This window comes from Pseudomonas sp. SWRI179 (assembly GCF_014268705.1).
In the GTDB taxonomy this organism is placed as follows: Bacteria; Pseudomonadota; Gammaproteobacteria; order Pseudomonadales; family Pseudomonadaceae; genus Aquipseudomonas; species Aquipseudomonas zanjanensis.
Genome location: NZ_JABWRA010000003.1, coordinates 1 through 57,671 on the forward strand (window position 1 = coordinate 1; position 57,671 = coordinate 57,671).

A 57,671-nucleotide genomic window follows, 5' to 3' on the forward strand; every position below is an offset into this window, starting at 1 on the left:
CGAGGCGGCCTGATAGCCGATCTGGCTCTTGATGGGGACCGCGTTTCTCCTGTGGGAGCGAGCCTGCTCGCGATGGGGTCAGCAAGTCCAACATCCATGTAACTAAAACACCGCTATCGCAAGTTTGCTCCCACAGCGTTTACCGTTGATCAATCTGTGGCGTGATGGCTGGGAAGCTCTTGTGGCGAGGGAGCTTGCTCCCGCTTGAGTGCGCAGCGCTCATCGCTTTTTTGGGGCCGCTGCGCGCCCCAGCGGGAGCAAGCTCCCTCGCCACAGGACCGTGCCGTTTCCCAAACCCTTGTGGGTATCCAACATCACCGCAAACTGATCCTCCGCTTTCGCGAGCAGGCTCGCTCCCACAGAAGAAACGCGATCCCCATCAAGAGCCAGGTCGGCTACTAGGCCGCCTCGCGGTGGACGTTGATCTCGGCGCCCCGTTAACCACGATGGCCGAACGCAGGCATTGTGGAGAGGCCCACGGAGCAATGCAGGAGTGAGGGCACACCGAGCCTAGGCGAGGTGCCAAGTGGTGGGGCAAAAACGCTTTGGTTACTTTTGACTGGGCCGGCTTCCGGACTTTTCGAAAGTGACCCGCCGTTGGGGCGGAACCCTAAGTGGCCGTTACCGCAGAAACGGATATACACACCAACCTTAAAATCCCACCCAGCTCAACGGCTAAGCAGGAAAATCCGCCTGAGGTGCAGCCGAATCGCTAGCAGGTGAAGTTTGGAAATCACACCCACCGATGCTCCACCCCAACACTTCCAATGCGTCGCAACCATCCTGCAACAACAGATGCGCGGCGTTGGTGAAATGCTCCAGGTCATAACCTTCGGCGTTTTTCATGCAGAGACAGGAAACGCTGTTGAGTAAGTCTCGGGCGGCTTTGATGCGATGCGCAGCCGTTTCCAAAAGATCGGAAGCGCCAGCTTCTGTGTCGATAAACAGTGTGGCGCCGACGCTGGTATTGGCTTGAAGGGAATGGAACTTGATCATCGGGTTGCTCTCTTGAGTTAGGAGCTACCGCCGTTCGCGGAGGCAGCAAAAAGCGCCGCCGTTGGGGGCGCTCGTGCACTCTTGTTCGACCGGCTAAGATCGGTCACCGATTTGTCGATGACGAGAGAACTATAGGCGAGGCCCTAATGACAAAAAACCGGGTTTCTTGATCTCGGAGCTATCCTACGCGAAACCCGGAACGGGTTTACAGATTCGATATTTGACAGACAGATCTCGGAATTCAGCCACGCAGAAAGGTCTGGGTATGCTGTAGGGCAATGCTTCGAGCCACGGAGGCCGGCGCGGTGATGCTGTGATCACAGCGTGGGCAGCCTACAAGCTCCATCGCTATGTCTCGCCAGCGGCTAGGAGACGGCTGGCATCGCGACCCGGGATGAAATTTTTAAAGTTCGACCTCATTCATGAGAGGTCGTACTCAATGCCTACCCAACACTCTTATCTTCCCCAACATCTCGCTCTGGCAATAGCCTTGGCGCTCGGCTGTGTCGAGGTTTCGATGGCTCAGTCACCTGCCGAGACTCCTACGACTGCCGAGTTTCAAGAGCGTCTCAAAGCGCTCGAAGAAGCTACAGACACTAAGCATCACAGTATTGTCACCCCCCGCAAAAAAGGCATGAAACTGACTAAGACCAATGACTTGGTCAACGTCAGCGCAAATGGCACGTTCGGCGGGACTGTTGAGGGAGGTGGCGGAACCAACGTTCTGCGATTGGGCGATGCTCAACACTCCAAAGTACCTGAGACCCGCAATTTCGAGGCTTTGCATGTCACTAAAGGCGAATGGGAGCACACCGGGAATTTCGCTGGTTGGGGAGTGATCGAGCCGGAGACCACGTTGACCAACACCGGCCATATCGACGGACAGATCGGGGTACTCGGTGCGTTCGATAACAAGGGGGTTGTCGCCAACAACGTGATCATCGAACCAAGCGCCCGCATGACAAATTCCGGCACAGTCAATGGCGGTGTCCATGTGCGCGAGAACGCCAGTTTCAGCGGCAATGGATCCGTGGAATTTCTGAGCGTAGCGGGTCAGTTGAGGGTCGGGCCTGAGACCGGTGCCCCCTCGATCAAAGGAAACTTCGAGCTGTTGAGCGGCGCAGAGCTGATCTATGGCGTCGATGCTGATGGTCGTAGCTCGACGATCAACGTTGAAGGCACCGCGACACTGAACAACACGACCCTGAAAATCGATGCTGTACCGGTCGAAAACATGGGCACGAGCGAGCACACGGTGATCCGAGCGGGGGACATTGAGGGTGAGTTCGGCAAGGTCATTAGCAATCTCACCTTCATGACGGCGACCCCGCACTACAGCGGGACGGAGGTTGGCCTGACCTATGCGCGCAACGACATCCCCCTCAAGGTTGCAGCAAAGAACGAAAACGCAGAAAGATTCACCAACAGCATCGAAGATCCGCAAACGGCCACGCCACTGCCGCCCAAGCCTGTCGACAATGTAGCGGCTGTCCGGTCACCTACCACCCAAGCGAAAGTCGATCCGGCCCAACATCCCCGCCAAGCGTCGGCAGTGGCCAGCATTGAACCGAAACCCACCAGCCAGCCGCACACCACTCCCTTCGCGCAACCCAACGCAGCCGTCAATGCGCTGCTCGGTACCAACCTGCATACCGCCGTCAACGCCATCGACCAGCTAGCTGGCTACGACACCGCCGATCTGGGCAATGCCACCTTGAGCAGCATCGCGCCAATCGGCACCGGAATGCTCTCGGCCATGGGCCAGCGAAATTCAGAAAGCGTGCATACCGACGGCCAAGTCTGGGTCCAAGCCATCGGCAACAGCGGCAGCCTCGCCAAGGAATGGGGCGATTTGGCTCTCAAACATTCGACCAAGGGCCTGATGCTGGGAACCGACTGGGCTGTCAGCCCCGATTGGCGGTTGGGCATCATCGGCAGCAAGACCCAGACACGGATGGACAGTTATCAGTTCGTCGGTGCCCTGGACAGTTGGCTCGCGGGCGCTTACGCCTTGCGCCAGGACGGGCCGCTGGCGCTGCGCCTGGGTGCCGTCCATGGCAGCCATGACGGCAGCACCAAGCGCCATGTCGCGTTCAACGGTTTCAGGGATCGTCTCAAGGGTCGCTACGACGCCACGACACAACAGGTCTTTGGGCAAGTCGGCTACAACCTGGATGTTGGACATTTCGATATCGAACCCTATGTCCAAGTGGGTTACCAGCGCTATCAACGCGATGCCTATACCGAAAAAGGTGGGGACGCCGCGTTGCAGTACAACGGCCAGGCACAGGAACACTACAGCAGCGACCTCGGCCTGCGCCTCGCCCGCCCTTTGGTTTTCGACCGAGGCATGCGGTTGACGCCGCGACTGGATGTCGGCTGGAAGCACCTGTATGGCGACGTAAGGGGCACCTCACATCAGCGTATGGCTAGTGGAAGTGGCATCTATACCGTCAAAGGCGTCGAACTGGACCGTGACAGCTTGCTCTGGCAGGCAGGGCTAGATTTGGCCGTATCGCCACGTCATACCCTGGGACTGAATTACAGCGGCGAAACGGGCCAGGACAACCGCAACGGCGCGTTGACCGGCCAATGGCGGATGATGTTCTGACGGGCGAAAAAAAAGGGGAGCACCTGCTCCCCCGAGGTAAAACAATGCATCGAGGCCGTTTGGATCAGCCTTCGATTTCGATCAGGATCTCGCCCGGGTTGACCCGGTCGCCCTTGGCCACATGAATGGCGGTGACCTTGCCGGCGATGGCCGCCTGGACTTCGGTTTCCATCTTCATGGCTTCGGTGATCAGCACCGCTTGGCCGGCCTTCACCACGTCGCCCTCCTTGACCAGGACATCAACGATGTTGCCCGGCATGGTGGTGCTGACATGGCCTGGCGCAGTGGCTTGCTTGCGCTTGCTGCTGCCGCCGCCGACGAATTCATTGAGCGGTTCGAACACGACCTCTTCGGGCATGCCATCGATGGACAAGTAGAAGTGACGCTTGCCTTCGGCCTTGACGCCCACACCGGTGATGTCGACGCGATAGGTTTCGCCGTGCACGTCGATGACGAACTCGGTCGGCACACCTTCACCGCCCGCGGAGCTCACGCTGCCTGCCTCAGGAATGGGCAGCAGCACTTCCGGGGTCAGGGTGCCGGCTTCGCGTTCCTCGAGGAACTTGCGACCGATGTCCGGGAACATGGCATAGGTCAGCACGTCCTCTTCGGACTTGGCCAGTGCACCGATTTCGCCGCGCAGCTTGGTCATTTCCGGCTTGAGCAAATCGGCCGGGCGCACGTCGATCACTTCTTCGCTGCCGATGGCCTGGCGACGCAGCTTCTCACTCACCGAGCCCGGCGCCTTGCCGTAGCCGCCCTGCAGATAAAGCTTCACTTCGTTGGTGATGGTCTTGTAGCGCTCACCGGCCAACACGTTGAAGAACGCCTGGGTGCCGACGATCTGCGAGGTCGGGGTCACCAGCGGCGGGAAGCCGAGGTCTTCGCGTACCCGCGGGATTTCCGCCAGCACTTCGTTCATCCGGTTCAGCGCGCCCTGCTCTTTCAGCTGGTTGGCGAGGTTGGAAATCATCCCCCCCGGCACCTGGTTGACCTGGACGCGAGTGTCCACCGCGGTGAACTCGCTTTCGAACTGGTGGTACTTCTTGCGCACGGCGTAGAAATACAGGCCGATTTCCTGCAACAGCTCCAGGTCCAGCCCGGTGTCGAATTCACTGCCTTTAAGGGCCGCAACCATCGACTCGGTGCCCGGATGGCTGGTGCCCCAGGCGAAGCTGGAGATCGCGGTGTCAATGTGATCGGCACCGTTTTCGATGGCCTTGAGTTGGCACATCGCGGCCAGGCCGGCGGTGTCGTGGGAGTGGATGAACACCGGCAACGATTGCTCGCTCTTCAGCGCTTTCACCAGCTCGCCAGTGGCATACGGGGTCAGCAGGCCGGCCATGTCCTTGATCGCCACCGAGTCGCACCCCATGGCTTCCATCTGCTTGGCCTGGGCCACGAACGCGTCGATGGTGTGCACCGGGCTGGTGGTGTAGGCGATGGTGCCCTGGGCGTGCTTGCCGGCAGCTTTCACCGCTTCGATGGCGACCCGCAGGTTACGCACGTCGTTCATCGCATCGAAAATACGGAACACATCGATGCCGTTGACGGCGGCCTTGGCGACGAATGCCTTGACCACGTCATCGCTGTAATGGCGATAGCCCAGCAGGTTCTGGCCGCGCAGGAGCATTTGCAGGCGGGTGTTGGGCAGCGCCGCGCGCAGTTGACGCAGGCGCTCCCACGGGTCTTCCTTCAGGAAGCGCACGCAGGCGTCGAAGGTTGCGCCGCCCCAGACTTCCAGCGACCAATAGCCGACCTTGTCGAGCTTGTCGCAGATCGGCAGCATGTCTTCGGTGCGCATGCGCGTGGCGAGCAGCGATTGGTGAGCGTCGCGCAGGATTGTGTCGGTAACGTGGATCTTCTTGGACATTGTCATGATTCCTTACAGGCCTGCGTGGGCGGCAATGGCGGCGGCGATGGCCAAGGCCAGCTCTTCGGGTTTGCGCTTGATCGAGTAGTTGGTCAGTTCAGGGTGGCTTTCAACGAAGCTGGTGTTGAACTGGCCGCTGCGGAATTCCGGATTGCGCAGGATTTCCTGGTAATACGCGGCGGTGGTCTTGACCCCCTGCAGGCGCATGTCATCCAGGGCTCGCAGGCCACGGTCCATCGCTTCTTCCCAAGTCAACGCCCAAACCACCAGTTTCAGGCACATCGAATCGTAGAACGGCGGAATGGTGTAGCCGGTGTAGATCGCCGTGTCGGTGCGCACACCCGGGCCACCCGGGGCGTAGTAGCGGGTGATCTTGCCGAAGCTGGGCAGGAAGTTGTTTTTCGGATCCTCGGCGTTGATGCGGAACTGCAACGCAAAACCCCGGTGCTGGATGTCTTCCTGCTTGACCGACAACGGCAGCCCGGAGGCGATGCGGATCTGTTCGCGAACAATGTCGATACCGGTGATTTCTTCGGTGATGGTGTGTTCCACCTGCACCCGGGTGTTCATCTCCATGAAGTACACCTCGCCTTCGGCGAGCAAAAACTCCACGGTGCCGGCGTTCTCGTAGCCCACGGCCTTGGCCGCGCGCACCGACAGGTCGCCGATGTAGGCGCGCTGCTCGGGGGTCAGTTGCGGGCTCGGGGCGATTTCGATCAGCTTCTGGTTACGGCGCTGGATCGAGCAATCGCGTTCGAACAGGTGCACCACGTTGCCGAAACTGTCGCCCAGGATCTGCGCTTCGATGTGCTTGGGATTGACGATGCATTTTTCCAGGAACACTTCCGCCGAACCGAACGCCTTGGTGGCTTCGGAAATCACCCGCGGGAAGGCCTGTTCGAGTTCTTCACGGCTGTTGCAACGACGGATACCGCGACCGCCGCCACCAGAGGTGGCCTTGAGCATCACCGGGTAACCGATCCGATCACCTTCGGTCAGGGCCTCTTCGATGCCCGCCACGTTGCCTTCGGTACCCGGCGTGACCGGCACACCGGCCTTGATCATGCTGCGACGCGCTTCGGTCTTGTCACCCATGCGGCGAATGACTTCCGCCGAAGGGCCAATGAATTTGATGCCGCGCTCAGCGCAGATGTCTGCCAGCTCGGCATTTTCCGAAAGGAAACCGTAGCCGGGGTGCAAGGCATCACAGCCGGTTTCCACCGCCAGGTTCACCAGTTTGCGTGGGTTGAGGTAGCCGGCCAGCGGATCGGCGCCGATGCTGTGGGCCTCGTCCGCACGCTTGACATGCAACGCATGACGGTCCGCGTCGGAGTAGACCGCGACCGAGCGAATGCCCATCTCGGCGCAAGCGCGCACGATGCGGACGGCAATCTCACCACGGTTGGCGATCAGGATCTTTGTTATCAATTGGAGGTTCCCTTGAGCCGGTGATACCACGGCCTGGGATCCAGGCCGACGCGTGACCAGATGTAACAATTGGTCGCAGCTCCACACTAGTCCTGGCTGTGGATTAACAAAAATGAATAATTATTGGGTCATGCATAAGCAAAGACTTATAGTTGAGCTGTCCGCCCCACACCAGAGTACTTAAAAGATGCGTAAGTCGTTGATGCGTATGACATTGCGTCAATTGCAGATTTTCAACGAGGTGTGCGACCTGAGGTCCTACAGCCGTGCAGCCGACGAAATGTCTCTCACACAACCGGCAGTTAGCCTACAGATTCGATCTCTGGAAGAGCTGATTGGCCAGCCGTTATTCGAATACGTCGGCAAAAAACTCTACATGACCGAAGCCGCCGAAGCCCTGCAACGTGCCAGCCGCGACATCTTCGGGCGCCTGGAAAACCTCGATATGCAGCTCTCGGACATGCAGGGTTCGCTGCAAGGCCAACTGAAGCTGGCGGTGGAGTCCAGCGCCAAGTACTTCGTCCCGCATCTATTCGCCGCATTCAAGCGCCAGCATCCGGAGGTCAACCTCAACCTCACGGTGGTCAATCGCGGCCAGGTCATCCGCCGGCTCTCGGACAACCGCGACGACTTGGTGATCATGTCCATGGTGCCCCAGGACATGGGCCTGGAATTCCTGCCCTTTCTCAACAATCCGATCGTCGCCGTGGCGCCGCCCGACCATCCGCTGTGCCACCTGGGTCCGCTGCGCTTGCAGGACCTGGAGCCCTACACGCTGCTGTTGCGCGAGCCGGGGTCCGGCACGCGACTGGCCTGTGAGGAATATTTCAAGGAGAAACGAGTGCACTTCACCCAGACGCTGGAAGTGGCGTCGGCGGAGGCCCAGCGCGAATGCGTAGTAGCCGGGCTGGGCGTGGCGCTGTTGACACGCCACGCCGTGAGCCGGGAATTGTCGTCCGGCGCACTCATCGAGCTGCCGGTGGAGGAATTGCCGCTGTACCGCAGTTGGTGCCTGGTGCAGGCCAGGGCCAAGCGCCTGTCACCGGTGGCCCATGCCTTCCTGGCCTTCGTTCGCGGCGAGCGCGCTCAGATCATCGGCCTGGTTGAGCGTTTCGACGGGAAGCCGCCGGCGTTGCCTGCCAGTAATTGAACTCTACCGCGTCAGGAAACTCGCTGATCTCGGCCAGAAGCTGGCGCTGTTCATAGCGGTCTTCGATGGCACGACGGAACGCCATGCGGCGCTGGTCTTCCTGCTGACGACGGGTTTTGACGGCGCTGCGTTCTTCGTAGGACTGGGTCATGTCGAGACTCCCAAGACGTATACGGGAGCTTTACGATGACGGTGAGGGATGACGGTTTGGCGGCGTGTGCGTTACAGAACGATGAATTCAGGGGAAATGATCCCCTGTGGCGAGGGAGCTTGCTCCCGCTCGGCTGCGCAGCAGTCGCAAACCAGCCAATGCGGTGTATCTGGGAAAATCGTTGGGGGCTGCTTCGCAGCCCAGCGGGAGCAAGCTCCCTCGCCACAAAAGCCCCTCGACCTCAGGGCTTGGGATTCAGTCGTCCAGCGCCTTCACCGACTTGGGCGACAGCCTCAGGCTGCGAAGGCTGCGCTTCACGCTCTTGAGGTGGTTGACCAAGCTCGGGCCACGAGCCATGGCGACGCCCATCGCCAGTACGTCGATCACCACCAGATGGGCGATGCGCGAGGTTAGCGGCGTGTAGATCTCAGTGTCTTCATGCACGTCGATGGCCAGGTTCACCGTGGAAAGCTCTGCCAGCGGCGTCTGGCTCGGGCACAAGGTGATCAACGAGGCACCGCTTTCGCGCACCAGGTTCGCGGTGATCAGCAGGTCCTTGGAGCGCCCCGATTGGGAAATGCAGATCGCCACATCGGTGGGTTTCAAGGTCACTGCCGACATGGCCTGCATGTGCGGGTCGGAATAGGCCGCTGCCGTCAGCAGCAACCGGAAGAACTTGTGCTGGGCATCGGCGGCCACTGCGCCCGAGGCGCCGAAGCCATAAAACTCGACACGCTGGGCCTGGGACATGGCCGTGACGGCTTTTTGCAACGCCACCGGGTCGAGCTTCTCGCGAACTTCCATGAGGGTATGCAGGGTCGTGTCGAAGATTTTCAGGCTGTAGTCCGCCACTGAATCATCTTCATGGATCGCAAACTGACCGAAGCTCGCGCCGGCGGCCAGGCTTTGCGCCAGCTTGAGTTTCAGGTCCTGGAAGCCCGAGCAACCGATGGCCCGGCAAAAACGCACGATGGTCGGTTCGCTGATGCCGACGCTGTGGGCAAGGTCGGCCATGGAGCTATGCATCACGGCCGCGGGATCAAGCAGTACGTGATCGGCGACTTTCAGCTCCGACTTGCGCAGCAAGTGGCGTGACTGGGCGATGTGTTGCAACAGGTTCAAGGGGCTGGACTCTTGTTATGGGCAGATGCCGGGATGTAGCAAGCTTGTAGTTATACTACAAGAATTGGCGCTTTGCCCGTCCAAAACGTAACTGGATTACCTCGCTGCCCCTTTGTTTTGGCCGAGGATTGCCCGATGTAGCAGTCTGGGCCGTAGCGCAAAGCCTCTGCGCTGTCGATCGCCTGACTTCCCGACCCGGCCAGAGCTTCCAACGTGGGCAATAGCGTCTATTTCCAATGAGCCAAACACTCAACAACTTGCAGTTCCCAACAATATATAATCCCTGCAACCCTAGGCGGTAGCTCTCAAGCCAAAACCAAGTAGGCCATTGAAAGTTCATTTCTCCTTACAATACCAACTGCCACTTAGCTAACACCATCAAGTCAAAGCCGTTATATTGGCTCCCGCAGGAAGCAATCAACTTTAACTAAAGGAATTACCACTATGAAAATCACAACTAAAGATTGGACAGCACAAATCGATCGTATGCCAGGCGCTGCATCTTTCCGCACCTTTGGCACCGTAACCGTAGCAAATTCCGGCGTTATCCCGACGCTGGTCCGGAGTGCCAAACAGGACAAATCTTTTGATCTACGATTGGAGTTGACACTTCAAAACTCCGCCGGGGTTTCGCTACAAGTGCTCACAGACAAGGTTGTCGAATACAAAGAGCTGGGCGAATCCAACGTCACCAGTGTCAGTATTTTTTTCGAAGGAAAGTTGCTGCACCACATTGATGAAATTCTAATCACCCAATAAGCACTCGGCCACAAACAACTTCCCGCCCGACGCATTCGTCGTCAGACGGGAAGTTTCAATCGGCGATCAGTTCACTTAGCCAAGTGTTCCATCCGCAACAACTTGGCCAACCCCTCGGCTTCCACCGGCCGGCTGATCAGATACCCTTGAACCTCATCGCAACCTTCGTTCCTGAGGAACTCAAGCTGCTCCTGGCGCTCAACGCCTTCAGCCACTACCTTGAGCGACAAGCCATGGGCCATTGCAATGATTGCCCGGGTAATGGCGGTGTCCACGCTGCCCTCGCCCAGTCCCCGAATGAACGCTTGGTCGATCTTCACGTAGTCCACCGGGATACGCTTGAGGTAGCTCAAGGATGAGTAGCCGGTGCCAAAATCATCGATCGCCAGCTTGACCCCAAGGTCGCGCAATTGCTGGAACGTGGCGATGATGTGTTCAACGCTGTCGAGCAACTGGCTCTCGGTCAACTCCAGCTCCAGGTACTGGGGCGCCAGGCCGGTTTCCTCCAGCACTTGTCGCACCAGGCTGACCAGCTTGCCCTGGCGCAACTGATGCACCGACAGGTTGACCGACACCCTGATCGGCTCAAGCCCTTGGCGCTGCCATTCGCACGCCTGCCAACAGGCTTGGCGCAACACGAACTCGCCAATCGGTCCGATCAGCCCGGTCTCTTCAGCCAAGCCGATGAAATCCCCCGGCGGGACTCGGCCCATGGCCGGATGATCCCAACGCACCAGCGCCTCGGCGGCGTTCAGGCGACCGGTGGCCAGGCACAATTTGGGCTGATAAAAGACCTTCAGTTGTTGCTCTTCCAAGGCCTTGCGCAGTTGATTTTCCAGTTGCAGGCGCTCCAGCGTGCTGGCCTGGAGACTCTCGGTGTAGAACTGGAAGTTGTTGCCCCCCAGATGCTTGGCGTGCTGCATGGCCATGTTCGCCTGGCTGACCAGCGTGGCAATTTCTCGCGTGTTGTCTGGCAACAAACTGATACCGATGGAGGCACTGAGCACCAATTCATGACCTTCGATGGTCAGCGGCACGCGCAGCTTGGCGGCCAGCCGGGTCGCCACCCGCGCCAGGCTGGAAAGGCTGCCGTAGGCATCGAACAACACCGCAAACTCATCGCCGGATAACCGGGCAATGGTGTCGGCCTCGGGCAGTGCATTGATCAAGCGCCGCGCCATTTTCTGCAACAACTGGTCGGCGATGTCATGGCCGAGGCTATCGTTGAGCAGTTTGAAACGGTCCAGGTTGATATGCAGCAACGCCAGGCTACGCCGTCCACCCTGGCGCACCCGCTGATGAGCTTCGTTCAGGCGCTCGCGGAACAGGGAGCGATTCGCCAGCCCGGTCAGCTCGTCGTAATGGGTCAGGTAGCGCATGCGCTCTTCGGATTCGCGGCGCGCCGAAAGATCGGCGAAAAAGCCCACGATATGGCTGATATTTCCCCGAACATTGCGCACGACGTTCAGTTGCAGCCATTGCGGGTACAACTCGCCGTTGGCCCGCGCCTCCACCAGCTCACCCTGCCAGGTGCCATGCTGTTTGAGCGCTTGGCGAATGATGGGGTAGTGCCGGCGCGCGTCGCGACTGCACGGCAGGTTGACGACGTTGCGCCCAAGCATGTCATCGATATTGAAACCGGTGACTCGCGTGAACGCTTGATTGGCCGCGAGCAGCACATAGTTGGGGTCGAAAATCACAATCCCTTCGCTGGCGGCCTCGAACACCGTGGCCGCCAGCTGCCGTTGCTGCTCGAGTTCCTTGCTCGCGCTGATGTCGCGCCGAGTCCCGACCATGCGCAGCACCCGTCCGCTGGCGCTGCGCTCCACGGCCCGGCCACGGTCTTCGATCCAGACCCAATGGCCATCGCCGTGCCGCACCCGGTATTCGATCTGGTAATCCTCGCTGCGACCCTTGAGGTGTTCAACCAGGGCCCGCTTGAGCGCCGGCAGGTCTTGGGGGTGCAGGCGCGGAGTGAGATGGCTGAGCATCGCCGTGACGTATTCGGGCTCCAGGCCGAACAACTCCTTGAGCTGGGTGTGATGGACTTCGTCAGTCTGCAGGTTCCAATCCCACAACCCCAGCTCACTGGCCTTGAGGGCCAGGGCCAGGCGCGCCTCGCTTTTGCTCAGGGCCTGGCTGGCGGCCTCCAACTCAAGGCTGCGCTGCGCGACGCGCGCCTCCAGGCCCACCTGGGCCGTCCGCAATTTTTCCTCGGCCGAGCGCCGTTGCTCAACCTCCCGGCCCAGCGCCTCGTTGAGCATCGCACCGCGGGTTTGGGTTTGCTGCAGATGCTCGATCAACGCCTGGTTCTGGAAACGGCGCAACATGCCATTCTGAATCAGGCGATTGACTTGCCAAGCCACCACGCTCAAGGAAACCAACACAATCAGCCCGAGCCAGCCCCACCCCCGCTGCTGCTCATCGCCACCCCAGAAGAGATAGCCGATGGCCGGCAACAGGCAGGGCAAGGCAAAGGACAGGAACGCCGGAAGACTCACGGCATAGGCCACGCTGGCCGACAACGCGGCCGCGCCAATCAGGCCGAACACCCAGGCCTGCTGCTGGAAGCTGTCGGCCGGGACCAACGCGATGCCAGCACCAGCCAGCGTGAGGCCGGTCATCGCCGAGCCCAGCAAAAACATACGCAACCAGATCGGGTGGGCCTGGCGGCTTGGCATTGCCGAATCGAAAGCCGCCACCTGGATCACCCGCAACGCCACCAGTGACAACAACCAGACGAGCCAGACGCTGACCAGGAAATAGCGCCGCGGCTCCCATAACAGTGCGGCGCAGACCAGACCGTTGAGCAGCATGAACAATGTTGGAAGCAGTGAGCCCTGATACAGCAGACGTGTGCGCTCGACCGCCATCTCCGTGGCGTACTGCTTGCAGATGACCCGCGGTTCCACACAGGGGCCCGCCGGATCGGAATTGAGGGTCATTGGCACTGTTCTTGTTCTTATAGAGAGGAGCGTGGAGAACCCGAAACAAGCGCCGAGCATACACAAGCCATGGGCCATCCCACACTGCCCCAGCTCATAAAAACATTGAAAAAAGTCGCTATTTCATTGGATGGCGCCCCTCCCGAGCGAGTCCTGCCAACGCCTGTAGCCCGTGACTCGCCGGTCATCACCAAACGGTCTTTTATCGGCCGATGCAAAGCTCGGTTTGCCCGGGGTGACGCCGCACCCTAGAATGCTCCGATGCGCGATGATCTCTCCCTTCTGCTGAACTCCCTCAACGATGCCCAACGCCAGGCCGTAGCTGCCTCCGTGGGTCGTCAGTTGGTCCTGGCCGGTGCCGGCTCCGGTAAAACCCGAGTGCTGGTGCACCGTATCGCCTGGTTGATCCAGGTCGAGAACGCCTCGCCCCATTCGATCCTGTCGGTGACATTCACCAACAAGGCCGCGGCGGAGATGCGCCATCGCATCGAACAACTGATGGGCATCAACCCCGCCGGCATGTGGGTCGGCACCTTCCACGGCCTGGCGCACCGCTTGTTGCGGGCGCATTGGCAGGAGGCCGGGCTGAGCCAGACCTTCCAGATCCTGGACAGCGACGACCAGCAACGCCTGGTCAAGCGGGTGATCCGCGAGCTGGGCCTGGACGAACAACGCTGGCCGGCCCGCCAGGCCCAATGGTTCATCAACGGCCAGAAAGACGAAGGCCTGCGCCCGCAGCATATCCAGGCCAGCGGCGACCTGTTCCTGGCAACCATGCGCAGCATCTACGAAGCCTACGAGGCGGCGTGCCAGCGTGCCGGGGTGATCGACTTTTCCGAGCTGCTGCTGCGGGCCCTGGACCTGTGGCGCGACCACCCGGGCCTGCTGGCTCACTACCAAAAGCGCTTCCGGCATGTACTGGTGGACGAGTTCCAAGACACCAACGCCGTGCAATACGCCTGGTTGCGGCTGCTCGCCAAGGGCGGCGACAGCCTGATGGTGGTGGGTGACGACGATCAGTCGATCTACGGCTGGCGCGGCGCCAAGATCGAAAACATTCACCAGTACTCGGCGGACTTTCCCGACGCCGAAGTCATCCGCCTGGAACAGAACTACCGCTCCACCGCCGGCATCCTCAAAGCCGCCAACGCCCTGATCGCCAACAACACCGGGCGCCTGGGCAAGGAACTGTGGACTGATGGCGGCGAAGGCGAAGCGATCAACCTCTATGCCGCCTTCAACGAACACGATGAGGCCCGCTACGTGGTGGAAACCATCGAGAGCGCGCTGAAAACCGGCCTGGCCCGTAGCGACATTGCCATCCTGTACCGTTCCAACGCCCAGTCGCGAGTGCTGGAAGAGGCCTTGCTGCGCGAACGGATCCCTTACCGCATCTATGGTGGCCAGCGCTTCTTCGAACGTGCGGAAATCAAGAACGCCATGGCCTATCTGCGCCTGATCGAAGGTCGGGGCAACGACGCGGCCCTGGAGCGGGTCATCAACGTGCCGACGCGGGGCATTGGCGAGAAAACCGTCGAGGCGATTCGCGATCACGCGCGCCACAGCCATGTGTCCATGTGGGAAGCCATGCGCCAGCTGGTCACCAACAAAGGCGTGACCGGTCGCGCCGCCGGTGCCCTGAAGGCCTTCATGGACCTGATCGAAGACCTGGCCGCCAAGTGTGGGGAAATGCCCCTGCACTTGATGACCCAGACCGTCATCGAGCAGTCCGGCCTGATCGCCTACCACGAAGCGGAAAAAGGCGAGAAAGGCCAGGCCCGGGTGGAAAACCTCGAGGAACTGGTCAGCGCCGCGCGCAACTTCGAGAACACCGAAGAAGACGCAGACCTGTCGCCCCTGTCGGCCTTCCTCGGTCACGCCTCGCTGGAGGCCGGCGACACCCAGGCCGACGAACATGAAGACAGCGTCCAGCTGATGACCCTGCACAGCGCCAAGGGCCTGGAATTCCCCTACGTGTTTCTCGTGGGCATGGAAGAAGGCCTGTTCCCTCACAAGATGAGCCTGGAAGAGCCGGGACGCCTGGAAGAGGAACGACGCCTGGCCTATGTCGGTATCACCCGCGCCATGCAGAACCTGGTCATGACCTACGCCGAAACCCGACGCTTGTATGGCAGCGAGACCTACAACAAAGTGTCGCGCTTCGTACGTGAAGTGCCGAAGGGCTTGATCCAGGAAGTGCGGCTGTCCAACAGTGTCAGCCGACCGTTCGGCGGCGGCCAGCAACAAAGCACCAGCAGCTTGTTTGGCGGCAGCGATATCCCGGAAACCGGCTTCAGCCTCGGCCAGACCGTGCGGCATTCGGTATTCGGCGACGGCGTTATCCTCAACTTCGAAGGCGCCGGCGCCCAAGCCCGGGTGCAGGTGAATTTCAGCGAAGGCAGCAAGTGGCTGATGCTGGGGTATGCCAAGCTCGAAGCGATCTAAAGACCCACAGGAAGCACCCTCTGTGCCTCCTGTGGGAGCAAGGCTTGCCCGCGATAGCGATCGGTCTGACACATCTATGTCGAATGGGCCACCGCTTCGCGGGCAAGCCTTGCTCCCACAGGTATAAATCCCCCACCCACATTGTAGTTTCCGATAGAACTTGTTCCCCTTTCCTACAGCCCAAAGCGAACAAGCCTTCTTGCACAGCCGAAGCTGAACCTAAGCTGTCACGCAAAAGCCCGAAACACTCTCCCGCTAGCCAGCAACAGTTCAGCTGTGCAACATGGCGCGCGTGCTATCCACAAATGGGAATGCCTTTATATGAAACGTTTTCTTAGCATCGCCATGGCGTTGTGCATCGGCCTGACGATGGCCATCGACGCCAATGCCGCCAAGCGCTTTGGCGGTGGTAAAAGTTCGGGAGCAGCCCCGACTCACCAGACCAGCCAGATGGCGCCGTCTTCTGCCGCCGGCTCTACCGCTGCCACCGCAGGCGCGGCCGGTGCCGCGGGCGCTGCCACCAAGGCCAGCGGCGCGTCGCGCTGGCTCGGCCCCCTGGCCGGCATCGCTGCCGGTGGCCTGCTCGCCTCCATGTTCATGGGTGACGGCTTCCAGGGCATGCAGATCTTCGACATCCTGATCATGGCGGTCATCGCCTTCCTGGTCTTCCGCTTCATTGCCGCTCGTCGTCGCAAGCAGCAGGAGCAACTCGCTCCAGCTGGCCACGCGCCGATGCAGCGTGAAGTGTTCAACCAGCAGCCTGCCAGCGGTTCGATCTTCGGTGGTTCGGCAGCGCCTGTGGCCGCTCGTCCGGTGATCAATGCGCCGGCCTGGTTCAATGAACAACGCTTCATCGAAGCCGCGCGCAACCACTTCATGGCCCTGCAGCAACATTGGGACGCGAACGAGATGGACAAGATCTCCGAGTTCGTCACCCCACAATTGCTGGAATTCCTCAAGCGCGAACGGGCCGAACTGGGTGACGGCTTCCAGTCCACCTACATCGACAACCTGCAGGTGCAACTGGATGGTGTCGACGATCGCGCCGACAAGACCATCGCCACCCTGACCTTCAGCGGTCTGTCGAAGGATTCTCGCTTCGACAAGGGCGAAGCGTTCAGCGAAAGCTGGAACATGGAACGTGCCCAGGGCGATGACCAGCCTTGGCTGGTGGCCGGTATCCGCCAGAACGGTTGAACCTTTACCGTTTTTGCATGTTGAAATAAAAGAACCCCGGCTCAGGCCGGGGTTTTCTATTTCGCGGTTGCATCTATAGCGAGCTACTGTATAAACCGCTCCATATAAAACCGCGCCATCGAGAAAGAGGATCCCCGGACGTGGAAGAAATCATCGAACAATTGCGTGAAGCCAACGAGCCCGTACCGGTCCCGCTGGAATTGCCCGACGAAGACATGCTGGTAGAGATCGAAGAGCAGCTGTTCATCGATATCCCGTTCGTCTTCAGGGAGTTTTTGCTAACCGTCAGCGACGTCGTCTACGGCAGCCTGGAACCGGTAACCGTCACCGATCCACAGTCCCACACCTACCTGCCGGATGTGGCCGCCAATGCCTGGGATGCCGGTGTCGACCGCAGCCTGATCCCGATCTGCCAGGACGGCGATGATTATTACTGCGTCGAAGAAGACGGCACGGTGGTGTTGTGGCAAGCCGAAGAAGAACTGGTCGCCGAGGAAACCTGGGAATCGGTCTGGCACTGGGCCCGGGACGTCTGGCTGGAAAGCTGAGCCCCGCTGCCGGTCAATGCCCGGACGACTCCTTGTGGTTGTCCAGGGTTTCAAGCAAGGCCACCTGCATCCGCGTATGCAAGCGGATGAACCAACGCCAAAGCAGTGCCGCCACGGCAGTCGCCACCACGGCGATCAGTACGAGCAACTTGTTGGTCGGCAGGATGCTGGCCGACAAGGCTGCCAATAGCAGGAAAATCACCAGCAGCGAGAGAATCGGGATCACTTCGGCGATCACCCGGCGCACGCGCTGGGTGTGGCGGCCAGCCATCTCCGGCTTCACGCCCATTTCCGCCAGCAACATCGACAACGCCTTGAGCTTGCGGTAAGCAGCGATCAAGAACGGCAGCGACAGCAGTAACGCCCCACCCCAGATCAATGCTTTTTGCCAGCTCGGATCGCTGATCCAGGCTTGCAGGTAAGCCGACATCCGCTCGGCGAAATATCCCCCCGAGACAAAAATGGCGATGACCAACGCCAGGTTGACGCCTACCTGCAGGAGAATCCGCCGGATCATCGACGCCAGCATCGCACCTTCGCCGTGGGGCTGGATGCTACGCAGCCATTCGCCATACATCCCCAGCACTCGCGTCAGCCGTTGCGGCATGGCCGTTGCCAACTTGACGGACAGCGGGTCGGCGGCCCGAATCAAGTAAGGCGTCAGCAGTGTGGTCAGCACCGAGACGGCGACCGCTACCGGGTAGAGGAAATCGCTGGTGACCTGCAAGGTCATCCCCAGCGACGCGATGATGAAGGAGAATTCGCCGATCTGCGAAAGACCCATCCCAACGCGCAACGAGGTGCGTCCATCGTTGCCGGCGATAAAGGCACCGAGGCCGCAGGACAACATCTTGCCAAGCACCACGGCGCCCGTGATCACCGCAATCGGCCAGGCGTATTGCAGCAATATCGCCGGATCGAGCATCAGCCCGATGGCGACAAAGAAGATCGCGCTGAACAGATCACGCACCGGCTCCACCAACCGCTCGATCTTCAGCAGTTGCCGGGACTCGGCCATGATTGCACCGATCAGGAATGCCCCGAGCACCATGCTGTATTCCAGCTTCACCACCAGCAGGCAGAAGCCGAAACACAGGCCGAGCACGGTAATCAGCAGCATCTCATTGCTATCGAACTTCGCCACGTAGGCCAGCAACCTCGGCACCAGCAGAATGCCGATGACCAACGCGACGATCATGAACAGCGACAACTTGCCAACGGTGGAGAACACCTCGCCGGAGCTCACGGTGCCGCTGACGGCAATGCTCGACAGCAAGGCGATGATGCCGATACCGAGAATGTCCTCGACGATCAACACCCCGAAGATCAACTGCGCGAAGCGCTCGTTCTTCATCTTCAGGTCGTTGAGGGCCTTGACGATGATGGTGGTGGAGGAAATGGCCAGGATCGCGCCCAAAAACAGCGAGTCCATGGTGCTCCACTCGAACCAGCGACCGATTTCATAGCCGATCCAGATCATCAACACGATTTCGAGGAACGCCGCGATGAAGGCTGTGGCGCCGACCTTGAACAGTTTGCGCAGGCTGAATTCCAGCCCCAGGCAAAACATCAGGAAGATCACCCCGAGCTCGGCCAGGGTCTTGATCGTGTCTTCGTCGTGGATAAAACCAAACGGCGGCGTGTGCGGGCCAATGATGAAGCCGGCCACGATATAGCCCAGTACCACCGGTTGTTTGAAACGATGAAAGAGTACGGTTACCAACCCCGCAGCCATCATGATGATCGCCAGATCCTGGATGAAACTGATGGCATGCATGTCGGGGCTCCCTGTTCAAATGACGCACTGCCGAGCTGGAGAAATCCGTTTCCGCTGTAGGAATTGCCCTCGCAAGGGGCTTTTGAAGGGTAACACCGCGACTTCCGACAAAAAGACGGTGCAATATACGGAAACAGATCCATCGGCGCGTGACGGCAAGCACAGGCGCAGCGTCCCGATATCGGTGGTTTTAAAACGGGGTGACCTGTTTGCAGGCCACTCACCAGCATCCGCAGAGGTGCACTCCCGAATGACTGCCTTGAACCGTGAGTACGTTATGGAACCCGGAAACGCCCAGCTGTCGATGACGGTGTTGATGACCCCCGATATGGCCAACTTCTCTGGCAATGTCCATGGCGGCACCTTGCTCAAATACCTCGATGAAGTCGCCTACGCCTGCGCCAGCCGCTATGCCGGGCGCTACGTGGTGACCCTGTCGGTTGACCAGGTGATCTTCCGTGAGCCGATTCATGTCGGCGAGCTGGTGACCTTCCTGGCCTCGGTGAACTACACCGGCAACACGTCGATGGAAGTGGGCATCAAAGTCGTGACCGAAAATATTCGCGAACGCTCGGTGCGCCATACCAACAGTTGCTTCTTCACCATGGTTGCGGTGGATGACCAGCGCAAACCCGCCGCCGTGCCGCCCTTGCAGCCGCAAAACAGCGAAGAAAAGCGCCGCTACGAACAAGCCCAGCAACGGCGGCAGATTCGCCAGGAACTGGAGAAGCGCTACCAGGAGATCAAGGCGGACGGGCCTTAACTGGAGCGACTGTCCATTCGACCGAGTCGCCCCTTTCGCGAGCAAGCCCGCTCCCACAGTTAACCGAGTGCCTTTGTGGGAGCGGGCTTGCTCGCGAAAGGTGCATCACATTCACTATCAATGTCGCTGTTACACCGCTATCGCGAGCAGGCTCGCATGGCCTGCATTGATCAGAGGCTGATCGGCACCGCCTCGAACCGTACCCGTGGATGGGCGATCCGGTCCTGGGCACGGACCAGTTCCAATTCATAGCTGGTGCAGGCCTGGGTTTCCAGCAGCACTTCGTGCACCGCAGCGGCGGTGAATTCAAACGCCGCCACCAGGCCGTCCCCCAATAGTATCCGTGCCAGGAACAACCCCGAGGTCAGGTCACCCACACCCACCGGCTGGCGCGGGAAAGCCAACAGTGGACGGCGCAGGTGCCAACTGCCCTCGGCGGTCACCAACAGCATTTCGAAGCTGTCATCGGGTTTGCCGGGGTAGGCCAAGTGCTTGACCAGCACCGCTTTCGGGCCACGGGCCAGCAGCGCGCGAGCCATCGCCAGGCAGTCCAGCAACGACTGCGCCTTGCGCCCGGAAAAACTGTCCAGTTCCAGTTGGTTCGGGCACATGAGGTCCGCCACGGCAGCGGCTTCTTCCAAGAGAAATTTGCTCACCTCGGGCGCTACGATACAGCCTTTCTCTGGATGCCCCATGACCGGGTCACACAGGTACAGCGCCTTTGGATTGGCCGCCTTGATCCGCGCCACGCCCGTCAGAATCGCCCGCCCCTGGGCCGCGCTGCCCAGGTAACCGGATAACACCGCATCGCAATGCCCCAGCTCACCGATGGCGGCGATGCCTTCTACCAATGCAGGTATTTGCTCGGGCGCCAGCACCTCGCCGGTCCATTGGCCGTACTGGGTGTGATTGGAAAATTGCACGGTATTGAGCGGCCAGACGTTCACACCGACCCGCTGCATCGGAAACACTGCGGCGCTATTGCCGGCGTGCCCGAACACCACGTGGGACTGAATGGCAAGCAGATGAGGCGTACGTTTCATGCGGGAAGTTTCCGTAAAACGATTGAAATTCAAGCCGCGCAGTATGCGACTAAACGCAGCCTGTACGACAGACCGGCGAGACAGTTAAGCTGACAGCAACTTGTCGGAGCACTTCGTTCATGCTGACCCTTGGAAATATTTTCGTGCTGATGCTGCTGGCTAGCGGCGGCGCCTGGCTGTGGCACAACCATGGCTTGCGCGAACGGGCGTTGGCGAGGGTCGTGCAGCATTGCGCCAACCTCAAGATCGAGCTGCTGGACGGCAACGTGGCGCTGAAAAAAATCGGCTTCGTAAAGGACGCCAATGGTCGACGACGCCTGGCTCGCGTCTACACCTTCGAGTTCACCGTCACCGGCGAAAGCCGCCATTCGGGCACCATCACCCAGTTCGGTGCCCACAGCGCACACATAGAACTGGCGCCCTACCCGATGCCGTTCGAAGAAACACCACCAACCCCTATTGAACCGGTCCAGACCAGGCCCAGGGCCGAAGTCATCGAGTTGAGCCAGTGGCGCCAGGAACACAACAAGTGGAAGCCTTGAAACAGGGTTGATTCAGGCACACCGGCAGTTCGCCAGACCGGCTTGCAGGTGATCGACGTCTTGCGGCTGATCGAAAATCAGCTCGATCCGGGAATCCTGGCGCCATTCGCTGGCCTGCCAGCCCAGCGCCGTCCCTTTCAACGCATTGGCTGAAACCCAACCGTCGACGCTGTGGATAACCAGCTTCGCCCGTTTCCAGTCTTGGCCTTGTAGCCATCGCGTCAATGCCGCTGCGTCGAATTGCTGGCTGGGGTGCCAGCGCCAACCAATACTCCAGCCACCTTCCTGCTGCTGATACAAACAGATCGGCATCGTCGGGTCGGGCCAGATGGCCGGTATCTGGCCCAAGCGCTTCGGTAGATTCAAGTTATCCACAGCCCCACTGCCCCGAGCCGCAAGGCCTGGCAATCGATCGATCGGCAGCGCAGCCTGTTGCGTCCAGTACAACGCCCGCCCTGGCAGTTGCGCCGTCAACCGTTCGCGATCGGCTTGGGTGAGGGTGTCGGAGTTGTTCAGCACCAGCAGTCCGGCATCCGCCAAGGCTTGTTGCTGTGCATCGGGCAAGGGTTTGCCGTCCGCCATCGCCCGGGCATCCAACACCAGCACACAGGGTTGCACCGCCAGCACGCCGAGCCATGGCGCTTCGCTCAACTGCCGCATCAACTGCGCCGGATGTCCCAAGCCCGAGGGTTCGATGAACAGCCGATCCGGCCGGGCCTTGCGCAGCAAACGCCCAAGACCGATCTGAAACGGCGCGCCATTGACGCAGCACAAGCAGCCGCCGGCCACTTCGCCCAGTGCGATACCATCGCCAGCCTGGGTCAGCAGCGCGGCATCCAGGCCGATCTGGCCAAACTCATTGATCAGCACCGCCCAGCGCTCATTGGCCGGGCGTTGGGCCAGCAGATGTCTGATCAGGCTGGTCTTGCCGGCGCCCAAGGGACCGGCGATGACATGGGTGGGAATGTGCTGCAACATAATCGACGACTTTCGATGGAGGTGAACATGCGGATGATCGGCTGGTTGTTACTGGCATTGACGTCGAACCAGGCATTGGCCCAGGCCTGTGTGGTCCACAGCCAGGCGGAACGACTGGATGTGAAAGTCTGCCAGCAGAACCGCAACATCCCGCAGAAGCTGTTTGCCGACGGTTTCTGCCAGCCAAACCTTGCCGGCCAGAAAGTCGAGGTGCAATACGTCGATCAATGCCCTGGCGGCGCGTTCGGCGTGTGCAGCAACGCCCAGGTCGCCAATATGCCTTACCGCCAGGATATTCACTATTACGGCGTGGCGACCGATGCCGCTTACCTGCAGCCATTTTGTGAGGGGAAAAGCCAGGGAACTTGGCTCAAGCCTTAAGCCAGCCAGTCCAGCGTGAGAATCAGGCGACGCTCTCCCGGCGCGGGCTCCGGCGAGCGATGGATCAGGCCAAACCCCTCATTACCGTGCCATTTCTCGCCTTTAAGCAAGCCGACATCACCGCAACCAAACTGCTGGATCACGCGCGGATCAACCGGCCCGGCTTCAGGCTGTGCCAGGCGCCGGCGGTCCATGACCTCTTCCTTAAGCCACTGGCTACCGACACCCGCATAGGTAGTCAGCAACCGCACCGGCACGTGGTCGACATGGAAGCGCGGGCACATGGCCTTATCCAGGGTGCGTAGACGCAAACCGACACGTTGGGCGCCCAGCAGGCAGGCAAACGCGCTGACGAGCCAGGAAACATCGGCGATAAAGCCTTCATAGCCCTGCAGGTCGCTGAAACCCGCAGCCAGGCCGTGCAGCGCCGGCTGGGTGTCTTCCTCTGGCAAGTCGAGCACACGGGATTCGGCCAGTGGCTGGTCCATCGCCAGCACCATGGCGGCAAAATCGCCGATGTGTGCAGGAAGCTGCCGCTGCCAGACTGCCAGGTTGGTGCCGTCCTCCAAGATCTCCGTGAAGATGCCTGGCGTGTCGCCTTGGACCTGCCGGACCTGCATCATTTTTTTCAAAGCCGGCGCCAGCATCACGCTGCGACCTCTTCATGCCATGGGCCGAACGGATCGGGCAACAGCCGCCAGCTTTCAACGCCGAGGGCCATTTCCGCATCGGTGAGCAGGCAATCGTCCAGCTCAGCGGTAAGTTGGGAAAAATCGATGTCCTGGCCAATGAAGACCAGTTCCTGGCGACAATCGCCCGTGGCGGCCAGCCAGTTCTTCATGATTGTCACCGTGCTCTCTTCATCCTGCGGCCATTGATTCTTCGGCACGAACCGCCACCAGCGCCCGGCGAAACCATGCCGCATCAAGCCTCCCGCCTGGGACCAACTGCCCGCCTCCTCAGGCTTGCTGGCCAGCCAGAAAAAACCCTTGGAACGCAGGAGCTTGCCGTTGGGCCACGGACGGTCGATGAAGCTGAAGAACCGTTGGGGATGGAACGGCCGGCGGGCACGGTAGGCAGTCGAGGCGATGCCATATTCCTTGGTTTCTGGCACATGTTCGCCACGCAGTTCCTGTAGCCAGCCGGGCGCCTGGGCGGCGCGTTCAAAATCAAAAAGCCCCGTGTCGAGAATTCGGCCCAGGGGCACCTGCCCCATGACCATGGGAATGATCTGCGCCTGGGCGTTGAGGCGCCGCAAAATCGCGCTCAACTCTTCCCGCTCGTGCTGGCTGATCAAGTCGATCTTGCTGATCAGAATGACGTCGGCAAACTCGATCTGTTCGATCAGCAAATCGGTGATCGAGCGCTCATCTTCTTCTCCCAAGGTTTCGCCCCTTGAGGCCAGGCTTTCGGCAGCTTGGTAATCCAACAGGAAGTTCACCCCATCAACCACCGTGACCATGGTGTCGAGTCGCGCCACGTCGGCCAGGCTTCGGCCTTCTTCATCACGAAACGTGAAAGTTTCCGCCACGGGCAACGGCTCGGAGATCCCCGTGGATTCGATCAACAGGTAATCGAAACGCCCTTCCCTGGCGAGCTGCCCGACTTCTTCAAGCAAGTCCTCACGCAGCGTGCAGCAGATGCAGCCGTTGCTCATCTCGACCAATTTCTCTTCGGAACGACTCAGGGTGACATCTCGCTGGACTTCGCTGCCATCGATGTTGATTTCGCTCATATCGTTAACGATTACGGCGACCCGCAAATTGTCGCGATTACGCAGGACGTGGTTGAGCAGCGTGCTTTTACCGGCACCGAGAAATCCGGAAAGCACGGTTACGGGAAGGCGATTGGGCATCGGTATATCCTCATCGGACGGCCGCTTCGACGACGGCTCGTTTCCAGGGTTTGGCTGGGTTCAGGGCCTGGTTCTTTTAATGTTATAGTATAACAACACAATTCAACCAGCCCCGCCGGCTCTCATTGGTCCGAGATCAATCCATGCGCAACCATCTGAAGTTTGTTTTGGCGGGTCCGCTGTTGTTATGGGCGCTGAGCGCGGCGGCCCAAAGTCCACTATTGGCGAACTGCACCCGAAGCGCGAATTTTCTGGCCTGCGTGGATGAACAAGGCAATGCCTACAGCGTCGCGACCGCGGGAAATACAATTTATTTGCGCGGTTTTGAAGCCGTCGGTCGCCGCTATTGGGCGCAAACAAACAGCCGTTACGGTCAGCTTACGTTCTTTACGGGCTTGGCATCGGATGGAGAAAGTTGGGTTGGCTACAGCCGGCGTGTGGGCTGGACAACCCTTAATCGCTTTTCAAGCTCGGGCGGTAGCGGCGGATCATTTGTATGCGGTCGTATGAACGGCTGTCAGGCTTCACCGCGCTGATGTTTCACGTGGAACATGAGCGTTTAGGAAGATGAAACTCCCTTCATGGAAAAAGGCTTCTTTAATTAGATCGTTATACTATAACATCTAATTTTGAACCTTCGATGGGCCTCAGCCATGAATGCGTTAACGTTGCCCGACGTGGCTGCGCAGGTTTCACGTCAAACCCTGCCCCTTGATTGGGTGGGCATGTGTGGCATCGCAACACCAGTATTGATTGACGGTCAGCGTCTAAGTGCGACGGCCGACGCCGGCGTCAGCCTTGATGACGGTGAAGCTCGCGGTATCCACATGTCACGTTTATACCTGGCGCTAGGGTTGCTTGAGGAAAGGCCACTTTCACCATCGCTAATGCGCCAAATCCTGAAGCAATTCCTCGACAGTCATGAAGGTTTGTCCGTTGCGGCATCGCTCAGCGTGCACACCGATCTGCTGCTCAAGCGTCCGGCGTTAATCAGCCCGTTGATGGGCTGGAAAGGCTATCCGGTGAGCATTGAAGCTCACTTGAAAAACACAATGTTCCACGTGGAACTGAAAATCCAGATTCCCTATTCCTCGACTTGCCCATGCTCGGCAGCCCTTTCCCGGCAGTTGATTCAGCAGCAATTCGTCGACGACTTCGCCAACAAGACACTCGAGCACGCTGAAATCCTGGCTTGGTTGGGTTCATCGAAGGGCATCGTCGCCACCCCACATAGCCAGCGCAGTACCGCAACCCTGACCCTGCGCCTGGACGCCGATGTTGAGGAATTGCCCCTACAGTCGTTCATCGACGAAGCCGAAGCAGCCCTCGGCACCGCTGTGCAGACCGCCGTCAAACGCGCCGATGAACAAGCATTTGCCTTGGCCAACGGCCAAAACCTGATGTTCTGCGAAGACGCTGCGCGGCGACTGAGCACGGCCCTGGCCCGGTCCCCCGGGATCACTGCCCTGGAGGTACGCGTCGTTCATGCCGAAAGCCTCCATGCCCATGACGCCGTGGCTCAAAGCCGTTGGACCCGAGACCTATCATGATCAACTGCCAAGCACTGCGCTGGGGCATTTCCGGCCAACCGCTCACGCCGCCGCTCGCCATGGAGCGACCGGAAGGCAGCCTCACCGCCATCATCGGTGCCAACGGCTCAGGCAAAAGCAGTTTGCTGAAAGTGCTCGCAGGACTGCAAAAACCGCTCTCCGGCAAGGTCACTCTAAATGTTCCACGACGTGGCGGCGTCTCATTCATGCCACAGCAGCAACATCTGGATCGGCAATTTCCCATCAGCTTGCAAGAACTGGTGGCCGCCGGTTCCTGGGGCAATCGGCACACGCCTGCGATGCGAAGACAGTTGCTGCAAACCGTACTCAAGGATTGGGCACTGAGCGGCCTTGAACATCGTCCCTTGATGGCGTTGTCCGGGGGCGAGTTGCAACGCGCCCTGCTCGCTCGCCTGAGCCTGGCCGAAGCGCCTTTGCTGTTGCTCGACGAACCCCACGCCGCCCTCGACGAACAAGGCCAGGCGCTGCTGTGGAAACACATTCATCGATGGCATGCCGCGGGCAGAACGATCGTCGTGGTGTGTCATGATTTGGCAGCGGTACGCCAACATGTCCCCCATACGCTGCTGATCAAAAACACTGGCTGCGTGCTGGGTCGCAGTATCGACTTGATTGCCCAACAACCCCAAACGTGGGTGGCTTGATGCTCACGGCCACGCATTTCTGGCAACCCTTCCTAGAGTTTGTCTTTATGCGTCGGGCCTTGCTGGGCGGCCTGGTGTTGGCGTGCAGCACGGCGCCGTTGGGTGTGTTCTTGATTCTTCGGCGCATGAGCTTGATTGGTGACGCGGTGGCTCACGGCATTTTGCCTGGCGCTGCCTTGGGCTTCTGGTTTTCCGGACTAAGCCTGCCAGCGTTGACCATTGGCGGCCTGGGCGCGGGCTTGAGCATGGCCGGACTCGCCGCCTGGATTACCCGCCGCACCGGCCTGCGAGAGGACGCCAGCCTCGCGGCGATTTATCCCATTTCTTTGGCCGCGGGTGTGCTGATCCTTGGCATGGCGGGCAAACGCCTGGACTTGCTTCACCTGCTGTTCGGCTCGGCCTTGGCGGTAGACGGACCGACACTCAACGGCATGCTGTGGGTTTCCGGCGCCAGCCTGGTGGCGATGGCGTTGATCTATCGACCGTTGCTGCTCGATACCCTGGACCCGCTGTTCCTGCAAACCGTCAGTCGTCTCGGTCCGTTGGCCCATGGCGTGTTCCTGACCCTGGTGGTGCTGAACCTGGTGATCGGCTTCCAGGCCATCGGCGCACTGATGGTGGTCGGCTTGATGATGCTGCCGGCCGCCGCGTCGCGATTCTGGAGCCGTCGTCTTCCGCTGCTGATGCTCATCGCCGGGCTGCTCGGTTGCCTCTCGGTCTGGCTTGGCCTGTTGCTGTCTTTCTATTTCTCACTGCCCAGCGGGCCGTCCATCATTCTGGTGGCAGGCGTGTTGTATCTATTGTCGGTGGTGTTCGGTCCGGTGCACGGTTTGCTGCGCCGCCCGCCTTTGCTCACATCCCAATGAGGTGTCTCCCGATGCGCGTTCTGCTCGTGCTACTCAGTCTGATGCTGTCCATGTCCCTGTCCGCCGCCGAAAAACTTCAGGTCGTGACCAGTTTCAGCATCCTCGCCGACATGACCCGGCAGGTCGGCGGTGAGCATATTCAAATCACCAACATGGTCGGGCCGGACGCCGATGCACACACCTACGAACCCACGCCAGACGATGCCAAGGCATTGCTCAAGGCAAAACTGATCATCAAGAATGGCTTGGGCTTCGAACCGTGGCTGGACCGCCTGGTGACCAGCACCGAAACCAGCGCACCGGTGATCAGCGCCAGCCGCGGCGTTATCCCGCGGTCGTTGGATGAGGATGGCGAGACCATTCCCGATCCGCACGCGTGGCACAACCTGGCGAACGCCGAGCTGTACGTCAGCAACATCACCAAGGCACTGGAAGCGGCCGACCCGGCCAACAAAGCCGATTACGAACGCAACAGCCAGGCGTACCTGAAGAAGATCTACGCCCTGCTCGCCGAAGCCAAGGCCAAGCTCGGCGCATTGCCTGCCGGTAATCGCAAAATCGTGACGTCCCACGATGCATTCGGTTACCTGGGCCAGGCCTACGGCATCGAGTTCATGGCGCCCCAGGGTTTGTCCACCGAGCGTGAACCATCGGCGGCAGAAGTCGCGGCGCTGATTACCCAGATTCGTCAGGCGAAGGTCAAAGCGGTGTTCATGGAAAACATCAAGGACGCGCGCCTGCTCAAGCAGATCGCCGATGAGAGCGGCGCCCACATCGGCGGCACGCTGTACTCCGATGCACTCGCCGCCAGCGGACCGGCCAGTACGTTCACTGGCCTGTTCGAGTACAACCTCAATACATTGTATGAAGCCCTGAGTCGGCCTTGATCAGGTTGTGTAAGGGGGTATTAGGGCTGCTGCGCAGCCCAGCGGGAGCAAGCTCCCTCGCCACAGGGTTGCTGTCGCCTGAAATGGTCAGGCCCTTGGCTTGACCGTCCCGCAATCCTGCCCCAGCCACACCGCGCGCGTGTCGAGGCTGCCGTTCTGCTGGATGCCGGTGGCGTTAAAAGTACCGTTGACCTTGGTGGTGAATTCACGATCGCTCTGGAACGTAGCGACCCCATTCCCCTGGGCTTTCGGGCAACTGAAGCGAAACTTCCACTGATTGCCGGTGCGCTCGGTGATCTGCTGTTTGCAACCCGATTGCGGGTCTTGCAGCGGAATATCATTGGTCTGCACCTGCGCCGGGGTCAGGCACACGCGAATGCCTTTACCGCCCATGGTAATCCCCTGCTTTTCCAGCATCGCCCGTTGCTCCGGGGTCATCTGGGTTTGCAACTGGCCGAGGATCAGTTGCAGGTCCGGCAGGTTCTGGTTATCGACCTTCATGTTGCTGGTGGTCAATTCCCACAAACCCGGCTGGAGCATCTGCGCCTGAGCCGCCATCGGAACCGACAAACCCATCGCCAAGGCCACACCCAGCAGACGAACATTCATTGCACAAACTCCAGAGGACAAGTGGCCGTTAGACGCCACCGACAGGCTTCGGTTCAGGGCCAAGACCGGTGAATTAAATAGCGACATTCACCTTGGAACATGGTCTGTTAAGCATTGAAACTTCAGGAGCAAGGCTGCCCCATGGATTATTTCGGCCCGCATGTTTTCGGTTACCTGATCGCGCTGCTCCATACCCTGGGTTCCATCGCCGCCGTCCATGCTGTACTGACGGTGCGCACTGCCCAAGGCTCGATTGCCTGGGCCTTGTCGCTGACCTTCATTCCCTACCTGACGTTGATTCCATATCTGGTGTTCGGCCGCAGCACCTTCGATGGCTACATCAAGGCGCGCCGGCAAGCCAACGAGGAAATGCGCAAGGCGATCTCCGAGCTGAACTGGCGGCCGTGGGTCGAAGAAGCCCTGACCGCTCGCGCCTCCCAGGCCTACGCTTCATTACGGGCCATGCCGAAACTGGGGCGCGCACCGTGCCTGGCGAATAACCAGGTGCGGTTGCTCGTCAACGGCCATGCCACGTTCGAAGCGATTTTCCAGGCCATCGACCAGGCACGACAGGCCGTGCTGATTCAGTTTTTTATCATCCATGACGACCGCCTCGGTCAACGCCTGCAAACACTGCTCTTGAAAAAAGCCGCCGAGGGCGTGGTGGTGTATCTGCTCTACGACCGTATCGGCAGCCACTCCCTGCCCCACCGTTATGTGCAAGCCTTGCGCGACGGCGGCGTCCATGTAAAAGCGTTCGCCACCCGCAGTGGCTGGCTCAATCGGTTCCAGGTCAACTTTCGCAACCATCGCAAAATCGTGGTGGTGGACGGTGTGCAGGGGTTCGTCGGCGGGCACAACGTCGGTGACGAATACCTGGGCGAAAAACCACCCTTGGCGCCGTGGCGCGACACCCACGTCCAAGTGCGCGGGCCGGTGGTGGCAAGCATGCAGGAGTCGTTCGCCGAAGACTGGTTCTGGGCGGCCCGTTCGCTGCCTCCATTGATCCTGCCAGACAGCTACCCAGACGACGGTGTACTGTGCCAGTTGCTGGCCAGCGGCCCTGCCGATGACTATGAAACCTGCTCGTTGTTTTTTGTCGAGGCCATTCACGCCGCCAGCGAACGCGTGTGGATCACCACGCCATACTTCATCCCCGACGAAGCGGTGTTCGCCGCCTTGCGCCTGGCGGTACTGCGCGGCGTGGATGTGCGCATCCTGCTGCCCTCGCGGCCCGATCACAAGATCGTCTACGCAGCGTCCAGCCTGTATGCATTTGAAGCGGTTCGGGCCGGCGTGCGGGTGTTCCGTTATGCGCCGGGTTTCCTGCACCAGAAAGTGGTGCTGATCGACCGGGAAATCAGCGCCATCGGCAGTGCGAACCTGGACAACCGTTCGTTCCGCTTGAACTTCGAAGTCATGCTGCTCACCGTGGATATTCCGTTCGCCAGCGAGGTCGAGCAGATGCTTGAAGAGGACTTCGCCCAGGCCCAGGAAATCGACAAACAGGAAAGCCGGGAGACCCACCGCCTGCAGAAGATCGGCATGCGAATCGCCCGGCTTATTTCGCCGATTCTTTAAGGGACGTAAAGATCGTCCCGGGTCCAGGGTAACTCGTGACTGCCGTCGGTGTGTGCCTTCACCGCCAGGATCTGGTGCAGATTGATCCAGCCCTTGGCGAACGCGTAGGCGCAGCCGGCCAGGTACAGTCGCCAGATCCGTAACGCCTGCTCCGACACTTCCTTGGACGCCGCCTCAAGGTTGTCCTCCAGGCGTTCACTCCAGTGATCGAGGGTGCGTGCGTAGTGCATGCGCAGGCTTTCCACGTCGACAATCTCTAGCCCGGCTTCGCTGATCTGCGCGGAAATCATCGACAGATGCGGCAACTCACCGTTGGGGAATACGTACTTCTCGATGAACTCGCCAGCGCCGCGACCGACCGGACGCCCGTCGGTGTGCTTGGCGGTGATGCCATGGTTCATCACCAACCCGCCCTCTCGCACGGCGCCGAACAACGTCTTGCAGTACTGCTCGAGGTTGGCATGGCCGACATGCTCGAACATGCCGACGCTGACCACTTTGTCGAAGCGGCCGTCCTGGGGCAGGTCGCGGTAATCCAGCAGTTGCAATTCGACCTGACCCTCCAGGCCTTCGGCCTTGACCCGTTCCCGGGCCAGGGCCAACTGCGCCTTGCTCAGGGTGATACCGAAGACCTTGGCACCGAACTCCCGCGCGGCGTATCGCGCCAGACCACCCCAGCCGCACCCGACGTCCAGCAGGTAATCGCCTGGCTGCAATCGCAGCTTGCGGCAAAGATGACGGAATTTGGCCTGCTGGGCCTGCTCAAGGGTTTCGCTGCCCGTCTCGAAATAGGCACAGGAGTAGACCATGTCGCTGTCGAGCCACAGCTGATAGAACGCGTTGGAAAGATCGTAGTGGTAGGAGATCGCCTTGGCGTCGGTTTCCTTGTCGTGGACCGAACGTACCGGCTGGTTACCGGCATCATCCGCCACCAATGCCTGGCTCCATTCATCGCAGACCCGAATGACTTCGTGGATCGAACCTTCGAGTTCCAGCTTACCTTCGACAAACGCCGCCCCCAATGCGTCCAGGCTGGGGTGGGTGAATTGCGCGACCATTTGTGGGTCCTTGACCACAATCGTGACGCTGGGATCGGCACCCAATGAAAATTCATGGCCATCCCAGAGCCGCAGCCGAAGCGGGAGATGCAGATTCTGTAAGGCCGGTGGAAGTTGCGCGAGCATGGATAATCCCCCTTGTTTCAGACGTCTGAAATGAGGGTAGACCATGTTAGAAAAATAGCTGGCTATCGAATTTATAGCCTTTTTCTATCGCTGTCCCATAACACTCCCTGTGACGGGTAAGTCCCGCGGCGGTATGCCCTCTCCAACAGCAGACTGCGCGTGGAACGCACAGTTCGCCTGGAGCTATCCAACGGTGCCTTTCGCTTGGACCTTGAGCAATGGCTCATGGAAGCGCAGCAAGCGCCCGGCATTACCCAAGACTAGCAGCGTACTCAAATTGTGCAGCAACGCTGCGATCATTGCCCCCGCCGCGCCAAGCCAACCGAAAGCGGCAAACGCAACGATGGCCAACGTCCAACCCAAGCCAATGATCACGTTGACCTGCAACGTGCGACGGCACTGGCGACTCAACCGCACGCAGGTGCCGAGGCGCCGCAGGTCGCTGCCGATCAACACCATGTCCGCCGACGCCAGGGCGATGTCGGCACCGCCCGCGCCCATGGCCACACCTACCACCCCGGCCTTGAGCGCCAGGGAATCGTTGATGCCATCGCCTACCACCATGGGGCGGAACCCATGGTCGATTTCAGCCATGACCCGTTCAAGTTTGTCTTCCGGCAAGGCCTGGGCTTGCACCTCGCCGATGCCGATGTCCCGGGCCAGGGTCGCAGCCACGCTCTGACGGTCGCCGGTCAACAGCAGCTGGCGGCCCAGACCCAAGTCCCGCAGTTCAGCCATGGCCATCTGCGCCTCCGGCTTGACGCTATCGGCCAGCAGTAGCCAGGCAAGAAATTGCCCGTCCAAGGCCAGCCCGGCAATCGGACCGTCGTGCTCAGGGATCGCCGATGTTTGAATGCCCAGCTGTGCAAACAATTCCGGCCGACCGAGGGCCGCTTCCCCCTGTGCGGTCATGGCGACCACACCCAACCCTTGGCGCTCACGGATATCCCACAGCGGCAGGCCATTTTCCTGTTCCACCAACCCCGCCAATGCACGACTGACCGGATGACTGCTGGCCGAACCCAGGCTGGCGGCCAATGGCAGCAACAATGATGCGTGGGCATCCTGGGCACGTTCGATGGATTGCAGACGCAGCACGCCGTAGGTCAAGGTGCCGGTCTTATCGACCACCAACGAGGTCAGGTCCGCCAGCTCTTCCAGGAAGGCCGAGCTGCGGATCAGGATCCCGTGGCGCGCCGCCACCGCAATGCCGGCAATGGCCGTGGCTGGCGCCGACAGCACCAACGCGCAAGGACACGCCGCCACCAATACCGCCAACATCGCCTGGGCATCGTTGGTCACGAACCAAGTCACCGCCGCCAACAACAACACCAATACCAAATAGCTGCCGGCGTAGCGCTCCAACAAACGGGTAATGGGTGGCTTGGAACGTTCGGCGTTTTGCATCAGGGCAATGACTTTGCCCAGGGTGGATTCTTCGCCGGTGCGGGTCACTTCCAGGCGCAGCAGGCCATCCAGATTGATCGCCCCGCCATAGACCTCGGTGCCAACGACCGCCTCCAGCGGCACCGATTCACCGGTGATGGGCGCGGTGTCGAGGCTGGCCTGGCCAGACAACACCCGCCCATCGGCCGGCACTCGGTCGCCGGCGCGCACCTCGACGACATCGCCAGGCTGGAGAGTCGCGTTGTCGACATCAATGATCGAGCCATCGGCCTGCACTTTGCGACCTTGGCTGCGGGTCAATTGGCCAAGGGCATGGATCGCTTCCTGGGAACCAATGACACTGCGCTCTTCCAGCACATGGCCGAAGATCATGATGATCGGCAGTAACGCCGCCGTCAGCAGGTCGCCAGTGGCCCAGGCGCCGAGCATCGCCAGGGCGATCAGTTGGTCAGTGATCCCGTGCAGGCTTGGGTAACGCAAGCTGTACCAGGCCGAACGCATCACTGGCACGGCCACCAACAGCGAGGCGACCCCCAACAGCAGTTGGCTGACACCGCTCTGCTCCGGCGACCAGCCGCGCCATGCCAGGCCCAATGCGAGCAAGCCGAGGGCGACCATTGCCAAGGTCAATTGCCGAGCTGCGGTGCGTTGTTCCGCCGAGGACAACATCGGTGCTGCGGGGGTTTGGGCGCTCATTGGCCGGCTCCCTGGATGATCAGACGGGAATCGTCTTTTGGGTCGACCGTGGTCACTGAACCGGCCTGTCGAAGGATGGCAGGCATGCGTTCGCGATACAGGCGCAACAGCATCTGCGGATCGCTGCCTTGGGTCTTCGCCAGGCCGAGCACCGTGGCCGTGTCGGCCGAAGCCCTGGCGAGCCGTTCGCTGGCCTGGGCATGGGCGACTTGCACGGCACGGTCTGCGTCTTGGTGAGCGGCCTGGGTGAGTTTTTCCGCTTCGGTGCGGGCGTTGGCCACGGCTTTGTCGGCCTGCTGGCTGGCGGTCAGCACCGCGTTGAACGCACTCACCGCCGGCCCCGGCAGACTCGATTGCACATCGACCCGCACCACTTCGATGCCCAGCCCCGGCCCTGTCGCCGCCAGGTCAGCCAGGCGTCGGTTAAGCCCCTGCACCAGATCACCCCGCAAGCGCTCGCGCCGTTCGGCGGCCTGGTTATCGCTGCCCATCAGTTCGGGGCGAGCCACCAGAATAGTGTCGAGGTCCCGGGCCGCCGTCAGCGCCACGGCACTGCGAGTCGTCAGCCGATCCAGTGCCGGCAGGACATGTTCGCCTTGCAAGACGAAAGCGTAAGGGTCGGTGACTTTGTAAAACACGCGCACATCCAGTTGCACCACGCCGGCATCACCGGTCAATAAATAACCAGAACCGGCCAACGCATCGCTGACCGGCGTGGCGAAACTGGCGACACGATCGGCTTGCAGGGCCGCATCCGAGCGCAGCAGGTTTTCCACCCGCCGCTCAAGCACCCGATCCGCGGCTGGGAGCAGGATCACTTGCTCCACGGGACGCGGCCACGCCAGTAAGAGACCGGCATTCTGGACGCGATCCAAGGCGCCAAAATGCAGGACCACCGCGCGATTCTGCGGATCGATTTGCCGCACATTGGAAAAAACCCAAGCCAACGCCGCCAACACCGTCACGGCGTAAAGCGCCAGGAACGCCAGGCGCCCGGCCTGGATCCACGGACTGGATAACTCGTTTGTTCCACGTGGAACCACACTCATGGTTGTGTTCCACCCTTGCCTTCCACGGAAGCAGGGCCGTCCACCAGCACACGGAATGGCGCGGCATCGGTGCGCAAAATGAGCTTGGTGCCAGGGCCGACGATGGTGCCCAAGGTGTCCAGCGAACGGAGCAAGTTATAGAGCTGCGGGGAGCCAGCGTATGCCCGACCATAAATCTCGGCCGCTTCTACCCGGGACTGCGCTTCGATATCGGCAGCTTTCACCGTTGCATCAGCTTGCACCACCCGGGCATCACGTTCCGCGGCGGAGCGAATCTGCGCCGCTTCCCGCTTGCCGATGGCGGTGCGCTCGGTGGCGATCGTCTCGCGCTCGGCTCGCATGCGATCCACCGTTGCGGTCAGTGTCACAGAGGGCAAGGTCAAGCGCTCGATGCCGACTTGCAACACACGCACGCCGTAAGTAGTGAGCAATTGTTGATCGATCTGCTGACGCAGCTGGGCTTCGAAATCGGCGATGCGCACCTGGCTGGCATCGGTGTTGACCAGGTTCGCCAAGTCGAAACTGGCGGCCGTGGTTTCCAGCGCCGAGCCGACGAACGTGCGGATCTGTCGCGCCGCTTCGTCCGGTTGGTTCTGCACTGCGCGCATGAAACGCTGCACGTTGTCCGGATCACCCTGCACCTGCCAAGCCACATACGCCTGGACGATAATCCGCAGTCCGTCGCGGGTACCGACGTCCTGCAGGCCGCTGGATGTGGTACGCAATCGCAGGTCCACCGGGATCGCCGCCTCGAACGGCATCGGCCAGCGCCACCCCAGGCCGGGTTGCAGCAACACCCGGGCCGGATTACCGAAACGGGTGATGACCGTGGCCTCCCCCGAACGCACCTGCACCAGGCTCGCGGCCGCGACGGCAAATGCCACCAGCAGCGCCGCCCAGCCCATCCGTCGCCAAGGAAACGGACCGGCTTGCTGCGGATCGCCGTGAGGGTGGTGATGATGGCCGTGGTGATGACCGCCATGGCCGTGATCGTGACCGGCGTGGTCGTGGTGACCGTGTGAAGAGGACTGGCTCAATGGGCAGCTCCTGGTGAGGCAGGGTTACGCGGCGACGCGGGGTCGGCCGGCAGCGTGAAGGTACGCAAGTCGATGGTCGGCGCGTTGCTGTTGCCGCCCAGGCGATGATCGAGAATCAGCAACTGGGCATCGCCGAGGCCCTGGCTCAGTTGGCTCAAATAGTGTTCCAGCATAAAAGCGTGCCCCGCCGTGGCGTAGGCTTTGCGGTCGGCGCTGAAACGCAAATCGGCCGCCCGGGCGGTCGCGTTTATTTCCTGGGCCGTGGCAGTGGCCTGGTCATGGGCGATGCTGGCCTGCAACTGCGCTTGGTTGGTCTGTTCCGCCGCCGCACCACGCTCCCGGGCGATCAATGCTTGGGCGCCGATCTGCGCTGCCTGCACGCCGTGGTAGGCATTGGCTGCACCGGCCGGCGGATGAATCGCCTCCACCACCGTCGCCAGGATTTCCACACCGCTGTCGAGCGACTGCAAATCCGCCTGCACGGCGCGACCAATTTCGTCGGCCAGACTGACACGGTCCGCACCCAGCAAACCATCCAACGTGCGCGAAGCAAATTCATGCACCAGGATGCGGCTAGCGGTGCTGCGGATCAGCGTTGGCACATCGGCGCTGTTGTAGGTCGCCGCCAATGCCGCGGCGTCAGTCAGGCCGATGCGATAGACAAACCGCACGTCCATGTTGACGATCTGGAAGCTCTGTTGGTCGGCACGACGGCTGGCAATGACCTGGGATTTGTCGTTCACATGGCTGGCGTCCCACAACCGATTGGCAATGGCCGGCGCCGGGCCTTCCGCCGGCGCAGCCTCGATCACCGCCCGGTTATCCGCGACGCTGGTCGCCAGCTCATGCACAACACCGTTCTCGACGTTGAGCACCCTGCCCCACGGCCAAGGCAACGCGACGTGCAAACCGGGGCCGAATACTTCTACCGGTTTACCGAAACGCTCATAGATGCCCCGCCCTTGCAGCGGCACCTCATGTACGCCCGTCAACAACCAGCCCACCAGCGCCACCAGCGCCAACACCGGCAAAAAAGCCCGGCGCATGTAGCTGAAGGCCCAGATCTGGCGCAGATCGATGCCAAAACGGTTGTGCAGCTCATGCTGCAAGGCCAGCAACGGTTGCGGCGGCCAGCGCAGCAGATCGGCGATGACGCTGCGCCCCAGCAGCGTCGGTTCCAGGCTGTCACGGCGCGGAATAAACAACGACAGCACCGCGCGCAGCAACAACTCTGCCGCCACCAACCCTGGCAACAGCCCCATCAGTACCGCCAGGCGCAGCGGCCAGAGAGACGTTTCGGTGGCGAACAACAAGCACAAGGCACCGAGCACCAGCCCGATGATCGCCACTCGGGTCAGTTGCGCCAGCGCCGGCGCTTCCGGCCATTGCGCCGTGGATTGCTGAGCCAATTGCCGCTCGAATACCAATAACCCGAACGCCAACAACAACGACAGCACCGCCCCCACACTGGCCGAGACCCCGAGGGTGGCAGCGGGCAGTTGCAAGTCCCAGGCTTGCTCCAGGCTCAGTAATACCAGCACCGCCCAACCGGCCAGCCACAGTGCAGGCGCACCGATTTGCTTGAGCAGGCCGACCGAGCGTGCGCCGATGCGGTCCAGCAACCGCTCATACCAACCCAGGTTATCAACAGGCACGTTTTCAATCGGCAGGTTATCCACAGCCGGCAACAGCGCTTTGCTGCGCCATAACGTCACCCACCAGGCCGATTGCAAGCCTGCCACCAGCACCAGTAGCCCCGCGCCTTGGCTGACCAACAAGGCTGGCCACAGTGATTGCGGCGAAAACACCCCGATGAAAAACGCCAGTACCAGGCCCACGCCCGCCACGCTTCCCAAGGCGAAGGCGATCCGTTTCAGGCGGCGCCCTTGGAACGACGCTCGCTGAAAACGCGGCCATTCGGCGACTTGTGCCCCCTCGATAGCTAGATCGACTTGCATACCACCCCAGCACTTGTGGCGATCAAAATCCGGGCCCGTGGGCAGACGCCACCGACACTCTGTTATAGGTCGTTACCTTATAACGATTGCTGTGAAATTTCCGTTTTGAATTCTTCATGGCAAGGCCCCGCTGGCCGCTTGACTTAAGCCTTGACCGAAATCTCCGGAAACGCTCATATTACGAGCATAATTTTTCTCAGGCCAAGCGGGAGAACAGCGATGAGCAACTACGACGTGGTCATTCTGGGCGGCGGCCCTGGCGGGTATAACGCTGCGATTCGGGCCGGGCAGTTGGGACTGAAGGCCGCCTGCGTCGAAGGCCGAGCCACCCTGGGCGGCACCTGCCTGAACGTTGGTTGCATGCCCTCCAAGGCGCTGCTGCATGCCTCGGAACTGTACGAAGCGGCCACAGGCGCGGAGTTCGCCAACCTGGGCATTGAAGTCAGCCCCACCCTCAACCTTGCGCAAATGATGAAGCAGAAAGACGACAGCGTGGCGGGCCTGACCAAAGGCATCGAGTTTCTGTTTCGCAAGAACAAAGTCGACTGGATCAAAGGTTGGGGCCACATCGACGGGCCGGGCAAGGTGACCGTCACCGCTGACGATGGGACCAAGACCGAACTGAGCGCCAAGGACATCGTCATCGCCACCGGCTCGGAGCCCATGCCGCTGCCAGGCGTGACCATCGATAACCAACGCATCCTCGATTCCACCGGCGCCTTGTCCCTGGGTGAGGTGCCCCGGCATCTGGTGGTGATCGGTGCTGGTGTGATCGGCCTGGAACTGGGCTCGGTCTGGCGGCGCCTGGGCGCCCAGGTCACCGTGGTGGAATACCTGGATCGCATCTGCCCGGGCGTGGACGCCGAAGCTGGCAAGACCTTGCAACGGGCCTTGGCTAAACAAGGCATCCAATTCAAATTGAGTGCGAAGGTCACTGGCGCCGCTACTTCGGCCAGCGGCGTGCAATTGCAGGTCGAACCGGCTGCGGGCGGAGAAGCACAGACCCTGGACGCCGATTATGTGCTGGTCGCCATCGGTCGTCGCCCCTACACGCAAGGGCTGGGACTGGAGAACGTCGGGTTGAGCACCGACAAACGCGGCATGCTCGCCAACCAGCGTCACCGCACCGAAGCGCCCGGCGTCTGGGTGATTGGCGACGTGACGGCCGGACCGATGCTGGCCCACAAGGCCGAAGACGAAGCCATGGCCTGCATCGAACAGATCGCCGGCAAGGCCGCCGAGGTCAACTATGGGCTGATCCCCAGCGTCATCTACACCCGTCCGGAACTGGCCAGCGTCGGCAAGACCGAGGAACAACTCAAGGCTGAAGGCCGGGCCTACAAGGTCGGCAAGTTTCCGTTCACCGCCAACAGCCGAGCCAAGATCAACCACGAGACCGAAGGGTTCGCCAAGGTCCTGGCCGATGAACGCACCGATGAAATCCTTGGCGTGCACCTGGTGGGCCCGAGCGTCAGCGAGATGATCGGTGAGTACTGCGTGGCCATGGAATTCAGCGCCTCGGCCGAGGACATCGCCCTGACCTGCCACCCCCACCCTACCCGCTCGGAGGCGTTGCGCCAGGCGGCCATGAATGTGGAGGGGATGGCGACGCAGATGTAGGAACAACGCAAAGCTGGAGCGAACAATCTTTTGTGGCGAGGGAGCTTGCTCCCGCTGGACCGCGAAGCGGTCCCCATCGTTTCCCAGGTCAGGCAGCGGACTCGCAAAATGACGGCCGCTGCGCAGCCGAGCGGGAGCAAGCTCCCTCGCCACAACTTGTGTTCGGCTGGCCGTTAGTTTAGCTGGCCGACATCCGCGCCTTGCGCCGGCGCCGGCTGATCAGCCCCAACCCCATTGCCACCACCAGCACGGCCCCACCCACTTGCAGCCAAACCTTGTAAGGCCGCAGCGTCGAGCGGATCGGGTCCAAGGCCTGGGTCACGTAGCGTTTGTTCGCCGAGCTGAAATCCGGTTCCTGGCATTGATGGCCGAAATCTCCGGCCCAAACCACATACGGACCGTCCTTCACATAACGCTGGTACAACGCGCTTTGCTCTTCAAGGCTGGAGTTGTATCCCACGGCTTTGCACAGCACTGCCGCAAACGCCTGGCTGGTATGGGGCAGATAATCCGCCGCTTGGCTCGCCAGCGCCGTAGCGACAAACCGATAGTGGTAACGCACGTCCGGCTGCGCGGCGCTGGCCTGTTGGCGCTGCACTTCCCCTTTGGCCACCAGCGGCCCGACCTCCAGCTCGACCGGTTCCAGGCTGTAGTTGCCGCCCAGGCTGGCGTAATCCGGCGCCATTTCGTAACCCAGCAGCTCCATGCCCCATTCTCGCGCCATCCGGGATGCGTAGTAGTAGGCCTCGGCCCGCCGGGTTGGCCACCATTTGGACTCTGCATCCTGGCGCAACTGCCCATAGGCGCGGGCCTTGTTCTGCAGTTCTGGGTTATCGAAATAAGCCGGCGCCTCATCAAAGCGCCCTTCCCTCAGCAAACGCCGACCCAGCAGATTGCGCAGGCTCGCGGCCACGGGCAGCGGCACGTAGTTGTCTCGATCCGCCTGGCTCAACGCCGGTGGCGCCGGGACTTGGGCGTCGACGTACTGCTTGAGCTCATCCACCGTGAGCACCCGCTCGGCGACGGCGGCGGCGTCGTACCAATAGTTGCCCTGGCCGCGATAGAGCTGATCGAAGGCTTGCAGATAATCACCGCGCTGCAAGGCCAGGATTGCGCTTTCACCCTCGACCCGGCACTTGGGCTGCACCGACTCGTAGTTCCAATCCGGTGTGCGACGGTTGCCCCAGGACTCATCGTTCGGAAAGGCCTGGGCAGCCTTGGCATAAGCTGCCGCCGCGGCCGCCTTGTCGCCATCGCGCAAGGCCAGCTTGGCGCGCAGCCACCAGGCGAGGCCTGTGTCGGCAGCCTTTTGCACAAAAGCCTGGGCGCTGGCGTAATCGCCGTGCTGGTAACTCACCGCCGCCAAACGGTCGGCATCGTCCAGGTTGTCCCGAGCGTTGGCCTGTAACAGCTTGACCAGCCTTTTCTCACCCGACGGTTCTTCACCGTCCCACCAGCCGACGCGGCTGAGCAGATAGGCGGTGACCAGTCGTTGCACCGACTTGGTCTTGAGCAATTCACTCAAGCGTTCATCTGGCTGAACGCTCAAGCCTTGTGCCAATTGCAGCAACGAGCTGTAGCCGACCGGTGAGCCTTGCAGGTTCTGGATCGCGTACAGGCCGATGGCGCTGTCCCAGTCGTCTGCGGTGTAGGCCACCCGGGCTTCTTCACCGAGGCTGGCAATACCCAGTTCCAACGGATCGCTGAAGCCAGCAATGCTCATTTCCCGGGCCTGGCGAAACGCTGCGCGCGCCTGGTCCTGCAAGGCCACGGGGTCGCCACTGCCCGCCTCGGTGCTCACGGCGAACAAGGCCCGTCCCAGGGAATACGCAGCCCAGGTGCTGCGCAACCGACGTTGATCAGCCGGCAATGCCAGCAATTGCTGGAAGGCCTCCACGGCGCGCTGATGTTCACCGACATTAAAAGCCGCCGCGCCGAGCGCATATAGGCGCAATTCATCCGGTAGCTTGGCCGCTTCAGCCGCCACCTGGTCGATGTCAGTCAACGCGCGCAAGCGCTCCACCACCGCTTGTTGCGGCGGTGTCAGGCCAATCTGTTCGGCCTTGGTGCGTTGCTCCACGTAGGAAGGCAGGTCGTCATAGCTGTAGTCCGGGTTGCGCGTCGCCTCGGTGGCCGGCTTGAGTCCGGCAATCGCCTGGCCGAGACGGCTGACCTCGAAGCGAAAGCTGCCCTCGGGCAATTCCGCCAGCGTCTGGGCGCGGTTATCCAGCAGGCGCATCGGGAAATCCGGCCCGCAGGCCAGCACCGGGCCCAACGGCAGGCACAGGCTCAGGCACAGCAGGTGACGAGGCCACTCACGGGTAAACATTGAAACCTCCTTGGTCGATTTTCGTACAGCGCGCCCAGCCGATTGCCCGTTGGCTACCCGCCGCCAAGCGGCCTTCCTGAATGCGGGTGAAGGTAAGCAGTCCGGGGGTTTGTTGCAACGTATAACCAGCCAGGGCATCGACACCGTCACAGGCGCCGACCGTCAGCGTCAGGCGCTGGGGCCAGGGACTGTCGAGATTGCCCTGGTTGACCAGGCGGATATCGTACAAGCCGTCCTGCTGCTGCCACTGCAACGCCAGGCGACTGTCCAGATGATCGCCCCGAGCGACAGCACCGAGCGTGGTCAGGCTCCATGCCCGCCGGTCACCGGCCAAGGGCAGGCGAAACCAGATCAGCCCGGCAAGATGTTGCGGCGGAGCGGCCCGCAAATCTGCCGCAAGCCCGGCCACTTGCTGCGGATCGGCCAGCAATTCCTGACGCTCGCCGCCGCGGTCGATCGGCACTTCACTTTCCACCACCGGCATGCCGCTCTCCTGGGTCAGCAGCGCCACGCCGTAGGCCGGCAGGGCCAGGTAAAACGGCCGCGAGGTGAGTTCACCCCAGCGTTGCGCCCAGCGCCGGGCCTGTTTCGGATCGAACAGGCCTTGCCGTGGATCACTCACCGCGTGGACCTGCAGCACGCTGCTGTCCACCGTTTCCAGCAACCCCGGCAATGCGGGGCTGTCGAGCCAGGCCGGTAGCGCCGTGATGCTGAGCCGCAGATTGGCCGGCAGGCTGTGCCGCAGTTGGCCGAGGAATTGTCCATAGGCCGGCAACCGCGCATTGCCAGCATCGTGGTCGATCTCCACGCCCACTGGGGTCAGGCCTTGGGCTTGCCAATCGCCCAGCACTTGCTGGATTTGCCCGATGATTTCGTCCTGGTCCAGGGCCTTGAGCTGGCCGTCCAGGCGAATCACGGCGATCAGCGGACGGCCGTCCGCCTTGAGCAAGGCCGGATCGATCCGCGCACGACGCCAGCCCGCCCCGGGAAACGCCTGCAACGCCAGCACCCGCAGCGTGGAAAAGTCACCCTGGCTTTGGCGCAGCGCCAGCCCGTGGGCCGGCGTCCATTGGCGTTGCCAGATATAGAGTTGTTGATCGAGGGCCGGCGCCGGAGATTGTTCGCAGCCCCCTAGAAGCAACGTGGCGAGGGCCAGGGCGAGCCGGGAAAGAAACGTCATGAAGCCTTACCATCCATAAAAGTCTGGCAGATTACGCCCCCCGGATCCTGGCGAATATCTGTGGCGAGGGAGCTTGCTCCCGCTTGGGTGCGCAGCGCCCACCGAATGGGGGTCGCTTCGCAACCCAGCGGGAGCAAGCTCCCTCGCCACAAAAGGCGCCCTTGCTGCTAGGAGAGCGCGCCAGGCTTACGCGCAATAATCACCTGACTCTTGGCCACCACCGCGTCCAGCGCCTGCTTGATCTGCACCCCACGCGGCGAATTCAGTATGGCTTGCCAAGTGTCGGCCCAATGATTGAGCAACGGGTGGTCGGGGTTGCTGAAATCAACCTTGGCCTCCCAGAACAACAGCATCCACATCGACCAATAGAATCCGTATTGGCTGTGGCTCAACACTTCCAAGCCGGCCTCGCTGACCATCGCCTTGAACTGCTCTTCGCTGATGATGCGAATGTGGTTGGGCTTGCGGAAGTACTCCGGCGCGGCGATGTCCTTCTGCAGGTCTTCGGAACTGGGGTGCGGCACGCTCAGCAGGTACAGCGCACCGGGCTGGCCGACCCGCACCAGCTCGGCGAGGAATTGCGCCGGGTCGTCGACGTGCTCGATAACTTCGGTGGACACCACCCGGGTGGCCGTGGCGTCGGCAATCGGCAGCGGGTTGCAGTCGGTCACGTGGCACTCGACTTCGCGCGCGGGGGTGTCGCTCAAGCGCTGGCGAGTGGCTTCGACCTTGGCCGCGTCGATGTCGGCGATGATGATCCTCGCCCCGCGCATTCCACAAAAATGCACGTTGCCGCCGTCGCCGCAGCCCACGTCCAGCAGCGTGTCTTCAGGCGTCACCGGGAAACCCGTGAACAGTTCGCCGGTTTGCTGGTTGAACCAGCCGCTGAGCATCGCATCGTGCAGCCCGAGCATATACGGGTCGACTTTCTCGGCGGCCGGCTCGGCGGGCGCGGGCAGGCCCGTGGTGAGTTTCTTCAAAAGGCTCAGCATGTCGGGGCTCCAGGAAGAGGAAGGACGGTTCGGGCGGCGGACAGGCGTTCAACCAGCCGGGCACCACGGTTGCGCATGGGCATTTCGACCCAGCGGTAATTGAGTTCGCTCAACAGCCCGATCAATAACAACGCACACGCCAGGGCCGGCCAGGGATGGCTTGCCGGGTCCGGCGAGCCCAAGGGGGCGAAACGAAACCACAATTCGCGCAGCAGGAAAAACACCGGGATGTGGATCAGGTAGATCCCATAGGAACGACTGCCCACCCAAGTCAGCGCCGTTTTCAGTCGACCGCGGGGCAACAGATAATCCCGATCATACGAGGCCACCCAGACCAGCACGGCGCTGAGCACGGCAATGACCCCGAGACGGTAGAACGACAAATTGAAGTGCTCGGTGGCGATCCAGGCCATCACGCTGCCAAGGCCCAGCACCAGCAGCAGGCCCAAGGGGGGGCGGCGCAACCACGTGGGCTCGAAGCGCCAGTAGCTGGGCCGCAAGCTCCAGATCGACAACAACACACCCAGCGCCAAGGCATCGGTACGAATCACCGACAACCACAGCGCCCGCCAAGTGAAGAATTGCACCAGCACCACCGCCAGCAACACCCACACCAGATAGCGACGCGAGACGAACACCAGCAACGGCAGGATCAGATAGAACTGCTCTTCCAACGACAGCGTCCAGTACACGAAGCTTGCGCCGTATTCGTACTGCATGAACGCATCGGCAAAACGCAGGTTGGCGAATTGCAGGAAACCGGCCAGCGTCGCCTGCAGGTTGGCCTGCACGCTGCCAAACGCGCCGGAGCGGTTCAGGAAGAACACCGCGAACAGCACCAGTAGCAGCCAGAGCCAGGCCGACGGCAACAGGCGAAACGCCCGGCGAATCCAGAAGTCCCGGGTGATGGCCCAGAATTGCCGGGGATTGTCGCAGCGCCGCAACTGCGGGATCAGGCTGCGTCCGATGACAAACCCGGAAATCGCGAAGAACAGGTCCACGCCCCACCACAGCTGGAAACTGTCGGCCAGGGCCGCCAGGCGCGGCCATCCGCCAGGAAATGGCATGCCTTGCAGGTGATGGAACAACACGCCGATCACCGCAACAGCGCGCAACAACTCGATGTCCATGATCCGCTTGCTGCTCATGAAGGACTCCCGGAAGAACGATCGGGTTTACGCGCGATGATGACCTGGCTCTTGGGCATGAACCGGTCCAGCCCCTGCTTGATCGCCAAGCCGTCGGGCTGCGCCAGCAGGTCCTGCCAGAGGCTCGCCCAGCGCTCCATCAACGGTGGGTACGGCGCCTGGATACGGTCGCGCACGGCCCCCTCGAGGTCCCGGCCCGCCGCCCGTTCGCTGGCCCAGAAGAAAATCATGCCCATGACCCAGAAAAATCCGCTGGCCTGACGATGCTCGATCACCAGCCCGGCGTCTTCCACCAGCGCGGCGAATCGTTCGGCAGTGAAAATCTGTACATGGTTGGGCGCTTGAAAGTAGCCCGGCGGCGCGATGCCTTGCTGCAAATGCTCGCCCACCGAAGCCGGCACGCTGAGCAGGTACTGCGCCCCGGGCCGGCCCATGCGCACCAGTTCGGCCATGAACGGCGCTGGATCATGGATATGCTCGAGCACTTCCATGCAGACGATCTTGTTCGCACAGCCATCGGCCAGGGGCAGCGGCAGGCTGTTGCTGACCAAACCCAGGAACGGCGCGGCGGCCTGGGCTTCGACCTGGCGGGCCAGGTCGCGCACCTTGTCCTGTTCGCTGTCGGTGAAGATCACGGACGCGCCCTGGCGCATTGCAAACAGGGTCGCCACGCCTTCGCCGCAGCCGACATCCAGCAAAGTATCTTCGGCCGTGATGGCAAAGCCCTTGAGCAACTCACCGGTTTCACTGCAAAACCAACCGTCGAGCATCGCGTCGTAGAGGCCGGCATCCCGGGGCGAAACGGCCGCCGTCGGCGGTGGCGAGGGTTCGACCGGAGGCCTGAGCCCGGCCAGCCATCGGCGGATCATGGTTGCTGCGCGTTCCGACGCCGCTCGGGTATGGCTTCGAAAAACGCCTGCAAACGCTGCTCGGCATTGGCCTGGCTGCAGAATTTTTCCAGGCTGCGCACGGCGTGGGCCGACATCCGGCGATAACGCTCGGGGTCGTTCTTGGCCACGTCATAACTGGCGCGATAGGCCAAACACAGCGAGTCCCAATCAGTGACATACCGCAGGGTGCGGTACGCGGCACGCGGGTCGTGGGGCCAGGCGGTCAATTCCTCGGTCGACTCCACTATGAAGGCGTTGTCAGGGTCGATGTAGTCGGCCATCGCCGTGTTCAGCGGCGCAATCGCCGGACGGCCACACGACATGAACTCCATCAACGGCAGGCACTGCCCTTCGCCGTAGGAACTGTTGACCACGTACCGTGTGGCTTCCACCAGCCGTTCGTAGTCCGCGTCCGCCAGGTAACCGTGTATCAGCACGATGCGACAGCGGTACGACTGGTTCTTGTAGACATGGTGGAGCATGTCGGTCAGCGCGGCGCTGACGTCGTGATGAGTCAGCTTGAGCACCAAGGTTGCGTCGGCAACGTCGCGAAACGTCGTGCAAAACGCGCTGATCATGTCCTTCCAGTTCTTGCGACCGTCGTAAGGATTGAACACGGAGGTGTAGATCACACCGTCCAGCAGTAACTCGCAATCCTCGGCCGGGCCGTCCAGCACCAGCGGCATACCGGCCTGATGCGCCGGTGGGCCATACGGCCGCAGGTCGGTGGTGCGGCTGTCGATCAACAGGCCGTGCAATTGCAGGCGCATGTGATCCACTGTCGGCCGCTGGGCCAGCGCCGCCCCACGGGCGGCAAAGCGGTCCCATACCGGCGCGGCGACGGCGGCGATGGGGAAGTCCGCCCCCATCACCTCGCGAACGGTTTTGACCGTGAAGCTGGAATGGGTGATCGCCATGCCGGTTGCGCCCAGGACCACCCGCCAATCGTGCCGGGGCTCGCCCTGCCAGTTTTCGGTGGGGATGGTGCTGAACTCCCAGGCAAACACCGGGATCGTCGGACAGGCGTAGTGGGCGGCGGTGCGGTGCGGCGGTGAAAACGACAGGAATACGCAATCCTCGCCGCGCCCCAGGCAATCGGCATAAAGCGGGTCGACCTCTTCGTCAGGTCGAGTCACTTCGACGACCTGCCCCAACCGCTCCAGCACCGGGCGGAACTCCTTGAGCACGAAGTAATAGCTGTACTCGGGCTTGCCGAGGTTTTCCAGGATGTTGCTCTGGTTGGTTTCCGAATAAATGATGATCAACATGAGGCGGTACCTGCCTGGGCCACCCGCGACAGCCCTTCATCACAGCCTGGCGCCGCCAGGAAATCCGCCAGGCGCTGCTGCACCGGGGCGAACCCGCAATAGCGGCGCATCCGCTCGCTCGCGGCAACGGCCATGGCCTGGTAGGCCTGCGGCTGGTGCTTGGCCATGGCGTAGCTCTGTTCATAGGCGAGTTTCAATGAACCCCAGTCGGGCCGATGGCGCAGGGTGCGATACAAGATGCGCGAGTCTTCCGGCCAGATCGTGGGTTCGCGGCTGGACTTGACGATGAAGGCTACTTCGGTATCGATGTAGTCGCGCATCGCCGTGTGGTCCGGCGCGATGGCCGGGCGGGCGCAGGACATGAATTCCATCAGCGGCAGGCACAGGCCTTCGCAACGGGACGCGTTGACGTAGAAACTCGCCGCGCCATACAGCCGGGCGAACTGTTCGTCCCCCAGGTAACCGTGCATCACCACCACCCGGCAACTGAATGGCGACAGCTGGGACAGCAGCGTCAGCAGCTCGACGTAGTAGGTCGACAGATCGTTCTGGGTCATCTTCAGCACCAGCGTGGCGTCTTCGACGTCGCGTAGCGCCCAACAGAAGGCGGTGATCAACTGATGCCAGTTCTTGCGACCGTCATCGGGGTTGAACACGCTGACGTACACGACCCCGCTGACTTGGGTCTCGACCACTTGGCGGGTGTCCGGCAGGACGGCCTGGGGATGTTCCGAGGGTACTGCCTCGACAGTCAGCGACGGCCCCCGCAGGATCCTGCTGACCGCAACGCGAACCGGCACCGGAATCAGGTCGCGGACCGCCTCGCGGTACCAGCTCAACAGGTTGTGCTTGAACAGCCACACAGGGCCCTGCTCGGCCTCGCCGGTGAAGACGCGGATGGCTTCGCGCAGGTAATGACGGGAAATGGATGCGCGCCGCCGCCAAGTCAAGGGCTGCGGCTTTGAGGCCAGGGCCGGCGACTCTCCAAGGATAGGCGCGATCAAGCCATCCGCCGACAACCCGAGGGGCCGACTGTCGATGATGCAACCCTTGATCTGCAAGGTCGTTCCCGGGTTGACCGGCCGGCTTGGGTGTTGCTCACGAACCGCCGCGAAACGCTCCCACAGTGGCGTGGGCAACACCAACACTGGGAAATCCTCGCCCAACGTCCGACGGATCGCCTCGGCCGTGTGGCTGGACAGGGTAATCACCCGGCCATGACGGGCCAGCGTGCGGCTCCAGTCATGCCGCGGGTCGTCATCCCAGTGCTCGGCCGGGATCGAATCGAACTCCCAGGCCACTACGCAGACCATCGGGCACAGCAAGTCGAGCGGGGTCTTGTGCGGGGGGGAAAACGAAAGGAACAAGCAGTCCTGTCCGGCCTGCCGCAACGTCTGATAAAGCGGATCGACCTCGTCGACCGACGACACCACATGCACCGGCCCCAGGCTTTCCAGTACGGGACGATAGGCCTTGAGCACGAAGTAATAGCTGTACTCAGGGCGGCCGAGGCTCTGGCTGATGGAGTGATCGTTTACGTCCGAGTAAAGAATGAAATTCATGGCATCCCATCATGGCGCCGCCATCCCGGCAGCCCCAACTTCATGACGGTCGAGTCACGCATCGAGCCGGCCCGGGAGCCGCCACGCGTCGTTCATCTTGCTACCCGTCTCGTTCTTGTTTTTTTAATGGTCCCGTCCCTTGCGGTTTGATCCGAAGATCGGAACCAGGGGCAAGTGTGACGAGGGGCATTCTAAACACATCCGCCAAGGGTTCGTGAACCGCTCGATGTGAATAAACCCGCTATAAATATGAGAACTGGTCAGTCACGGTTTGCGCTGTTGAAATTGCTGCGAAATTGGCACAGATTGGCAACCAAACAACTACAACAAATGCTTCGCTAAGCTGATCGTTGAGTGACTTTTCCCCGATCTTACGGAAATTTCCTACTCCATTCGCGATAGACGAAGTCACCGTAAAGAGGGCTGGTGCTTGAAAAAACGTCTGTTCGTTACGGGCCTCAGCGGTTTCGTTGGACGTCACCTCAAATCTCGACTGAACGGTCATGATTCGGCCTGGCAGGTGATGCCTGTCGCCGCGCGCTACGACCTGACGGATGCCAAGACCCTGGAGGGCCTCTGGCCCGAGGTTCCCGACGCCGTGATCCACCTGGCGGGCCAGACCTTTGTCCCTGAAGCCTTCCGCGACCCGGCACGCACCCTGAACATCAACCTGTTGGGCACCTTGAACCTGCTCCAGGCCCTCAAGGCCCGGGGGTTCACCGGCACGTTCCTGTATGTCAGCTCCGGTGACGTCTATGGTCAGGTCAGCGAAGACCGGCTGCCGATTACCGAACTGCAAGCACCCGCCCCACGCAACCCGTACGCCGTGAGCAAGCTGTCGGCCGAACTGCTGAGCCTGCAATGGGGCATGAGCGAAGGCTGGCCGGTGCTGGTGGCTCGCCCGTTCAATCACATCGGCCCCGGCCAGAAGGACAGCTTCGTCATTGCCAGCGCCGCCCGGCAAATCAGCCTGATCAAGCTGGGCCTGCAACCGGCCCGGTTGCAGGTGGGCGATATCGACGTGACCCGCGACTTCCTCGATGTCGGCGATGTGATTTCGGCCTACCTGAGCCTGCTGGAAAAAGGCGCCCCGGGGCAGGTCTACAACATCTGTTCGGGTCGCGAGCAGAGCATTCGCAGCCTGATCGAACAACTGGGCGATATCGCCCAGGTCGATGTGCAACTGATCCAGGACCCTGCGCGTCTTCGCCGCGCAGAACAGCGTCGCGTCTGTGGTAGCCCTGCCAAGCTACGACAGGCCACCGGATGGACGCCCGAAACAACAACACAACAATCCTTGCGGGCGATCCTGTCCGACTGGGAGATACGGGTACAACAAGAATGAAAAGTGCATTGATCACAGGGATCACCGGCCAGGACGGCGCGTATCTGGCCAAGTTGCTGCTCGACAAGGGTTACAAGGTCCACGGTCTGGTGGCGCGACGCAGCAGCGACTCGCGCTGGCGGCTGCGAGAGATGGGCATCGAACAAGACATCGTTTATTTGGACGGTGACATGGCCGACGCCTGCTCGGTGCAGCGGGCGGTGATCAAGTCGGCGCCGGACGAGGTGTATAACCTGGCCGCGCAAAGTTTCGTCGCGGCCTCCTGGGACCAGCCGGTGACCACCGGCATCGTCGACGGGCTGGGGGTCACCCATCTGCTCGAAGCCATTCGCCAGTTCAGTACGCAGACCCGTTTCTACCAGGCCTCCACCAGCGAAATGTTCGGCCTGATCCAGGCCGAGCAGCAGGACGAGCACACCCCGTTTTACCCACGCAGTCCCTATGGCGTCGCGAAACTGTACGGCCACTGGATCACCGTCAATTACCGGGAAAGCTTCGGCCTGCATGCCAGCAGCGGCATCCTGTTCAACCACGAATCACCGCTGCGCGGCATCGAGTTCGTGACCCGCAAGGTCACCGACGCCGCCGCGCGCATCAAGCAGGGCAAGCAGCAGGAGTTGCGCCTGGGCAATATCGACGCCAAGCGCGACTGGGGCTTTGCCGGCGATTACGTCGAGGCCATGTGGCTGATGTTGCAACAGGACACCCCCGACGATTACGTAGTGGCCACTGGCGTCACCACCACCGTGCGCGAGATGTGCAGGATCGCCTTCGAACATGTGGGGCTGGACTACCGCGACTTCGTCAAGATCGACCCGGCGTTTTTCCGCCCGGCCGAAGTCGAGGTGTTGCTCGGCAACCCAGCCAAGGCCCAACGCGTCCTGGGCTGGAAACCCCGGACTGACCTCGACACCTTGATCCGCATGATGATGGATGCGGACATGAAACGCGTCGCCAAGGAGTAGGCCATGCTCATTCCCGTGATTCTCTCCGGCGGAGCCGGGACGAGGTTGTGGCCGGTGTCCCGCGAGGGTCATCCCAAGCCTTTCATGCGCTTGCCCGACGGCCAATCGTTGCTGGGCAAAACCTACCGGCGTGCCGCGGGGTTGTTCGATGGCCGGGGCGATATCGTCACGGTCACCAATCGCGAATACTATTTCCAGAGCCGCGATCACTATCAAAGTGCTCACCTGGAGCGTCACCGTGGTCACTTCGTCCTCGAACCCACGGGCCGCAACACCGCGCCGGCCATTGCCACGGCCACCCTCGCCATTCAGGCCTTGCATGGCGACGAGGCGATCCTGGTGGTCATGCCGGCCGATCACCTGATCCAGGACGAGGCGGCCTTCCAGGCATCGGTGGCGCATGCCGTGGAACTGGCGAAGAGCGGTCACCTGGTGACCTTCGGCGTGCTGCCCTCGGCGCCGGAAACCGGATTCGGCTATATCGAACGGGGCCAGCCGCTGGACACCAAGGGCGCGGCCAAGGTCGTTCGCTTCGTCGAAAAGCCCGACTTGCCGACCGCCACGCAGTATCTGGAAAGCGGCCGTTTCTTGTGGAACTCAGGAATGTTCTGCTTCTCGGTCAAGACCCTCTTGGCGGAGTTGCAAGCCCACGCCCCCGAGCTGCTGGAACAGGCGCGCGCCTGTGTCACGGCCAGCACGGCGGTGGAAACCTCAGGGTGCTTGCAGCAGGAGTTGTCCGCGGCGCATTTCGCCGACATGCCAGACATCTCCATCGACTATGCCCTGATGGAGCGCTCCGCCAATGTCGTGGTGATCCCGGCCACATTCGATTGGAGCGATATCGGCTCCTGGAGCGCCGTCGCCGGCCTGGTGCCCGCCGACGCGCAGAACAACCGCGCCACCGGCGAGGCCCTGTTCATCGACAGCCAGCACAACTTCGTCCAGAGCGAAGGCCGTCTGGTGGCGGCCCTGGGCGTGGAAAACCTGATCATCATCGACACCGCCGACGCCGTGCTGGTGGCCCATGCCGACCGCGCCCAGGATGTGCGCCGCGTCGCCCGGCAACTCAAGGACAAGGCGCACGAAGCCTATCGCCTGCATCGCACGGTCAGCCGCCCATGGGGCAGTTATACCGTGCTCGAAGAAGGGCCACGCTTCAAGATCAAGCGCATCGTGGTCAAGCCTGGCGCGTCGCTGTCGCTGCAAATGCACCACCATCGCAACGAACACTGGGTGGTGGTCGAAGGCATGGCCAAGGTCACCAACAATGGCTCGGGTTCGCACTTGGTCGCCAAGAATGAATCGACCTTCATCCCGGCCGGACACAAGCATCGCCTGGAGAATCCCGGCGTGATCGATCTGGTGATCATCGAAGTGCAAAGTGGCGAATATCTGGGGGAAGACGACATCGTTCGCTTCGAAGACCACTACGGCAGGGTCGACGCATGTTGCTGAGCTTGCCCCACTCCCTGTGGAATTACCGCGGCTTCGTCCTGGGCAGCGTCAAGCGCGAGTTCCAGGCGCGGTATCGCAACTCGTTGTTCGGCGCGTTGTGGACGGTGCTCAACCCGTTGTCGATGATCCTCGTCTACACGGTGATTTTTTCCCACATCATGCGTGCCCGCCTGCCCGGGGTCGAAGATGGCATGGCCTATAGCGTCTACCTCTGCGCCGGGCTGCTGACCTGGGGCTTGTTCGCGGAAATCACCACCCGCAGCCAGGGCATGTTCCTGGAAAACGCCAACCTGCTGAAAAAGATCAGCTTCCCCCGGATCTGCCTGCCGGTGATCGTGCTCTTCAACGCGGGCATCAACTTCGCGATCATCCTTGGGCTGTTTCTCGGTTTCCTGTTGATCACCGGACGCTGGCCAGGCATGACCTTGCTGGCCCTGGTGCCGCTGCTGGCCCTGCAAGTGATGTTCGCCGCCGGGCTGGGCATGCTGCTGGGGATCCTCAATGTGTTTTTCCGCGATGTCGGGCAGCTGTTCGGCATTTGCCTGCAATTCTGGTTCTGGCTCACGCCGATCGTCTACCCGATGACGATCCTGCCGCCGTCGATCCAGCAACTGCTCGCTTTCAACCCCATGACCGCCCTGATGCAGAGTTACCAGAACCTGTTCCTCTATAACCAGTGGCCGGTCTGGAGTTCGCTGGTGCCGCTGCTGGCGCTCGCCCTGCTGTTGTGCGCCCTGGGCTTGCGCATGTTTCGCCGGCGCGGCGGTGAAATGGTGGATGAACTCTGATGGGACATTTGCGTGTCACCGGCCTGGGCAAGGCCTACAAGCAGTATCCGAACCTCTGGAGCCGGCTGTTGGAGTGGTTGATTCCCTTTTCCCGCCAGCGTCACCACCTGCACTGGATCCTCCAGGGCGTGGATTTCGAGATACAGCCCGGGGAAGCCGTTGGCATCGTCGGGGTCAACGGCGCCGGCAAAAGTACGTTGCTCAAGATGATCACCGGCACCACCCAACCCACCTGCGGCCACATCCAGCTACAAGGCCGCGTTGCCGCGTTGCTGGAACTGGGCATGGGCTTTCATCCGGACTTCACCGGTCGCCAGAACGCGTTCATGGCCGGTCAGTTGCTGGGCATGCAGGTGGAGGAAATCGAAGCCCTGATGCCCGAGATCGAGGGCTTCGCCGAAATCGGCGAGGCCATCGACCAACCGGTACGCACCTATTCCAGCGGCATGCAGATGCGCTTGGCGTTCAGTGTCGCCACCGCCCGGCGCCCGGACATCCTGATCGTCGACGAAGCGCTGTCGGTGGGCGATGCCTACTTCCAGCACAAGAGCTTCGAGCGCATCCGCAGCTTCCGCAAGGCCGGCACCACGCTGCTGATCGTGTCCCATGATCGCTCGGCGATCCAGTCGATCTGCGACACCGCCATCCTGCTCGAACACGGGCGCATGGCCATGCGCGGCAAGCCGGAAGAGGTGATGGATTACTACAACGCGATGCTGGCCCAGCGCGAAGGCCAAGTGGTCCGCCAGGAAATGCTCGCCAACGGTCAGGTGCGGACCATTTCCGGCACCGGCGAGGCCGGCATCGTCGATGTGCAGTTGCTCAACAACCAGGGGCAGTCGGTGGAAGTGGCCGAGATCGGCCAGCCAATGGTGTTGCAAGTGCGGGTTGAAATCCGCCAGGACATCGAACGGCTGGTACTGGGCTTTCTGATCAAGGACCGCCTGGGCCAGCCCATGTACGGCATCAACACCCATCGCCAGGACAAGGCCGTGACCGACCTCAAGGCCGGCGAACAGATCACCTTCCGTTTCAGTTTCGACATGCGCCTGGGCAAGGGCAATTACTCCGTCGCGCTCAGCCTGTCGCGGCTGGACTCGCACCTGGACCGTAATTTCGAATGGCGCGACTACGGATTGGTGTTCCACGTGATCAATAATCGCCAGGAGGATTTCGTCGGCTGTTCCTGGCTCCAGGCCCGGACCAGTATCCAGCGTTCGAGCCAGACGGCCGTCGAGGCGGTGCCGCAAAAGGAGTTGCCATGAGCCGTCTGTTGGTGGATTGCACCTATGTATACGATCACCCGAATGACAACTCCGGCATCCAGCGAGTAGTGCGCAACGTCATTCGCGAACTGCCGGCCAGGGACCACGAACGCGAATGCATTCCCGTGGTGATGCTGCAGGGCAAGCTGTACGAAGTGAAAAGCCTGGCCCCCCTGCCATCGAATGGGCTGGATCTGGCTGACCTGCGGGCACGGTTGGTGCAGTTCGCCAACCTGTTCTGGCTCCGGCAGCGGACCCTCGAACGGTGGCGCCCCTTCAACCAGTCGATCTGGGCTCGCCGCTTCTTGTACATTGCCTGCCGGCTGTTCGCCCTGGCATGCCTCAACCTCCCCATTCGAATCCTTGATCGCCTACTAAGACGCGAACCGCCCCCCTCACGCAGCGTACCGCTGAAGCATCGGGCCGGTGATCAACTGGTGTTGCTGGATTCTTCCTGGCACTCGGGCTTTTTCCCCCTGGCCGAACAGCTCAAGCGTGATGGCGTCGGGATCATCTCGGTGATCTATGACCTGATTCCCCTGACCCATCCGCAATTCTGCGATGCCGGACTGGTCAAGGTGTTCAACCATTGGTTCGACTGGATCGCTCGCACCGCCGACGGCTACATCGCCATTTCCACCACCATCCGCGACCAGCTTCGCCAGGAATTGGTCCGGCGCATTGGCGAGCAAGAGGTGCGCAAGCGCTGGTTCGACTATTTCCACCTGGGCAGCGAACTGGACCTGGTTGACGCCACCCAACCCGTCGACCCGCACTTGCTGCGACTGTTCGAACAACCCGAACCGGTATTCCTGATGGTCAGCACCATCGAGCCGCGCAAGAACCACGCTTACCTGCTCGATGCCTTCGAACGGGCCTGGGCCGCCGGTTCACAAGCGCGGCTCTGCATCGTCGGCAAGATCGGCTGGAAATGCGAAGCCCTGATCGAGCGCATTCAACGCCATCCGCAGCTCGACAGCCGCCTGTTCATGTTCAACAACCTGGCGGACCAAAGCCTGGAACACGCCTACCGACACGCCACGGCGCTGGTGTTCCCGTCCTATGTGGAGGGCTTCGGCCTGCCGTTGGTAGAAGCCATGCAACGCGGCTTGCCGGCGATGGGCAGCGACATTGAAGTGTTTCGGGAAATCGGCGGAGAGTTCATGGCCTATTTCGATCTCGACGATCCCCAAAGCCTGGCGAACCTGGTCATCGACATGGAGCGCACCGGGGTATTCCCGGCCAAGCGCAACCTGGATCAATGGCAATGGCTGAGCTGGCGCCAGGCCAGTGCGCAATTGGTGGAGCGAATCGAGGGCCACATTATTGGTGCAGCGATCGTCGACAGGGAAACAACATGCGGATAGCCCTCAACGCACGCATTCTCCAGGCGCCCCGCACCGGCATCGGCCACTACGTAGCGGAACTGGCGACTGCCTTGGCGCGGGAACCGGATGTCCAGCTGTCGCTGTTCCACGGCTGGGGCTGGAGCCCGCTATTACCGCCAACAGCCAAGCCAGGCTATTCCAAGCTGAGCCCGTTGCTGCGACGGGTTCCGGGCGCCTACCAAGCGCGGCGCTGGCTGGAGCAGAAACGCTTCGATCAAGGCCGTTCGAAGGCTATCGACCTGTATCACGAACCCAGCCTGTGGCCGTTGGCTTTCGAAGGGCCGACGGTGATCACCCTCCATGACCTCACGCACCTGCGCTACCCCGAGACGCAGCCACCGGCACGCCTGAAGGAAATCGAGCGACGGCTCAGCCGCGCAGTGGAACAGGCCCAATTGATTCTGACCGACTCGCAATTCATCGCCGATGAAGCCCAGCAATATTTCGGCATTCCCGCCGAGCGCCTGAGGGTCGCGCCGCTGGGGGTGGCGACACGTTTCCACCCGCGCGAACCGGAAGCGATCGACAGCGTGCTCAAGGCCCATGGGCTGGAGCACGGCCGATATTTTCTCTGTGTCGGCACCCTGGAGCCACGCAAGAACCTGTCATTGGCCTTGCGCGCCCATGCCGGGCTTCCTGAGTCCATACGTCAGGCTTTTCCTTTGTTCATTGTAGGAATGAGCGGATGGCAACAGGCACAGCTCAATGATGAGTTGAAACGCGCCCTGGCTGATGGTCATGTCTGTCTGGCGGGTTACCTGCCTGACGAACAGGTCGCCCAGTTGTTGGCGGGGGCACGGGCATTGGTTTTCCCGTCGTTCTACGAAGGCTTTGGCCTACCGGTGCTTGAAGCCATGGCCAGCGGCACGCCGGTAATGACCACCCGCTGCTCGGCGATGCCGGAAGTGGCCGGGGCGGCTGGCATTTATTGCGAGCCCGACGATCCACAAGGCATGCGCGACGCCATGCAGCGGTTGATTGAGGATCGCCCGCACTGGCAGGCGTGTCGGGAAGCAGGCTTACAACAGGCAGCGCTGTTTTCCTGGGAGCGCTGTGCAAAGGTCACTGCCCACGCGTATCGCCAGGTCTTGGGAGGTTGAATGCGAGTCCTGCACTTTTACAAAAGTTATTTGACTGACTCCATGGGCGGTATCGCACAGGTCATTTTCCAGCTGTGCGACAGCAGTGACCAACTGGGTATCGATAACACCGTGCTCACGTTGAGCGAACATCCCGCACCGGGTCCGATCCAGCTTCGACAGCATGTCGTCCATCAAGCCCGAATGGACTTCCAACTGGCGTCCACGGGTTTCTCCTACAGCGTTTTCAAGAAATTCCGTGAGCTGGCCGCCGAAGCGGACATCATTAATTTCCACTTTCCTTGGCCATTCATGGACCTGGTGCACTTTTGCAGTGCCGTGAA

48 protein-coding genes (1 of these 48 running past the window's edge) are annotated in these 57,671 nt (G+C 61.3%); 24 read left to right on the forward strand and 24 right to left on the reverse strand.

Annotated elements, in window-relative coordinates; genetic code table 11:
* Positions 1 to 675 precede the first annotated feature (675 nt).
* Entirely contained in the window at positions 676 to 996 is a 321-nt protein-coding gene (locus tag HU767_RS02365) for a hypothetical protein (protein ID WP_186728403.1), read from the reverse strand.
* A gap of 439 nt (positions 997 to 1,435) precedes the next feature.
* Between HU767_RS02365 and HU767_RS02370 the strand changes: the two genes are divergently transcribed.
* Complete coding sequence (locus tag HU767_RS02370; RefSeq protein ID WP_186728404.1) at positions 1,436 to 3,607, forward strand: autotransporter outer membrane beta-barrel domain-containing protein; 2,172 nt, start codon at positions 1,436 to 1,438, stop codon at positions 3,605 to 3,607.
* A 64-nt stretch (positions 3,608 to 3,671) separates the two neighbouring features.
* Here the strand turns inward: HU767_RS02370 and oadA are convergent, their stop codons facing one another.
* Positions 3,672 to 5,480, reverse strand: a complete 1,809-nt coding sequence (gene oadA / locus HU767_RS02375) for a sodium-extruding oxaloacetate decarboxylase subunit alpha (RefSeq protein ID WP_186710765.1) — start codon at positions 5,478 to 5,480, stop codon at positions 3,672 to 3,674.
* A gap of 12 nt (positions 5,481 to 5,492) precedes the next feature.
* The gene (locus HU767_RS02380; protein ID WP_003187105.1) at positions 5,493 to 6,908 is read right to left on the reverse strand and encodes an acetyl-CoA carboxylase biotin carboxylase subunit; all 1,416 of its coding nucleotides are present in this window, start codon (positions 6,906 to 6,908) and stop codon (positions 5,493 to 5,495) included.
* A gap of 187 nt (positions 6,909 to 7,095) precedes the next feature.
* Here HU767_RS02380 and HU767_RS02385 point away from each other — a divergent pair, with 187 nt between their 5' ends.
* On the forward strand, positions 7,096 to 8,058 hold the full coding sequence (locus tag HU767_RS02385) for a LysR family transcriptional regulator (RefSeq protein ID WP_053126704.1): 963 nt from the start codon (positions 7,096 to 7,098) through the stop codon (positions 8,056 to 8,058).
* Here HU767_RS02385 and HU767_RS02390 read toward each other — a convergent pair.
* Both HU767_RS02390 and hexR read right to left on the reverse strand, forming a co-directional pair.
* A complete protein-coding gene (locus HU767_RS02390) occupies positions 8,000 to 8,209 on the reverse strand; it encodes a hypothetical protein (protein WP_080675527.1) in 210 nt (69 codons plus the stop codon). The two genes, HU767_RS02385 and HU767_RS02390, sit on opposite strands and share 59 nt — an antisense overlap.
* 255 nt (positions 8,210 to 8,464) lie before the next feature.
* A complete protein-coding gene (hexR, locus tag HU767_RS02395) occupies positions 8,465 to 9,331 on the reverse strand; it encodes a transcriptional regulator HexR (RefSeq protein ID WP_003187110.1) in 867 nt (288 codons plus the stop codon).
* A gap of 444 nt (positions 9,332 to 9,775) precedes the next feature.
* On the opposite strand from hexR, the gene HU767_RS02400 reads away from it, so the two are divergent.
* Entirely contained in the window at positions 9,776 to 10,090 is a 315-nt protein-coding gene (locus tag HU767_RS02400; RefSeq protein WP_186728405.1) for a hypothetical protein, read from the forward strand.
* A 71-nt stretch (positions 10,091 to 10,161) separates the two neighbouring features.
* Here the strand turns inward: HU767_RS02400 and HU767_RS02405 are convergent, their stop codons facing one another.
* Positions 10,162 to 13,035: an EAL domain-containing protein gene (locus HU767_RS02405; RefSeq protein WP_186728406.1), complete on the reverse strand. Its 2,874-nt coding sequence runs from the start codon at positions 13,033 to 13,035 to the stop codon at positions 10,162 to 10,164.
* 261 nt (positions 13,036 to 13,296) lie between these two features.
* Between HU767_RS02405 and uvrD the strand changes: the two genes are divergently transcribed.
* The 3 genes from uvrD to HU767_RS02420 all read left to right on the forward strand — a co-directional run bounded on the left by uvrD (position 13,297) and on the right by HU767_RS02420 (position 17,225).
* Positions 13,297 to 15,480 carry a DNA helicase II gene (gene uvrD, locus HU767_RS02410; protein ID WP_186710753.1) on the forward strand — a complete coding sequence of 728 codons (2,184 nt, stop codon included), beginning with the start codon at positions 13,297 to 13,299 and terminating at the stop codon, positions 15,478 to 15,480.
* Between the two features lie 321 nt (positions 15,481 to 15,801).
* A complete protein-coding gene (locus tag HU767_RS02415) occupies positions 15,802 to 16,677 on the forward strand; it encodes a Tim44 domain-containing protein (protein WP_186728407.1) in 876 nt (291 codons plus the stop codon).
* Positions 16,678 to 16,817: 140 nt separating this feature from the next.
* Positions 16,818 to 17,225 (forward strand): SMI1/KNR4 family protein, encoded by a 408-nt coding sequence (locus HU767_RS02420; RefSeq protein WP_186728408.1) that lies wholly within the window; start codon positions 16,818 to 16,820, stop codon positions 17,223 to 17,225.
* 13 nt (positions 17,226 to 17,238) lie between these two features.
* Here HU767_RS02420 and HU767_RS02425 read toward each other — a convergent pair whose 3' ends face one another.
* Positions 17,239 to 19,002, reverse strand: a complete 1,764-nt coding sequence (locus HU767_RS02425) for a cation:proton antiporter (protein WP_186728409.1) — start codon at positions 19,000 to 19,002, stop codon at positions 17,239 to 17,241.
* Positions 19,003 to 19,279: 277 nt separating this feature from the next.
* Between HU767_RS02425 and HU767_RS02430 the strand changes: the two genes are divergently transcribed.
* Positions 19,280 to 19,765 carry an acyl-CoA thioesterase gene (locus tag HU767_RS02430; RefSeq protein WP_041023987.1) on the forward strand — a complete coding sequence of 162 codons (486 nt, stop codon included), beginning with the start codon at positions 19,280 to 19,282 and terminating at the stop codon, positions 19,763 to 19,765.
* Between the two features lie 170 nt (positions 19,766 to 19,935).
* Here HU767_RS02430 and pdxY read toward each other — a convergent pair whose 3' ends face one another.
* Positions 19,936 to 20,808 (reverse strand): pyridoxal kinase PdxY, encoded by an 873-nt coding sequence (pdxY, locus tag HU767_RS02435; protein ID WP_186706511.1) that lies wholly within the window; start codon positions 20,806 to 20,808, stop codon positions 19,936 to 19,938.
* A 119-nt stretch (positions 20,809 to 20,927) separates the two neighbouring features.
* Between pdxY and HU767_RS02440 the strand changes: the two genes are divergently transcribed.
* Positions 20,928 to 21,350, forward strand: a complete 423-nt coding sequence (locus HU767_RS02440; RefSeq protein WP_186706510.1) for a DUF3301 domain-containing protein — start codon at positions 20,928 to 20,930, stop codon at positions 21,348 to 21,350.
* Positions 21,351 to 21,362: 12 nt separating this feature from the next.
* On the opposite strand, the gene HU767_RS02445 is transcribed toward HU767_RS02440, so the two are convergent.
* On the reverse strand, positions 21,363 to 22,328 hold the full coding sequence (locus HU767_RS02445; protein ID WP_186706509.1) for a CobW-like GTP-binding protein: 966 nt from the start codon (positions 22,326 to 22,328) through the stop codon (positions 21,363 to 21,365).
* A 27-nt stretch (positions 22,329 to 22,355) separates the two neighbouring features.
* Between HU767_RS02445 and HU767_RS02450 the strand changes: the two genes are divergently transcribed.
* Entirely contained in the window at positions 22,356 to 22,709 is a 354-nt protein-coding gene (locus HU767_RS02450; RefSeq protein ID WP_186706508.1) for an NADH:ubiquinone oxidoreductase, read from the forward strand.
* Here the strand turns inward: HU767_RS02450 and HU767_RS02455 are convergent.
* Both HU767_RS02455 and zigA read right to left on the reverse strand, forming a co-directional pair.
* Positions 22,706 to 23,356: a DUF1826 domain-containing protein gene (locus HU767_RS02455; RefSeq protein WP_186728410.1), complete on the reverse strand. Its 651-nt coding sequence runs from the start codon at positions 23,354 to 23,356 to the stop codon at positions 22,706 to 22,708. The two genes, HU767_RS02450 and HU767_RS02455, sit on opposite strands and share 4 nt — an antisense overlap.
* Positions 23,356 to 24,564, reverse strand: coding sequence for a zinc metallochaperone GTPase ZigA (gene zigA / locus HU767_RS02460; protein WP_186728411.1), 1,209 nt, complete (start codon positions 24,562 to 24,564; stop codon positions 23,356 to 23,358). Before zigA ends, HU767_RS02455 begins: the two co-directional genes overlap by 1 nt.
* A gap of 143 nt (positions 24,565 to 24,707) precedes the next feature.
* On the opposite strand from zigA, the gene HU767_RS02465 reads away from it, so the two are divergent.
* The 5 genes from HU767_RS02465 (at position 24,708) to HU767_RS02485 (ending at position 28,532) form a co-directional block, all read left to right on the forward strand.
* Positions 24,708 to 25,100: a glutamine synthetase gene (locus HU767_RS02465; RefSeq protein WP_186706505.1), complete on the forward strand. Its 393-nt coding sequence runs from the start codon at positions 24,708 to 24,710 to the stop codon at positions 25,098 to 25,100.
* Positions 25,101 to 25,217: 117 nt separating this feature from the next.
* Entirely contained in the window at positions 25,218 to 26,114 is an 897-nt protein-coding gene (gene folE2, locus HU767_RS02470) for a GTP cyclohydrolase FolE2 (protein ID WP_186706504.1), read from the forward strand.
* A complete protein-coding gene (locus HU767_RS02475; protein WP_186706503.1) occupies positions 26,111 to 26,779 on the forward strand; it encodes an ATP-binding cassette domain-containing protein in 669 nt (222 codons plus the stop codon). The genes folE2 and HU767_RS02475 overlap by 4 nt, the downstream gene beginning before the upstream one ends.
* Positions 26,779 to 27,645: a metal ABC transporter permease gene (locus HU767_RS02480; protein ID WP_186728412.1), complete on the forward strand. Its 867-nt coding sequence runs from the start codon at positions 26,779 to 26,781 to the stop codon at positions 27,643 to 27,645. The genes HU767_RS02475 and HU767_RS02480 overlap by 1 nt, the downstream gene beginning before the upstream one ends.
* A gap of 11 nt (positions 27,646 to 27,656) precedes the next feature.
* Complete coding sequence (locus HU767_RS02485; RefSeq protein ID WP_186706501.1) at positions 27,657 to 28,532, forward strand: metal ABC transporter substrate-binding protein; 876 nt, start codon at positions 27,657 to 27,659, stop codon at positions 28,530 to 28,532.
* An 87-nt stretch (positions 28,533 to 28,619) separates the two neighbouring features.
* On the opposite strand, the gene HU767_RS02490 is transcribed toward HU767_RS02485, so the two are convergent.
* Positions 28,620 to 29,141, reverse strand: a complete 522-nt coding sequence (locus HU767_RS02490; protein WP_060739953.1) for a DUF3617 domain-containing protein — start codon at positions 29,139 to 29,141, stop codon at positions 28,620 to 28,622.
* 141 nt (positions 29,142 to 29,282) lie between these two features.
* Here HU767_RS02490 and cls point away from each other — a divergent pair, with 141 nt between their 5' ends.
* Positions 29,283 to 30,722, forward strand: coding sequence for a cardiolipin synthase (cls, locus tag HU767_RS02495; RefSeq protein WP_186706500.1), 1,440 nt, complete (start codon positions 29,283 to 29,285; stop codon positions 30,720 to 30,722).
* Here the strand turns inward: cls and cfaB are convergent.
* From cfaB to HU767_RS02520, 5 genes are all read right to left on the reverse strand, one after another.
* The gene (cfaB, locus tag HU767_RS02500) at positions 30,719 to 31,906 is read right to left on the reverse strand and encodes a C17 cyclopropane fatty acid synthase CfaB (RefSeq protein WP_186728413.1); all 1,188 of its coding nucleotides are present in this window, start codon (positions 31,904 to 31,906) and stop codon (positions 30,719 to 30,721) included. The two genes, cls and cfaB, sit on opposite strands and share 4 nt — an antisense overlap.
* A 183-nt stretch (positions 31,907 to 32,089) precedes the next feature.
* Complete coding sequence (locus HU767_RS02505) at positions 32,090 to 34,009, reverse strand: heavy metal translocating P-type ATPase (RefSeq protein ID WP_186728414.1); 1,920 nt, start codon at positions 34,007 to 34,009, stop codon at positions 32,090 to 32,092.
* Positions 34,006 to 35,058 (reverse strand): protease modulator HflK, encoded by a 1,053-nt coding sequence (locus HU767_RS02510; protein WP_186728415.1) that lies wholly within the window; start codon positions 35,056 to 35,058, stop codon positions 34,006 to 34,008. Before HU767_RS02510 ends, HU767_RS02505 begins: the two co-directional genes overlap by 4 nt.
* Positions 35,055 to 36,095, reverse strand: a complete 1,041-nt coding sequence (locus HU767_RS02515; protein WP_186706496.1) for a protease modulator HflC — start codon at positions 36,093 to 36,095, stop codon at positions 35,055 to 35,057. The genes HU767_RS02510 and HU767_RS02515 overlap by 4 nt, the downstream gene beginning before the upstream one ends.
* The gene (locus HU767_RS02520) at positions 36,092 to 38,053 is read right to left on the reverse strand and encodes a protease modulator HflK (protein ID WP_186728416.1); all 1,962 of its coding nucleotides are present in this window, start codon (positions 38,051 to 38,053) and stop codon (positions 36,092 to 36,094) included. Before HU767_RS02520 ends, HU767_RS02515 begins: the two co-directional genes overlap by 4 nt.
* Before the next feature lie 219 nt (positions 38,054 to 38,272).
* On the opposite strand from HU767_RS02520, the gene lpdA reads away from it, so the two are divergent.
* Positions 38,273 to 39,673: a dihydrolipoyl dehydrogenase gene (lpdA, locus tag HU767_RS02525; RefSeq protein ID WP_186728417.1), complete on the forward strand. Its 1,401-nt coding sequence runs from the start codon at positions 38,273 to 38,275 to the stop codon at positions 39,671 to 39,673.
* A gap of 178 nt (positions 39,674 to 39,851) precedes the next feature.
* On the opposite strand, the gene HU767_RS02530 is transcribed toward lpdA, so the two are convergent.
* From HU767_RS02530 to HU767_RS02560, 7 genes are all read right to left on the reverse strand, one after another.
* The gene (locus HU767_RS02530) at positions 39,852 to 42,002 is read right to left on the reverse strand and encodes a hypothetical protein (protein ID WP_186728418.1); all 2,151 of its coding nucleotides are present in this window, start codon (positions 42,000 to 42,002) and stop codon (positions 39,852 to 39,854) included.
* The gene (locus HU767_RS02535) at positions 41,989 to 43,182 is read right to left on the reverse strand and encodes a DUF3142 domain-containing protein (RefSeq protein WP_186728419.1); all 1,194 of its coding nucleotides are present in this window, start codon (positions 43,180 to 43,182) and stop codon (positions 41,989 to 41,991) included. Before HU767_RS02535 ends, HU767_RS02530 begins: the two co-directional genes overlap by 14 nt.
* A gap of 167 nt (positions 43,183 to 43,349) precedes the next feature.
* Positions 43,350 to 44,174, reverse strand: coding sequence for a class I SAM-dependent methyltransferase (locus tag HU767_RS02540; protein WP_186728420.1), 825 nt, complete (start codon positions 44,172 to 44,174; stop codon positions 43,350 to 43,352).
* Positions 44,168 to 45,322, reverse strand: coding sequence for an acyltransferase (locus HU767_RS02545; RefSeq protein ID WP_186706490.1), 1,155 nt, complete (start codon positions 45,320 to 45,322; stop codon positions 44,168 to 44,170). Before HU767_RS02545 ends, HU767_RS02540 begins: the two co-directional genes overlap by 7 nt.
* Complete coding sequence (locus HU767_RS02550) at positions 45,319 to 46,191, reverse strand: class I SAM-dependent methyltransferase (RefSeq protein ID WP_238349404.1); 873 nt, start codon at positions 46,189 to 46,191, stop codon at positions 45,319 to 45,321. The genes HU767_RS02545 and HU767_RS02550 overlap by 4 nt, the downstream gene beginning before the upstream one ends.
* Entirely contained in the window at positions 46,188 to 47,480 is a 1,293-nt protein-coding gene (locus tag HU767_RS02555; RefSeq protein WP_186728421.1) for a glycosyltransferase, read from the reverse strand. Before HU767_RS02555 ends, HU767_RS02550 begins: the two co-directional genes overlap by 4 nt.
* Complete coding sequence (locus HU767_RS02560) at positions 47,474 to 49,042, reverse strand: glycosyltransferase (RefSeq protein ID WP_186728422.1); 1,569 nt, start codon at positions 49,040 to 49,042, stop codon at positions 47,474 to 47,476. The genes HU767_RS02555 and HU767_RS02560 overlap by 7 nt, the downstream gene beginning before the upstream one ends.
* 430 nt (positions 49,043 to 49,472) lie before the next feature.
* On the opposite strand from HU767_RS02560, the gene HU767_RS02565 reads away from it, so the two are divergent.
* The 8 genes in view from HU767_RS02565 to HU767_RS02600 are tightly spaced (at most 3 nt apart) and all read left to right on the forward strand, a layout consistent with a single transcriptional unit that may run on beyond the window.
* Positions 49,473 to 50,387, forward strand: a complete 915-nt coding sequence (locus tag HU767_RS02565; RefSeq protein ID WP_186728423.1) for a GDP-mannose 4,6-dehydratase — start codon at positions 49,473 to 49,475, stop codon at positions 50,385 to 50,387.
* Positions 50,384 to 51,352, forward strand: a complete 969-nt coding sequence (gene gmd / locus HU767_RS02570) for a GDP-mannose 4,6-dehydratase (protein WP_186706486.1) — start codon at positions 50,384 to 50,386, stop codon at positions 51,350 to 51,352. The genes HU767_RS02565 and gmd overlap by 4 nt, the downstream gene beginning before the upstream one ends.
* A gap of 3 nt (positions 51,353 to 51,355) precedes the next feature.
* Positions 51,356 to 52,807: a mannose-1-phosphate guanylyltransferase/mannose-6-phosphate isomerase gene (locus tag HU767_RS02575; RefSeq protein ID WP_186706485.1), complete on the forward strand. Its 1,452-nt coding sequence runs from the start codon at positions 51,356 to 51,358 to the stop codon at positions 52,805 to 52,807.
* Positions 52,798 to 53,595 carry an ABC transporter permease gene (locus HU767_RS02580; protein ID WP_186728424.1) on the forward strand — a complete coding sequence of 266 codons (798 nt, stop codon included), beginning with the start codon at positions 52,798 to 52,800 and terminating at the stop codon, positions 53,593 to 53,595. The genes HU767_RS02575 and HU767_RS02580 overlap by 10 nt, the downstream gene beginning before the upstream one ends.
* A complete protein-coding gene (locus tag HU767_RS02585) occupies positions 53,595 to 54,860 on the forward strand; it encodes an ABC transporter ATP-binding protein (protein ID WP_186728425.1) in 1,266 nt (421 codons plus the stop codon). The genes HU767_RS02580 and HU767_RS02585 overlap by 1 nt, the downstream gene beginning before the upstream one ends.
* Entirely contained in the window at positions 54,857 to 56,227 is a 1,371-nt protein-coding gene (locus HU767_RS02590; protein ID WP_186728426.1) for a glycosyltransferase family 1 protein, read from the forward strand. Before HU767_RS02585 ends, HU767_RS02590 begins: the two co-directional genes overlap by 4 nt.
* Complete coding sequence (locus HU767_RS02595) at positions 56,218 to 57,348, forward strand: glycosyltransferase family 1 protein (protein WP_186728427.1); 1,131 nt, start codon at positions 56,218 to 56,220, stop codon at positions 57,346 to 57,348. Before HU767_RS02590 ends, HU767_RS02595 begins: the two co-directional genes overlap by 10 nt.
* A protein-coding gene (locus HU767_RS02600; protein WP_186728428.1) for a glycosyltransferase family 4 protein crosses the window boundary here: on the forward strand, positions 57,349 to 57,671 show its 5' end (the start). 808 nt of this gene lie beyond the right edge of the window; 323 of the gene's 1,131 nt are visible here — the first part of the coding sequence; it begins with the start codon at positions 57,349 to 57,351; its stop codon lies beyond the right edge, outside the window.

What these genes read in the sequence shown, in the direction of transcription:
- HU767_RS02365 (WP_186728403.1), bottom strand. Translation starts at nt 996, where the DNA reads ATGATCAAGTTCCATTCCCTTCAAGCCAATACCAGCGTCGGCGCCACA.
- HU767_RS02370 (WP_186728404.1), top strand. Translation starts at nt 1,436, where the DNA reads ATGCCTACCCAACACTCTTATCTTCCCCAACATCTCGCTCTGGCAATA.
- oadA (WP_186710765.1), bottom strand. Translation starts at nt 5,480, where the DNA reads ATGTCCAAGAAGATCCACGTTACCGACACAATCCTGCGCGACGCTCAC.
- HU767_RS02385 (WP_053126704.1), top strand. Translation starts at nt 7,096, where the DNA reads ATGCGTAAGTCGTTGATGCGTATGACATTGCGTCAATTGCAGATTTTC.
- HU767_RS02390 (WP_080675527.1), bottom strand. Translation starts at nt 8,209, where the DNA reads ATGACCCAGTCCTACGAAGAACGCAGCGCCGTCAAAACCCGTCGTCAG.
- HU767_RS02400 (WP_186728405.1), top strand. Translation starts at nt 9,776, where the DNA reads ATGAAAATCACAACTAAAGATTGGACAGCACAAATCGATCGTATGCCA.
- HU767_RS02405 (WP_186728406.1), bottom strand. Translation starts at nt 13,035, where the DNA reads ATGACCCTCAATTCCGATCCGGCGGGCCCCTGTGTGGAACCGCGGGTC.
- uvrD (WP_186710753.1), top strand. Translation starts at nt 13,297, where the DNA reads ATGCGCGATGATCTCTCCCTTCTGCTGAACTCCCTCAACGATGCCCAA.
- HU767_RS02415 (WP_186728407.1), top strand. Translation starts at nt 15,802, where the DNA reads ATGAAACGTTTTCTTAGCATCGCCATGGCGTTGTGCATCGGCCTGACG.
- HU767_RS02425 (WP_186728409.1), bottom strand. Translation starts at nt 19,002, where the DNA reads ATGCATGCCATCAGTTTCATCCAGGATCTGGCGATCATCATGATGGCT.
- HU767_RS02430 (WP_041023987.1), top strand. Translation starts at nt 19,280, where the DNA reads ATGGAACCCGGAAACGCCCAGCTGTCGATGACGGTGTTGATGACCCCC.
- pdxY (WP_186706511.1), bottom strand. Translation starts at nt 20,808, where the DNA reads ATGAAACGTACGCCTCATCTGCTTGCCATTCAGTCCCACGTGGTGTTC.
- HU767_RS02440 (WP_186706510.1), top strand. Translation starts at nt 20,928, where the DNA reads ATGCTGACCCTTGGAAATATTTTCGTGCTGATGCTGCTGGCTAGCGGC.
- HU767_RS02445 (WP_186706509.1), bottom strand. Translation starts at nt 22,328, where the DNA reads ATGTTGCAGCACATTCCCACCCATGTCATCGCCGGTCCCTTGGGCGCC.
- HU767_RS02450 (WP_186706508.1), top strand. Translation starts at nt 22,356, where the DNA reads ATGCGGATGATCGGCTGGTTGTTACTGGCATTGACGTCGAACCAGGCA.
- HU767_RS02455 (WP_186728410.1), bottom strand. Translation starts at nt 23,356, where the DNA reads ATGCTGGCGCCGGCTTTGAAAAAAATGATGCAGGTCCGGCAGGTCCAA.
- zigA (WP_186728411.1), bottom strand. Translation starts at nt 24,564, where the DNA reads ATGCCCAATCGCCTTCCCGTAACCGTGCTTTCCGGATTTCTCGGTGCC.
- HU767_RS02465 (WP_186706505.1), top strand. Translation starts at nt 24,708, where the DNA reads ATGCGCAACCATCTGAAGTTTGTTTTGGCGGGTCCGCTGTTGTTATGG.
- folE2 (WP_186706504.1), top strand. Translation starts at nt 25,218, where the DNA reads ATGAATGCGTTAACGTTGCCCGACGTGGCTGCGCAGGTTTCACGTCAA.
- HU767_RS02475 (WP_186706503.1), top strand. Translation starts at nt 26,111, where the DNA reads ATGATCAACTGCCAAGCACTGCGCTGGGGCATTTCCGGCCAACCGCTC.
- HU767_RS02480 (WP_186728412.1), top strand. Translation starts at nt 26,779, where the DNA reads ATGCTCACGGCCACGCATTTCTGGCAACCCTTCCTAGAGTTTGTCTTT.
- HU767_RS02485 (WP_186706501.1), top strand. Translation starts at nt 27,657, where the DNA reads ATGCGCGTTCTGCTCGTGCTACTCAGTCTGATGCTGTCCATGTCCCTG.
- HU767_RS02490 (WP_060739953.1), bottom strand. Translation starts at nt 29,141, where the DNA reads ATGAATGTTCGTCTGCTGGGTGTGGCCTTGGCGATGGGTTTGTCGGTT.
- cls (WP_186706500.1), top strand. Translation starts at nt 29,283, where the DNA reads ATGGATTATTTCGGCCCGCATGTTTTCGGTTACCTGATCGCGCTGCTC.
- cfaB (WP_186728413.1), bottom strand. Translation starts at nt 31,906, where the DNA reads ATGCTCGCGCAACTTCCACCGGCCTTACAGAATCTGCATCTCCCGCTT.
- HU767_RS02505 (WP_186728414.1), bottom strand. Translation starts at nt 34,009, where the DNA reads ATGAGCGCCCAAACCCCCGCAGCACCGATGTTGTCCTCGGCGGAACAA.
- HU767_RS02510 (WP_186728415.1), bottom strand. Translation starts at nt 35,058, where the DNA reads ATGAGTGTGGTTCCACGTGGAACAAACGAGTTATCCAGTCCGTGGATC.
- HU767_RS02520 (WP_186728416.1), bottom strand. Translation starts at nt 38,053, where the DNA reads ATGCAAGTCGATCTAGCTATCGAGGGGGCACAAGTCGCCGAATGGCCG.
- lpdA (WP_186728417.1), top strand. Translation starts at nt 38,273, where the DNA reads ATGAGCAACTACGACGTGGTCATTCTGGGCGGCGGCCCTGGCGGGTAT.
- HU767_RS02530 (WP_186728418.1), bottom strand. Translation starts at nt 42,002, where the DNA reads ATGTTTACCCGTGAGTGGCCTCGTCACCTGCTGTGCCTGAGCCTGTGC.
- HU767_RS02535 (WP_186728419.1), bottom strand. Translation starts at nt 43,182, where the DNA reads ATGACGTTTCTTTCCCGGCTCGCCCTGGCCCTCGCCACGTTGCTTCTA.
- HU767_RS02540 (WP_186728420.1), bottom strand. Translation starts at nt 44,174, where the DNA reads ATGCTGAGCCTTTTGAAGAAACTCACCACGGGCCTGCCCGCGCCCGCC.
- HU767_RS02545 (WP_186706490.1), bottom strand. Translation starts at nt 45,322, where the DNA reads ATGAGCAGCAAGCGGATCATGGACATCGAGTTGTTGCGCGCTGTTGCG.
- HU767_RS02550 (WP_238349404.1), bottom strand. Translation starts at nt 46,191, where the DNA reads ATGATCCGCCGATGGCTGGCCGGGCTCAGGCCTCCGGTCGAACCCTCG.
- HU767_RS02555 (WP_186728421.1), bottom strand. Translation starts at nt 47,480, where the DNA reads ATGTTGATCATCATTTATTCGGAAACCAACCAGAGCAACATCCTGGAA.
- HU767_RS02560 (WP_186728422.1), bottom strand. Translation starts at nt 49,042, where the DNA reads ATGAATTTCATTCTTTACTCGGACGTAAACGATCACTCCATCAGCCAG.
- gmd (WP_186706486.1), top strand. Translation starts at nt 50,384, where the DNA reads ATGAAAAGTGCATTGATCACAGGGATCACCGGCCAGGACGGCGCGTAT.
- HU767_RS02575 (WP_186706485.1), top strand. Translation starts at nt 51,356, where the DNA reads ATGCTCATTCCCGTGATTCTCTCCGGCGGAGCCGGGACGAGGTTGTGG.
- HU767_RS02580 (WP_186728424.1), top strand. Translation starts at nt 52,798, where the DNA reads ATGTTGCTGAGCTTGCCCCACTCCCTGTGGAATTACCGCGGCTTCGTC.
- HU767_RS02585 (WP_186728425.1), top strand. Translation starts at nt 53,595, where the DNA reads ATGGGACATTTGCGTGTCACCGGCCTGGGCAAGGCCTACAAGCAGTAT.
- HU767_RS02590 (WP_186728426.1), top strand. Translation starts at nt 54,857, where the DNA reads ATGAGCCGTCTGTTGGTGGATTGCACCTATGTATACGATCACCCGAAT.
- HU767_RS02595 (WP_186728427.1), top strand. Translation starts at nt 56,218, where the DNA reads ATGCGGATAGCCCTCAACGCACGCATTCTCCAGGCGCCCCGCACCGGC.